General features: G+C 56.1%; 53 protein-coding genes, 2 tRNA genes and 1 rRNA gene. 32 read left to right on the forward strand and 24 right to left on the reverse strand.

Translation table 11 applies throughout. From position 1 onward, the window contains the following. The first annotated feature begins 135 nt into the window (after nucleotides 1–135). Both rrf and C7434_RS00015 read left to right on the forward strand, forming a co-directional pair. Nucleotides 136–251: ribosomal RNA gene (gene rrf / locus C7434_RS00010) — 5S ribosomal RNA — on the forward strand. 237 nt (nucleotides 252–488) lie between these two features. Next, a tRNA-Asp gene (locus C7434_RS00015) sits at nucleotides 489–565 on the forward strand. Between the two features lie 403 nt (nucleotides 566–968). On the opposite strand, the gene yafC is transcribed toward C7434_RS00015, so the two are convergent. Then, nucleotides 969–1901 carry a DNA-binding transcriptional regulator YafC gene (yafC, locus tag C7434_RS00020; protein WP_033738487.1) on the reverse strand — a complete coding sequence of 311 codons (933 nt, stop codon included), beginning with the start codon at nucleotides 1899–1901 and terminating at the stop codon, nucleotides 969–971. 307 nt (nucleotides 1902–2208) lie between these two features. Here yafC and C7434_RS00025 point away from each other — a divergent pair, with 307 nt between their 5' ends. Beyond that, entirely contained in the window at nucleotides 2209–3000 is a 792-nt protein-coding gene (locus C7434_RS00025) for an endonuclease/exonuclease/phosphatase family protein (protein ID WP_006117999.1), read from the forward strand. 100 nt (nucleotides 3001–3100) lie between these two features. On the opposite strand, the gene mltD is transcribed toward C7434_RS00025, so the two are convergent. Continuing rightward, nucleotides 3101–4477 (reverse strand): murein transglycosylase D, encoded by a 1377-nt coding sequence (gene mltD, locus C7434_RS00030; RefSeq protein ID WP_033738490.1) that lies wholly within the window; start codon nucleotides 4475–4477, stop codon nucleotides 3101–3103. Nucleotides 4478–4548: 71 nt separating this feature from the next. After that, a complete protein-coding gene (gene gloB / locus C7434_RS00035; protein ID WP_054688126.1) occupies nucleotides 4549–5304 on the reverse strand; it encodes a hydroxyacylglutathione hydrolase in 756 nt (251 codons plus the stop codon). A 40-nt stretch (nucleotides 5305–5344) separates the two neighbouring features. On the opposite strand from gloB, the gene C7434_RS00040 reads away from it, so the two are divergent. Further along, entirely contained in the window at nucleotides 5345–6079 is a 735-nt protein-coding gene (locus C7434_RS00040; RefSeq protein ID WP_033738493.1) for a class I SAM-dependent methyltransferase, read from the forward strand. On the opposite strand, the gene rnhA is transcribed toward C7434_RS00040, so the two are convergent. Continuing rightward, complete coding sequence (gene rnhA, locus C7434_RS00045) at nucleotides 6064–6531, reverse strand: ribonuclease HI (RefSeq protein ID WP_006118003.1); 468 nt, start codon at nucleotides 6529–6531, stop codon at nucleotides 6064–6066. The two genes, C7434_RS00040 and rnhA, sit on opposite strands and share 16 nt — an antisense overlap. Nucleotides 6532–6584: 53 nt before the next feature. Here rnhA and dnaQ point away from each other — a divergent pair, with 53 nt between their 5' ends. Together dnaQ and C7434_RS00055 are read left to right on the forward strand one after the other, a co-directional pair. Continuing rightward, a complete protein-coding gene (dnaQ, locus tag C7434_RS00050; RefSeq protein WP_006118004.1) occupies nucleotides 6585–7316 on the forward strand; it encodes a DNA polymerase III subunit epsilon in 732 nt (243 codons plus the stop codon). Nucleotides 7317–7450: 134 nt separating this feature from the next. Beyond that, a tRNA-Asp gene (locus C7434_RS00055) sits at nucleotides 7451–7527 on the forward strand. Between the two features lie 223 nt (nucleotides 7528–7750). Here C7434_RS00055 and C7434_RS00060 read toward each other — a convergent pair. Next, nucleotides 7751–9250 (reverse strand): NCS1 family nucleobase:cation symporter-1, encoded by a 1500-nt coding sequence (locus tag C7434_RS00060; protein ID WP_033738495.1) that lies wholly within the window; start codon nucleotides 9248–9250, stop codon nucleotides 7751–7753. 142 nt (nucleotides 9251–9392) lie between these two features. Between C7434_RS00060 and C7434_RS00065 the strand changes: the two genes are divergently transcribed. From C7434_RS00065 to puuE, 3 genes are read left to right on the forward strand one after another with little or no spacing between them, the layout of a single operon-like run. Beyond that, on the forward strand, nucleotides 9393–10115 hold the full coding sequence (locus C7434_RS00065) for a GntR family transcriptional regulator (RefSeq protein ID WP_006118006.1): 723 nt from the start codon (nucleotides 9393–9395) through the stop codon (nucleotides 10113–10115). Continuing rightward, entirely contained in the window at nucleotides 10112–10843 is a 732-nt protein-coding gene (gene hpxA, locus C7434_RS00070) for an allantoin racemase (protein WP_033738498.1), read from the forward strand. Before C7434_RS00065 ends, hpxA begins: the two co-directional genes overlap by 4 nt. Nucleotides 10844–10877: 34 nt before the next feature. Further along, nucleotides 10878–11837 carry an allantoinase PuuE gene (gene puuE / locus C7434_RS00075; RefSeq protein ID WP_033738501.1) on the forward strand — a complete coding sequence of 320 codons (960 nt, stop codon included), beginning with the start codon at nucleotides 10878–10880 and terminating at the stop codon, nucleotides 11835–11837. 84 nt (nucleotides 11838–11921) lie between these two features. Here puuE and C7434_RS00080 read toward each other — a convergent pair whose 3' ends face one another. From C7434_RS00080 to C7434_RS00095, 4 genes are read right to left on the reverse strand one after another with little or no spacing between them, the layout of a single operon-like run. Next, nucleotides 11922–12653: a class II aldolase and adducin N-terminal domain-containing protein gene (locus C7434_RS00080; RefSeq protein WP_006118009.1), complete on the reverse strand. Its 732-nt coding sequence runs from the start codon at nucleotides 12651–12653 to the stop codon at nucleotides 11922–11924. 43 nt (nucleotides 12654–12696) lie between these two features. Next, the gene (locus tag C7434_RS00085; protein WP_033738503.1) at nucleotides 12697–13512 is read right to left on the reverse strand and encodes an ABC transporter substrate-binding protein; all 816 of its coding nucleotides are present in this window, start codon (nucleotides 13510–13512) and stop codon (nucleotides 12697–12699) included. A 23-nt stretch (nucleotides 13513–13535) separates the two neighbouring features. Next, nucleotides 13536–14408, reverse strand: a complete 873-nt coding sequence (locus C7434_RS00090; protein ID WP_033738505.1) for a phytanoyl-CoA dioxygenase family protein — start codon at nucleotides 14406–14408, stop codon at nucleotides 13536–13538. 27 nt (nucleotides 14409–14435) lie between these two features. After that, complete coding sequence (locus tag C7434_RS00095; protein WP_133745018.1) at nucleotides 14436–15959, reverse strand: amino acid ABC transporter permease/ATP-binding protein; 1524 nt, start codon at nucleotides 15957–15959, stop codon at nucleotides 14436–14438. A 419-nt stretch (nucleotides 15960–16378) separates the two neighbouring features. On the opposite strand from C7434_RS00095, the gene C7434_RS00100 reads away from it, so the two are divergent. From C7434_RS00100 to argE, 5 genes are all read left to right on the forward strand, one after another. Next, a complete protein-coding gene (locus C7434_RS00100) occupies nucleotides 16379–17290 on the forward strand; it encodes a LysR substrate-binding domain-containing protein (protein ID WP_033738508.1) in 912 nt (303 codons plus the stop codon). 246 nt (nucleotides 17291–17536) lie between these two features. Further along, complete coding sequence (locus C7434_RS00105; protein ID WP_133745019.1) at nucleotides 17537–18802, forward strand: NAD(P)/FAD-dependent oxidoreductase; 1266 nt, start codon at nucleotides 17537–17539, stop codon at nucleotides 18800–18802. Between the two features lie 17 nt (nucleotides 18803–18819). Further along, nucleotides 18820–19254, forward strand: coding sequence for a RidA family protein (locus C7434_RS00110; protein WP_033738510.1), 435 nt, complete (start codon nucleotides 18820–18822; stop codon nucleotides 19252–19254). Continuing rightward, a complete protein-coding gene (locus tag C7434_RS00115; protein WP_033738511.1) occupies nucleotides 19251–19925 on the forward strand; it encodes a DUF1028 domain-containing protein in 675 nt (224 codons plus the stop codon). The genes C7434_RS00110 and C7434_RS00115 overlap by 4 nt, the downstream gene beginning before the upstream one ends. After that, nucleotides 19903–21114, forward strand: a complete 1212-nt coding sequence (gene argE / locus C7434_RS00120; protein WP_033738512.1) for an acetylornithine deacetylase — start codon at nucleotides 19903–19905, stop codon at nucleotides 21112–21114. Before C7434_RS00115 ends, argE begins: the two co-directional genes overlap by 23 nt. A 26-nt stretch (nucleotides 21115–21140) precedes the next feature. Here the strand turns inward: argE and C7434_RS00125 are convergent, their stop codons facing one another. Further along, nucleotides 21141–21914 (reverse strand): ArpA protein, encoded by a 774-nt coding sequence (locus C7434_RS00125; RefSeq protein ID WP_033738513.1) that lies wholly within the window; start codon nucleotides 21912–21914, stop codon nucleotides 21141–21143. 94 nt (nucleotides 21915–22008) lie between these two features. On the opposite strand from C7434_RS00125, the gene C7434_RS00130 reads away from it, so the two are divergent. Next, on the forward strand, nucleotides 22009–22911 hold the full coding sequence (locus tag C7434_RS00130) for a LysR substrate-binding domain-containing protein (protein WP_033738515.1): 903 nt from the start codon (nucleotides 22009–22011) through the stop codon (nucleotides 22909–22911). 90 nt (nucleotides 22912–23001) lie between these two features. Here C7434_RS00130 and hpxZ read toward each other — a convergent pair whose 3' ends face one another. Genes hpxZ through C7434_RS00150 form a run of 4 tightly spaced genes read right to left on the reverse strand, consistent with a single transcriptional unit; the run spans nucleotide 23002 to nucleotide 26560 of the window. Continuing rightward, complete coding sequence (hpxZ, locus tag C7434_RS00135) at nucleotides 23002–23385, reverse strand: oxalurate catabolism protein HpxZ (protein WP_033738516.1); 384 nt, start codon at nucleotides 23383–23385, stop codon at nucleotides 23002–23004. Then, nucleotides 23382–24782, reverse strand: coding sequence for an AtzE family amidohydrolase (locus C7434_RS00140; protein ID WP_033738518.1), 1401 nt, complete (start codon nucleotides 24780–24782; stop codon nucleotides 23382–23384). Before C7434_RS00140 ends, hpxZ begins: the two co-directional genes overlap by 4 nt. After that, nucleotides 24779–24961, reverse strand: a complete 183-nt coding sequence (gene hpxX / locus C7434_RS00145) for an oxalurate catabolism protein HpxX (protein ID WP_033738521.1) — start codon at nucleotides 24959–24961, stop codon at nucleotides 24779–24781. Before hpxX ends, C7434_RS00140 begins: the two co-directional genes overlap by 4 nt. A 12-nt stretch (nucleotides 24962–24973) precedes the next feature. After that, nucleotides 24974–26560: a gamma-glutamyltransferase gene (locus C7434_RS00150; RefSeq protein WP_006118024.1), complete on the reverse strand. Its 1587-nt coding sequence runs from the start codon at nucleotides 26558–26560 to the stop codon at nucleotides 24974–24976. Nucleotides 26561–26717: 157 nt separating this feature from the next. On the opposite strand from C7434_RS00150, the gene hpxU reads away from it, so the two are divergent. The 10 genes from hpxU (at nucleotide 26718) to katG (ending at nucleotide 36250) form a co-directional block, all read left to right on the forward strand. Continuing rightward, nucleotides 26718–27557, forward strand: coding sequence for a MurR/RpiR family transcriptional regulator HpxU (hpxU, locus tag C7434_RS00155; protein WP_033738523.1), 840 nt, complete (start codon nucleotides 26718–26720; stop codon nucleotides 27555–27557). Nucleotides 27558–27749: 192 nt separating this feature from the next. Next, complete coding sequence (locus tag C7434_RS00160) at nucleotides 27750–28535, forward strand: transporter substrate-binding domain-containing protein (protein ID WP_006118026.1); 786 nt, start codon at nucleotides 27750–27752, stop codon at nucleotides 28533–28535. Nucleotides 28536–28545: 10 nt separating this feature from the next. Further along, nucleotides 28546–29211, forward strand: coding sequence for an amino acid ABC transporter permease (locus C7434_RS00165; protein ID WP_033738525.1), 666 nt, complete (start codon nucleotides 28546–28548; stop codon nucleotides 29209–29211). Then, the gene (locus C7434_RS00170; protein WP_033738775.1) at nucleotides 29211–29867 is read left to right on the forward strand and encodes an amino acid ABC transporter permease; all 657 of its coding nucleotides are present in this window, start codon (nucleotides 29211–29213) and stop codon (nucleotides 29865–29867) included. Before C7434_RS00165 ends, C7434_RS00170 begins: the two co-directional genes overlap by 1 nt. Next, nucleotides 29848–30579 (forward strand): amino acid ABC transporter ATP-binding protein, encoded by a 732-nt coding sequence (locus C7434_RS00175; protein WP_006118029.1) that lies wholly within the window; start codon nucleotides 29848–29850, stop codon nucleotides 30577–30579. Before C7434_RS00170 ends, C7434_RS00175 begins: the two co-directional genes overlap by 20 nt. 21 nt (nucleotides 30580–30600) lie before the next feature. After that, entirely contained in the window at nucleotides 30601–31836 is a 1236-nt protein-coding gene (locus tag C7434_RS00180) for an alanine--glyoxylate aminotransferase family protein (RefSeq protein ID WP_006118030.1), read from the forward strand. Then, entirely contained in the window at nucleotides 31833–33086 is a 1254-nt protein-coding gene (hpxK, locus tag C7434_RS00185) for an allantoate amidohydrolase (RefSeq protein WP_054632954.1), read from the forward strand. The genes C7434_RS00180 and hpxK overlap by 4 nt, the downstream gene beginning before the upstream one ends. Nucleotide 33087: 1 nt before the next feature. After that, entirely contained in the window at nucleotides 33088–33582 is a 495-nt protein-coding gene (gene uraD, locus C7434_RS00190) for a 2-oxo-4-hydroxy-4-carboxy-5-ureidoimidazoline decarboxylase (RefSeq protein ID WP_033738529.1), read from the forward strand. After that, nucleotides 33579–33914: a hydroxyisourate hydrolase gene (gene uraH / locus C7434_RS00195; RefSeq protein ID WP_006118033.1), complete on the forward strand. Its 336-nt coding sequence runs from the start codon at nucleotides 33579–33581 to the stop codon at nucleotides 33912–33914. The genes uraD and uraH overlap by 4 nt, the downstream gene beginning before the upstream one ends. A gap of 137 nt (nucleotides 33915–34051) precedes the next feature. Continuing rightward, nucleotides 34052–36250 carry a catalase/peroxidase HPI gene (katG, locus tag C7434_RS00200; RefSeq protein WP_033738531.1) on the forward strand — a complete coding sequence of 733 codons (2199 nt, stop codon included), beginning with the start codon at nucleotides 34052–34054 and terminating at the stop codon, nucleotides 36248–36250. Between the two features lie 34 nt (nucleotides 36251–36284). On the opposite strand, the gene C7434_RS00205 is transcribed toward katG, so the two are convergent. Further along, entirely contained in the window at nucleotides 36285–37058 is a 774-nt protein-coding gene (locus tag C7434_RS00205) for an amidohydrolase (protein WP_033738533.1), read from the reverse strand. After that, nucleotides 37046–38206, reverse strand: coding sequence for a pyridoxal phosphate-dependent aminotransferase (locus tag C7434_RS00210; RefSeq protein ID WP_033738535.1), 1161 nt, complete (start codon nucleotides 38204–38206; stop codon nucleotides 37046–37048). The genes C7434_RS00205 and C7434_RS00210 overlap by 13 nt, the downstream gene beginning before the upstream one ends. 115 nt (nucleotides 38207–38321) lie before the next feature. On the opposite strand from C7434_RS00210, the gene C7434_RS00215 reads away from it, so the two are divergent. Genes C7434_RS00215 through C7434_RS00225 form a run of 3 tightly spaced genes read left to right on the forward strand, consistent with a single transcriptional unit; the run spans nucleotide 38322 to nucleotide 40160 of the window. After that, on the forward strand, nucleotides 38322–38936 hold the full coding sequence (locus C7434_RS00215) for a methylthioribulose 1-phosphate dehydratase (protein ID WP_033738537.1): 615 nt from the start codon (nucleotides 38322–38324) through the stop codon (nucleotides 38934–38936). Further along, a complete protein-coding gene (gene mtnC / locus C7434_RS00220; protein WP_133745020.1) occupies nucleotides 38933–39616 on the forward strand; it encodes an acireductone synthase in 684 nt (227 codons plus the stop codon). Before C7434_RS00215 ends, mtnC begins: the two co-directional genes overlap by 4 nt. 1 nt (nucleotide 39617) lies before the next feature. After that, nucleotides 39618–40160: an acireductone dioxygenase gene (locus tag C7434_RS00225; RefSeq protein WP_039338570.1), complete on the forward strand. Its 543-nt coding sequence runs from the start codon at nucleotides 39618–39620 to the stop codon at nucleotides 40158–40160. A gap of 47 nt (nucleotides 40161–40207) precedes the next feature. On the opposite strand, the gene mtnA is transcribed toward C7434_RS00225, so the two are convergent. Beyond that, nucleotides 40208–41230, reverse strand: a complete 1023-nt coding sequence (gene mtnA / locus C7434_RS00230; RefSeq protein WP_033738539.1) for an S-methyl-5-thioribose-1-phosphate isomerase — start codon at nucleotides 41228–41230, stop codon at nucleotides 40208–40210. A gap of 137 nt (nucleotides 41231–41367) precedes the next feature. Here mtnA and mtnK point away from each other — a divergent pair, with 137 nt between their 5' ends. After that, nucleotides 41368–42567 carry an S-methyl-5-thioribose kinase gene (gene mtnK / locus C7434_RS00235; protein ID WP_133745021.1) on the forward strand — a complete coding sequence of 400 codons (1200 nt, stop codon included), beginning with the start codon at nucleotides 41368–41370 and terminating at the stop codon, nucleotides 42565–42567. Nucleotides 42568–42598: 31 nt separating this feature from the next. Here the strand turns inward: mtnK and fadE are convergent, their stop codons facing one another. Next, nucleotides 42599–45046: an acyl-CoA dehydrogenase FadE gene (gene fadE, locus C7434_RS00240; RefSeq protein ID WP_133745022.1), complete on the reverse strand. Its 2448-nt coding sequence runs from the start codon at nucleotides 45044–45046 to the stop codon at nucleotides 42599–42601. A gap of 252 nt (nucleotides 45047–45298) precedes the next feature. Between fadE and lpcA the strand changes: the two genes are divergently transcribed. Then, nucleotides 45299–45877: a D-sedoheptulose 7-phosphate isomerase gene (gene lpcA, locus C7434_RS00245; RefSeq protein ID WP_039338565.1), complete on the forward strand. Its 579-nt coding sequence runs from the start codon at nucleotides 45299–45301 to the stop codon at nucleotides 45875–45877. Nucleotides 45878–45930: 53 nt separating this feature from the next. Further along, a complete protein-coding gene (locus C7434_RS00250) occupies nucleotides 45931–46704 on the forward strand; it encodes a class II glutamine amidotransferase (RefSeq protein ID WP_006118044.1) in 774 nt (257 codons plus the stop codon). On the opposite strand, the gene dpaA is transcribed toward C7434_RS00250, so the two are convergent. Next, nucleotides 46669–47409 (reverse strand): peptidoglycan meso-diaminopimelic acid protein amidase, encoded by a 741-nt coding sequence (dpaA, locus tag C7434_RS00255; protein WP_033738547.1) that lies wholly within the window; start codon nucleotides 47407–47409, stop codon nucleotides 46669–46671. The two genes, C7434_RS00250 and dpaA, sit on opposite strands and share 36 nt — an antisense overlap. Before the next feature lie 246 nt (nucleotides 47410–47655). On the opposite strand from dpaA, the gene dinB reads away from it, so the two are divergent. After that, entirely contained in the window at nucleotides 47656–48711 is a 1056-nt protein-coding gene (gene dinB / locus C7434_RS00260; protein WP_006118046.1) for a DNA polymerase IV, read from the forward strand. A gap of 1774 nt (nucleotides 48712–50485) precedes the next feature. Here the strand turns inward: dinB and C7434_RS00270 are convergent. The 5 genes from C7434_RS00270 to C7434_RS00290 all read right to left on the reverse strand — a co-directional run bounded on the left by C7434_RS00270 (nucleotide 50486) and on the right by C7434_RS00290 (nucleotide 56389). Then, nucleotides 50486–51553 carry a sugar ABC transporter substrate-binding protein gene (locus C7434_RS00270; RefSeq protein WP_039338561.1) on the reverse strand — a complete coding sequence of 356 codons (1068 nt, stop codon included), beginning with the start codon at nucleotides 51551–51553 and terminating at the stop codon, nucleotides 50486–50488. A gap of 29 nt (nucleotides 51554–51582) precedes the next feature. Then, the gene (locus C7434_RS00275) at nucleotides 51583–52584 is read right to left on the reverse strand and encodes an ABC transporter permease (RefSeq protein ID WP_006118048.1); all 1002 of its coding nucleotides are present in this window, start codon (nucleotides 52582–52584) and stop codon (nucleotides 51583–51585) included. After that, nucleotides 52581–54086, reverse strand: coding sequence for a sugar ABC transporter ATP-binding protein (locus C7434_RS00280; protein ID WP_133745291.1), 1506 nt, complete (start codon nucleotides 54084–54086; stop codon nucleotides 52581–52583). Before C7434_RS00280 ends, C7434_RS00275 begins: the two co-directional genes overlap by 4 nt. A gap of 311 nt (nucleotides 54087–54397) precedes the next feature. Then, nucleotides 54398–55369, reverse strand: coding sequence for a threonine/serine dehydratase (locus tag C7434_RS00285; protein ID WP_033738776.1), 972 nt, complete (start codon nucleotides 55367–55369; stop codon nucleotides 54398–54400). Nucleotides 55370–55396: 27 nt separating this feature from the next. Beyond that, nucleotides 55397–56389 (reverse strand): ornithine cyclodeaminase family protein, encoded by a 993-nt coding sequence (locus C7434_RS00290; RefSeq protein WP_133745023.1) that lies wholly within the window; start codon nucleotides 56387–56389, stop codon nucleotides 55397–55399. Between the last annotated feature and the right edge of the window lie 132 nt (nucleotides 56390–56521).

A 56521-nucleotide genomic window follows, 5' to 3' on the forward strand; every position in this document is an offset into this window, starting at 1 on the left:
ACCGGTACTAATGACCCGTGAGGCTTAACCTTACAACGCCAGAGGCGTTTTGGGTTGAGAGACAGAAGAATTTTCAGGCTTGTTTACCGGATAACGCCGTGCGGCCCGAGAGGGCGGTGCGGCAGACAGAATCTGCCTGGCGGCTGTAGCGCGGTGGTCCCACCTGACCCCATGCCGAACTCAGAAGTGAAACGCCGTAGCGCCGATGGTAGTGTGGGGTCTCCCCATGCGAGAGTAGGGAACTGCCAGGCATTAAATTAAAAAACCTGCACGTAACTTCGGGCAGTTCGCTACTCAACAGAGAGTAGGACAAAAGCGAACGCTTTTGAACGCTGCAACGCAGCGGCCCGAAGGGTGAATCACGGCGTGATTCATAAACTGCCAGGCATTAATTTAAGACCAGCACGCTGGTCATGACCTTACCGGTGACGCGGAAGGGCGAAACACCTGACAGCAGAACGTTTTTCTGCGATCAGTACAGAATCGGTGGAGCGGTAGTTCAGTTGGTTAGAATACCTGCCTGTCACGCAGGGGGTCGCGGGTTCGAGCCCCGTCCGTTCCGCCACTTAATTGGAAAGCCCTGACTTAACGGTCAGGGCTTTTTCCATTTCTACGGCAATCAGCCCAGGGCAATCACTTCACAGCTTATTGATCGCGCATTGGCGTGCTACTCAGTCCTTTCCTTAATATAAAAGACATTACCTCCGCGCACTCTCCCGGCTGCATAATCTTCCTGCTGACATTCCGGTCTGTCCTCGACTGGCGCTCAAAACAGGCGTATTGAAGGTCCGGCTTCACCTCACCCTCTTTGCACTACACTATCAGGCGGTCATTCTCACGACGCCGTATTCGCTTACGCCCTCCTGCGCTTTCAGGGACGCAGAACGGCTGCAAACGAGGCTGGATTTGCGCTGTAAACGTCATCAGAAGATGATGTTTAAACAGTCTGGCGAGGGGAATTACTGCTTTCAGGGGTGGGTGTACGGCTGTAACTGAGTCTGTATATGCCAGGGTTGCTCTACTACCCATTCGCTTAAAAAATCAATAAAGGCACGCACGCGCTGGCTTACGCCAAGATCGCTGTAATAGACAGCATTGAACGGCATCTCTACCGGTAAACGTTGATCGGCCAGGATCTCCACCAGACTTCCGTCAGCGATCTCTTTATGCACCATATAATCAGAAAGGCAGGCAATCCCATTACCGTCCAGACAAAGCTGCTTGATGGTTTCTCCGCTGTTAGAATCCAGTTCCGAACGGATGATGTAAAGTTCCCCATCGTTACAGGCGATTGGCCAGCGGTTAAGACGTGGCGCATCAATAAAACCGAGACACTGATGATTATCCAGATCGGCTGTGCGCACAGGAATACCATATTTCTCCAGATACCCGGGAGAGGCAATAAAGCGGCGATAGCTGGTGAACAGCAGTCGTGCCCGCAGGCCTGAATCGGTAAGGCTGCCTGCCCGAATCGCCACATCGACTTTACGCTCGATGAGATTAATGAAGTTTTCAGATGAAATCAGTGAAAGGGCAATCTCGGGATAGCGCTCCCGAAAAGCTTTTATCATGGGCATCAGGAGATGCAGTATGACAGGAGTGGCGGCATCAATACGTAACAATCCCTTGGGCGCATGACGGCTCTCTATCAACGCGTCTTCTGCGGCCGTCATCACCTGAAGAAAATGCTGAACCTGCTGGAAATAACGTTCTCCTTCCTGCGTTAACGCAAGATTGCGTGTGGTGCGCGTCAGTAAAGCCAGTCCGAGTTTATTTTCCAGTTTTTTGATCGTGCGGCTGACGGCGGAATTGGCCATCTGCAAGGCATCCGCCGCGCGGCTGAAGCTCCCGTTTTCAACCACGCTGACAAATACTTTGAGTTCTTCAGAAGATGCCTTCATTGTTTCCTTCACGTGAAATAGCGCCTGAGGCCATATACCGCTAATTAAAGCACAGCCTGCCGTTTACCCCCTTGGCGCGGATGGCTTTTTGGTAAAGTGGGCTAAAGAAGACGAAAGCGCCTTTCCGTCAGGCCGGTTATCTTTTTAGTGGAAGAAACGGTCTGCACAGGCCGGATTACGCCATTCGTGACGACAATAAAGTGGGAGGGCGGTCTCGAACAATCGTCGGCATCGATTGAAACTGCGTACTAAAATCCCTATAACAGATAAGTGACATGAATTTCTGAATGATTAGCCAGGCGGGACAGTGCGCAAAAAAACCTATGCGATGAGATATGTAGCCGGACAGCCAGCGGAAAGGATCTTTCCTCCGGGTGCCATGTTTCATCTCGGCCAGGCACTGCCACCGGGTGAGCCACTGCCCGCCGATCCCACTTTGAAAGTATTAGTATGGAATATCTTTAAGCAGCAGCGCGCTGACTGGATGTCCGTGCTGGAAGGGTTTGGTAAGGATGCCCATCTGGTTCTGCTTCAGGAAGCGCAGACGACGCCCGAGCTAATCCGCTTTGCGACCAGTAACTATCTGGCGGCCGATCAGGTCCCGGCTTTAGTGCTGCCTCAGCACCCCTCTGGCGTCATGACGTTAGCTTCTGCTCACCCTGTTTATTGTTGCCCCCTGCGCGAGCGAGAACCCCTGTTAAGGCTCTCAAAATCCGCCTTAGTCACGGCGTATCCGCTTCCCACGGGCGAGATGCTGATGGTTGTGAACATCCACGCGGTAAATTTTAGCCTGGGCGTGGATGTTTACAGCAAGCAGCTCGGCCCCATTGGCGAACAGATTATCCATCATCGCGGGCCTGTCATTATGGCGGGCGACTTCAACGCCTGGAGCCGCCAGCGCATTAACGCCCTCTATCGCTTTGCGCATCAGATGAAACTGGAAGAGGTGATGTTTACCGCCGATCACCGGCGTAAAGCCTTTGGCAGACCTTTAGATTTCGTTTTTTATCGCGATATACACGTCAGTGAAGCCTCGGTTCTGGTGACGCAGGCATCCGACCATAACCCGCTTTTGGTTGAGTTCAGTACCAGACGATAAAGGTGACATCAGGCAGGAAAGGGCAGAGAGAACGTGGTCACGGGCAGGATGTAGAATCAAACAAGAAAAAAGGCTGACAAATGTCAGCCTTTTCAACGTATCAGGTATCTGGTGTTGCGTTATTCTTAACGAACAACGTGAGCTCGTCACCAGGCTGAATATCTTTTGCGTTACTCACAACACTGTTCCAGCGCATCACGTCTTTGATGTTAACGCCGTGACGACGGGCGATACTGTCAAGAGAATCACCCTTACGAACGCGATAGGTGATGCTGTTGCTATTATCCGCAAGGCTCGTGCCATTCGAACCCACAGTCAGTAGCTGACCGGGACGAATACTGGCACTGCGCAGGTTATTTTGCTGCTTCAGTGCGGCCACGCTGACGCCTAACTTATTCGCAATACCGGATAAGGTATCGCCGCTTCGCACTTTGTAGCCCCCCTCATTGCTGGCTTTCGCCAGTTGTGTGGGCTGCACGGCAGAGATATCACCGGAAGCCAGTGAATCACGCAGCTTTGCGACGTTAGACTTCGGCACCAGAATGTAATGTGGCCCATTGGGTGCTGTTGCGCCGCCTTTATAACCGGTATTGAAGCTCTTCAACTTGGTGAGCGACATACCCGCCATTTCTGCGGCCTGCGTCAGTTTTATCTGCTGACCCACTTCAACGCGTGCCAGAGCACGGTTTTCGTCAGGCGTCGGCAGTTTGATACCGTAACGCTTGTTGTGCTTAAGCAACTCGCTCAAGGCCAACATTTTTGGTACATAAACCGTGGTTTCACGTGGAAGCGAAAGATGCCAGAAGTCGGTAGGCTTACCGCGCGCCTTGTTCTGTTTAATCGCTTTGAGTACCCGTCCTTCTCCGCTGTTGTAAGCCGCCACTGTCAAAAGCCAGTCACCACCAAACATCGTATTAAGACGCTGCATCATATCCAGTGCTACTTTCGTTGAGGCGACAACATCGCGACGACCATCGTAGTAACGGTTCTGTTTTAAACCATAGTTTCGACCCGTACTCCCAACGATCTGCCAGATGCCAGCGGCATTTGCAGATGACGTTGCGTGAGGATCAAAAGCGCTCTCCACTATGGGTAGCAGTACCAGTTCCATCGGCATATTACGTTTCTTAATCTGCTCGACTATCCAGTACATGTACGGCTCTGCCCGTAATGTTACATCGTGGAGATAGCTCTTATTTTTTAAAAACTTTAATTTCTGTTCGCGGATCCGGGCGTTTTCCGGAATCCCCATCTTCAACTCGTCACTAATGAAACGCCAGAGATCATTATCTTCTGCGAGGCCAGTTCCATCTTCCTGCCATCGCGGCGATAAAAGTCGATCACCGTATTTTCCATTTTCACTTTGACCAGCTGAAGACAGACTCTGGGCATGCTGTTCGGGGATATTGGCGTCATTCCGTGATGCCTGACATCCTACCAGCAAGACCGAGGCGAATAATATCGCTTTAGCCTTCATGTGTGTGTCAATAGTTCGCTTAAAAGACGAGCAACTATACGTGACGGTCCTTCACAACACAACCCGAAAAATCAAAAAGCGTCTTTCTTCTCGCGTAGAACAGCAAATGTTTGCCATACGGGCCCAACCCCAGCATCAACGTTTAAAGCGCGTTGTAAATCAGCATCTTGCGTTCGGAGAAATAAATTTATCACACGCTCATGGGCCAGTTTTGTAGGTAAAGTAATGCGGTTTTCGGCCCGTAAGTCCTTAATTTTATGGTATTCAGCCGTTATTTGCGGATCGTGGGGTAAAATTGCGGCAGCAAACTTCAAATTGGATAAAGTATATTCATGCGCACAGCACACCAATGTGTCTTCCGGGAGCGAGTTAAGCTTTTGAAAGGATTGGTACATTTGCTCGGGGGTGCCTTCGAAAAGCCGTCCGCAACCACCTGAGAACATCGTATCTCCACAAAAAAGATAAGGTGCACTGTAATATGAGATATGTCCTAAAGTGTGCCCCGGCGTTGCGATGACCGCGAATGACAGGCCCAAAACGTCAACGTTATCTCCTTCACGCACGCATGTTTTTGCCCCTTTATCTGCCGTTTCCTGCGGACCGTAAACGGCAATCTCGGGAAAATGTTCACAGAGCGTTTTCACGCCACCGACATGATCGTTGTGATGATGCGTCAGCAAAATGGCGACAGGCTGCCAGCCATTGGCCTGAATTTTCTCCAGAACCGGCTGGGCTTCACCCGGGTCAACAATCAGGCATTTTCCTTCGTCATCTGTTAACGTCCAGATGTAGTTATCTTGCAGTGCAGGAATGCTGGTAAGATTCATAAATACCTCTCGCTGGTCGTTAAAAGGAAAATGGTAAAGCATGAAGCCCGCCAAGACACGCCAAATCCTGAACGCCCCACGCTCATGGCACGATATGCCATGGGGCATTTACTTTCGCGATGCCCTGACGCAGCAACTTCAGCCTTACCTCGGAAAGCTTTATGGCTTTCATATGCTTAAGCTTGGCAACCTCAGCGCAGAAATCAATACGGAACAGTGCGCGATTTCCCATCAGGTCAGCGTAGGTGTCGAAGGTGAAGGCTTACAGGTCCTGGCGCATCCCACCCAGCTCCCGTTCGAAGCCAAGTCTGTCGATGCCTGTTTACTGGCCCATACGTTATCCTGGAGTCAGGATCCCCACCGGGTATTGCGGGAAGTGGACCGGGTATTGATCGATGATGGCTGGATGATAATCAGCGGCTTCAATCCGTTCAGTCTGCTGGGCATCAGTAAAATACTACCCGGAATACAGCGTAAAGCGCCCTGGAGCGGGCGCATGTTCAGCCAGATGCGATTACTGGACTGGCTGGGATTGCTGAATTATGAAGTGGTCTTTCGTACGCGTTTTCAGGTGTTGCCCTGGCACCGGCAGGGCGGCAGAATGATCAGCGCTCACTTACCTGCTTTGGGGTGCCTGAATATCGTCGTCGCGCGTAAGCGCAGTTTCCCTCTCACGCCGACCAAGGCAAGAATGAGTCTGAGCAAAAGGCCCCTGCCGCAGCCTGTGAATGCGACACGGCAGTTCAGACACGTCAACGATCAGGATTCTGGTTGATAGCCGATATCATCAAAAGCCGGATGGTTTGCGGCATGGCGTGCCAGTTCATCGCAGCGTTCATTCTCCGGGTGGCCCGCATGGCCTTTAACCCACTCCCATTGAATCTGATGGGTGCTGAGCGCAGTATCAAGCCGTTGCCACAGATCGACGTTTTTAACCGGCTTCTTATCGGCTGTTTTCCAGCCGCGTTTTTTCCAGTTATGAATCCATTGCGTAATGCCCTGGCGCACATACTGACTGTCGGTACTCAATACCACGTCACAGGGTTGTTTCAGGGCTTCCAGCGAGACGATAGCCGCCATCAGTTCCATGCGATTATTGGTCGTCAGGCGGTAACCGGCGCTAAATGTTTTTTCATGTTGCCCATAACGCAAAATTGCGCCATAACCTCCCGGGCCCGGGTTGCCGAGGCAGGAACCATCGGTATAAATTTCTACCTGTTTGCGCATCTCTGGTAGACTTCCTTCTGACAAAACGCCAAGTCTGACATAAAACGAGCCCTATGAGCACTGCAAATAACCGCCAAATCGTTCTCGATACTGAAACCACCGGTATGAATATGATCGGGGTGCATTATGAAGGTCACCGCATCATTGAGATCGGTGCCGTTGAAGTGGTGAACCGTCGCCTGACAGGGAACAACTTCCACATGTATCTCAAGCCCGATCGGCTGGTCGACCCGGAAGCGTTTGGCGTTCACGGTATTGCCGATGAGTTTCTGCTGGATAAACCGACCTTCAGTGAGATTGCCGATGAGTTTCTTGACTACATCCGTGGTGCAGAACTTGTTATTCATAATGCCTCGTTTGATATCGGCTTTATGGATTATGAGTTCAGCAAGCTTGAGCGCGGCATCGAAAAAACGGAAACCTTCTGCAAGATTACTGACAGCCTGGCGATGGCGCGCCGTATGTTCCCCGGTAAGCGCAACAGCCTCGACGCGCTGTGTTCACGTTATGAGATAGACAACAGTAAGCGTACGTTGCACGGCGCACTGCTCGATGCCGAGATCCTGGCCGAAGTCTTTTTAACCATGACGGGCGGACAAACGTCCTTGTCTTTCTCGTCGGAAGAGGATCGCTCGCGTCAGCAGCAGAGCGAAGGCATTCAGCGCATCGTTCGGCCCACATCAGGATTGCGCGTGGTCACCGCCAGTGATGAGGAAATCAGTCATCACGAATCACGGCTGGATCTGATCATGAAGAAGGGGGGCAGTTGCCTCTGGCGCGCCTGAGTCGCAAAGATTTGTGTGTAAAATCAACATCGGGGCGAAAATAGCAGCAAACGGAAGCGGGCAGGGGGAAAACCGTTGACGGCGAGTAATGATGTGATTAATATGCGCCTCGTTCCCGACGGGGAACAAAGCGCGGAGCGGTAGTTCAGTTGGTTAGAATACCTGCCTGTCACGCAGGGGGTCGCGGGTTCGAGCCCCGTCCGTTCCGCCAAATTTTGACGCCATGCTGGTTATCAGCATGGCGTTTTTGCTTTCTGGCTCTGGACGTTTCTCGTCTTCCTCTCAACAGCCGGTTTGCCCGTCACGCTCAGTGCTATCCCGTATTTTCGACCTGATGCCCGTCGCACCCAATAAATGCCCCATAAAGGCAGGGTAAGAACGACGTTCCCGCAGCCAGTCCTCACAGAAACGGACTGACTGGCAGTAAGCGTGAATCAGTCTTTCTGCATCGCGACGGCACCCGACGGGATTGTCGTATGTTTTCCTGCAACCTGTTTTTCCCGCGCCACCAGCCAGTAGCAGCTTGCCGCCAGCGCCACGCCGATAAACCAGCTAAAGTTGGCGACCTGATGCAGAGAAGGGATAAAGCTAATCACCAGACAAATAGCGACCGAGGGCAGCAGGGCAACAATGGCTTTTGGGTTAAATCCACCGCGATACCAGTAGCGCCCCTGCGGTGTGGCATCGAACAGATCGTCCACAGAAATACGGCCGCCTTTGATCAGGTAAAAATCGGCTAACAGAATGCCAAACAAAGGCCCGATAAACGAACCCAGTACGTCCAGCGTATAGTGAATCAGTTCAGGCGACTGGAACAGATTCCACGGCGTGAGCAGGACCGAACCCACCGCTGCAATCATCCCCCCGGTACGAAAACTGATTTTCTGAGGCGAGCAGTTAGAAAAATCGAAAGCAGGAGACACGAAGTTCGCCACAATGTTGATGCCAATCGTCGCGGTGATCATGGTCAGTAAGCCAATCGCCACGGCTAAATCGCTGCCAACCATGCTCACGGTTTCGATAGGATCGGTGATCATTTTGCCAAACAAGGACTGCGTACCCGATACAATCACAACGGTCACGATGGAGAACAGCAGGAAATTGAACGGCAGTCCCCAGCGGTTACCCCGGCGAACCTCACTCATGCTTTTGCCGTAGCGAGAAAAGTCACCAAAGTTCAGCAGCGGGCCTGAGAAGTAAGACACGACCAGTGCCGTTGCCGTAATCATCTGCCAGGTTTGTTCACCGACGGACAGCGATTTGCTGGCCAGCGTAAACGAAATACCGTCGAATCCGGTTTTGTATACAATCCAGCCCGCCAGTGCCAGCATGACGACGTAAACGGCGGGACCAGCGATATCAATAAAGCGCTTAATCGCACTCATGCCGTGCCAGAACACCATCGCCTGCAGAACCCACATCACGCCAAAGCAGTACCAGCCCAGTTGCGATAAGCCAAGCCAGTGGCTGTGCGTCAGGCTTTCCAGCGACGGATAAAACTTCAGCAGCACCAGCATCAGCGCATTCGCCGCCAGCCAGGTCTGAATACCGTACCAGGCAAACGCAATCAGGCCGCGGATCACCGCCGGAATATTGGCGCCAAAGACACCGAATGCCTGGCGGCAAATGACCGCATAAGGCACGCCGGCCATCTGGCTGGGTTTAGCGACCAGGTTGGCGCAGAGCTGAACAATACAGATCCCCGCCAGCAAACACAGCAGCACCTGCCAGCTGGCCAGCCCTAATGTGAAGAAGCTTGCCGCGACCACGTAGCCGCCCATGCTGTGCACATCCGACATCCAGAAGGAAAAGATGTTGTACCACGACCAGTTTTGATGACGGGTAGGCGCCAGGTCAGCATTACATAGCTTCGGACTGTATGCTTTTCCGGCTTCAGAGGCCGATGTGTTACCCACCGTTGAATGATTTGGCATGAAACCTGCTCCTCTCAAAGACATGAATAAAATAACCTTGTGAAATCACATTGCAGGATCCAGGCCAGATTTGTTTTTTGTATACAAAATTTATTTTTAACGTATACGATAAGTGACGCAATGATGTTTACCGGAGCGGGTGATGAAGAGTGAAACAGGCCAGAGAACGGCGGCCGAGCTGCATGATAAAGATGAACCTATCTATCAGGCGTTAATGAACGCCATTGTCGAACATCAACTGCCGCCCGGCAGCAAATTGCCGGAAGAAGCGCTTTCAGAGGTCTTTGGCGTGAGCCGCACGGGCATCCGTAAGGTCTTGCAGCGCCTTGCTGCGGTGCAAATGATCACGCTCACGCCCAAACGTGGTGCACATGTCGCCACACCGGGCGTGGAGGAAGCGCGGGATATTTTCCGCACCCGAAGCCTGCTTGAGTGCGGCAATCTTTCTGCGGTGCTGGAACATCTGCAGGCACCCCACCTGGCCGGGCTCACGGCCCTGGTTGAGCAGGAAAAAGAAGCGATTGCCCGGCATGACGGGCCGGCGGCGATTCGTCTGTCCGCGGCCTTTCATATCCAGTTGCAGGCGATTTCGGGCAATCAGGTATTAACAGATTTGGTGACGCAACTGGCCCAGCGATCGTCGCTGGTGATTGCCACCTGGGGCGCGCCCTGGCAGCGCGGTTGTCGCTGTGACGATCACGGCCAGTTACTCCAGCGACTCCGGGAAAAAGACCTGGTGTCACTGACCGCCTCGCTGCAGCACCATTTTGAACACATCGTTGCCAGCCTCCATTTTGAGCGCGGAGGCGAAACACTACCGGATTTTTCCCGACTGTTTGCCGGGCATAAAGGAGCCGTATCATGAGCCTGATTCAGGTTATCAATCCCAATACCAGCCAGGCGATGACCGAAACCATCGGTCAGGCGGCCCGCGCGGTGGCCGCACCTGGAACGGACATTATTGCCGTTTGCCCTTCGCAGGGCGTGCCGTCGATTGAAGGGCATTTTGATGAGGCGATAGCGGCGATCGGCGTGCTGGAACAGGTGAAGCTCGGCAAAGCGCAGGGCGTCAGTGGCCATGTGATTGCCTGTTTTGGCGATCCTGGCTTGCTGGCGGCACGCGAACTGGCCAGCGGGCCGGTCATCGGTATCGCGGAGGCGGCCATGCATACCGCCACATTGGTGGCAACGCGTTTTTCAATTGTCACGACGTTGCCCCGCACGCTGGTCATCGCACGCCATTTACTTCAGCAGTACGGTTTTACGCACCATTGTGCTGCTTTACATGCTATTGATTTACCCGTGCTGGCGCTGGAAGACGGCAGCGGCGTGGCGCAGGAGAAAGTGCGCCAGCGCTGTATCCAGGCAAAGCGGGAAGATGGCTGTGGCGCCATTGTTTTAGGCTGTGGGGGCATGGCAACGCTGGCCGCGTCGCTGACAAAAGAGCTGGAGATGCCGGTGATTGATGGCGTCAGCGCCGCCGTCAAGATGGTGGAATCGCTGGTGGCGCTGGGTTTTGGCACCAGTAAACAAGGCGATTTAGCTTATCCGCTACATAAACCGCTCTCAGGTGTCTTTCAGCACCTAAACTAAGCAGATGTTCCCGTTCAACGACAGGATGCAAGTGATGACTGAAAGCCAGGATAAAAAAACCTACAGCTTCAATAAGAATTACCCGCGTGACCTGATCGGTTACGGTGGAAAGCCTCCACATGCGCGCTGGCCAAAGAAAGCGCGCGTCGCGGTGCAGTTTGTACTCAACTATGAGGAAGGGGCAGAAAACAACGTTTTGCACGGCGACACGGGTTCAGAACAGTTCCTGTCTGACATCATTGGGGCGGCCAGTTATCCGGATCGGCATATGTCGATGGAATCCCTGTACGAGTATGGATCCCGCGCCGGTTTCTGGCGCATTCACAATGAGTTTCAGAAGCGCGGACTGCCCCTGACCGTGTTTGGCGTCGCGATGGCGTTGGCGCGCCACCCGGACATCGTGGACGCCATCAAACAGGCGCAGTATGACGTGGTCAGCCACGGCTGGCGCTGGATCCACTATCAGGGCATTGATGCTAAAACCGAACGTCAGCACATGCAGCAGGCGGTGGATGTGTTAACGGACCTGTTTGGCAAAGCGCCCACAGGCTGGTACACCGGACGCGACAGCCCCAATACGCGGCGGCTGGTGGTGGAACAGGGCGGCTTCAGTTATGACAGCGACTATTATGGTGATGATTTGCCGTTCTGGACTCAGGTCACCTGTCAGGACGGTACGGTAAAACCCCATCTGATCATTCCTTACACGCTGGAATGCAACGATATGCGCTTTGCCTCGCCCCAGGGTTTCAATACCGCAGAGCAGTTCTTCACCTATCTGCGCGATACGTTCGACGTGCTGTATGAAGAAGGCGAAACCGCGCCCAAAATGATGTCGGTGGGGATGCACTGCCGCCTGTTAGGTCGCCCGGGAAAATTCCGCGCCTTGCAAAATTTCCTCGACCACATTCAGCAGCATAAAGATGTGTGGATTTGCACCCGGCAGCAGATTGCCGATCACTGGATAAAAACCTACCCCGCGCCAGAGGCGTAATCTCCCGGCGGCAAGCGCGTGACGGCAAAAGGATGTCGCCACGCGCTGCCCCGGTTTCCGGCATTGTCGTCCGCACGGCCCCACTCAGTCACATAACGTGGGATCGGCCTCAATCATCAACTGCTTCATCTCTTCGAAATGCCGCAGAGAGAAGTCGGGGATGCCTTCCCAGTCACGGGCCGTTTTTTCCGCGACCTCGTCGCTCAGCACCTTCAACGGTTGCCCGGTAGACCAGGCGGTGACCAGAATCTGGCAGGCCCGCTCCAGTGTCCAGATATCATCATAGGCCTCGCCCACCGTCTGGGCGGTAACCATAACGCCGTGATTACCCATCAACAGACGACGCTTATCGGTCAGCAGGCTGGCCAGTCGGGCGCCTTCCTCCTGAGTGTCTGCCATGCCCCCGTACAGGGTATCCACCGCGATACGGTTGAAGTAGCGCGCACTGTTTTGATCGACAGGCGGAATGTGTGGCTGCGCCAGACAGGCGACGCTGGTGGTGTAAACCGGATGCAGATGCATCACGACCCGGGTTTCTGGGAGCCGCTGATGAATTTGCCCATGGATCGACCAGGCCGTGGCGTCTACATCATCCCGCTCTCCACAGGCGGTATCTTCTGCATTAAGCAGCAGCAGGTCGCTGGCGCGAAGCCGTGAAAAGTGTTTCCACTTTGGGTTCATCAGAAACTGCTTACCATCCGGTGAAACGGCGGCACTGAAATGGTTCGCTACCGCCTCATGCATGCCCAGGTGGGCAATAATGCGAAAGGCCGCCGCCAGATCGATACGGGTCTGCTCTTCAAAAGAAAGCGCCATATTCCCTCCTGAAAATGAACGCGTGACGGGCACGCGTTTGAGATTAAGGTTTTGGCATCAGGGTGTTGAGATCGTCGGCTGTTGGCGCTTCAAAATGGTATTTTTTGAGCAGCGCGGCATATTCGGGCGTTTTACTGAAGGTAGCCAGCGCAGCGACCAGGGCTTTTTTCACCTCCGTATTGTCCTTCTTCACGCCAAAACCGTTTAACACCGGATAGATAAGTGTCGTGGAGGAAATCTGAATACGGTCGCCCAGCTTTTGCACCACGCCACGCGCCACGGCGGCATCGGTAATCTGTGCTTCGACCGCATGGGAGAGCATCGCCTGCGTTGTCTGCGGATCGGTCGAATATTCGCTAATCGCGATGGGGGGTTTACCGTTTTTCACACAGTAGTCGTCAGACAGTTTGTGTAACTGCTGCAACCACGACGTGGCGCCCATCGAACCGATTTTATGGCCGCAGAAATCTTCAGGCGTTTTGGGTTGGTAATCGCTTCCCTTCAACGACAGGATAGCTTCGCCGCTTTTCAGATAGGGAATCATGTCGATCACTTTCATGCGATCGGCGGTGATGTACATCGACGAATTAGTCATATCAAACCGGTTACTCTGCAAGCCGGTAATCAGGTTAGGGAAACGGGTATCAATGTTAACGGCCTGACGGCCCATCACTTTGGCCAGACCATCAAGAAACTCAATGTCAAAGCCGGCGGGTTTATTATCCTTCATGTACTCATACGGAAAGAAGGTCATATCCGATCCGGCGATAATTTTGCCGGGTTGTAAAAAGGCTGAGGCGTTAAAGGACGCCAGTACAGCGCCTGCGGCAAGCAGACTTAACACGTAGGTTTTCATCATTATTCTCTCTCTGAAAAATGCCATCAGACGTTGGCAAGATCTTTACCGGCCTGTTGAACAAAAAACGAAGCACCGCGCGGTTTCTGCGGCAGGCGGAAGGCGTTTGCGGTGCTGCGGATCATGCCGCTCTCCTGACCGTAAACCAGCGTGCCCGCATCCGGGCTGGGTAACGGGTTTTCACCGAACGGCAGTGCATCTTCAGCGGCGTACACGGCGATAAACAGTGTGCGCGGCCATTCGGTTTCATTGGGACTGGAGGCGTGCAGCAGTCGGGTATGCATAAAGCACACAGAACCCGAGGGACCAAAACAGGCGGTAGGTTGCTGGCACTGTTCTTTCACCACTGCGGGATCAACGGCACCGGTAAAGCGGCCACCCTGCCAGTGTGAATAAAGCGGCCCCTGATGGCTGCCCGGCACCACGTTCAGCGGACCATTTTCCGGCGTGACCTCACTGACCATCAGCAGCGCGGTCACGATATCGTCGTTGCTGTGCGGGGTGAACAGGAAATCCTGGTGCCACTCCACTTTCGTTGCGGTATGGGGCAGTTTCGAGTTGATCTTACTGTGATGATAGCGTGCACCGCTGCCCCCGATTAACTGTCCGGCAATCTGCGCCATACGTGACTGTAGTGCCGCATGGCGATAGGCGGCAGAGATATCGTTCGGTGAGCTGACGCGGCGCAAAGAAGGATGATCGGCACGGTGATCGCTCTCAATATCGAAACGCGGACGCCCATCCTGCGTATCACCCCAGGGCGCATTCTGGCTGCGGCTTTCCTCAAGCCACTGGTCAAAGTCGTGTTGTAGCGCTGCGATTTCATCGCTTGTCAGGACATTTTCAACTACCAGAAATCCCTGCTGGTGATACTGATCTACCTGCCACTGTTCAATCATGGTCGTGCCCTCGTGATTAATACATCGTTACGCCAGCGAGACATCCTTCAGAAAAGCTTCCACGCGCGGATGCTGGCCATCGCGTAGAGCCTGCGGCGCGTCGTCACAGACCACGCGTCCTTTTTCCATAAAGACAACCCGGTCAGACACCTTGAAGGCGAAGTTCATCTCATGGGTCACGATCACCATGGTGATGCCCTCGCTTGCCAGGGCTTCAATGACCTGAAGCACTTCATTCACTTTTTCGGGATCCAGCGCAGAGGTGGGTTCATCGAACAGCATGATTTGCGGACGCATCATCAAGGCACGTGCGATAGCCACGCGTTGCTGCTGACCGCCGGAGAGCTGATGAGGGTACTTCCACGCATGGTCGAGCATGCCGACTTTAAAAAGCAGCGCAGCAGCCTGCTGTTTTAATACGGCGGCAGGCGCGAGCTTGTGATAGCGAGGCGCCAGCAACAGGTTGTCCATAACGCTGAGATGACTGAACAAATTAAAGCTCTGAAAGACCATCCCGATATTAAGACGATGCTCTGCATGCTCAACGAAGCGTGGCTTGCGTTGCTCTCCCTGCTGACTGAGATGAATAAAGGGTTTTCCGTTAATACGAATTTCACCGTTATCGATCTGCTCCAGACCATTAAGCAGGCGAATCAGCGTGGTTTTTCCTGAACCTGAAGGCCCGATTACGGAAACCACTTCGCCAGGATGGATCTGCAGGTTAACGGCGCCCAGCACTTCAACATTGTTGTAAGCCTTGTGCAGACGCAGGGCCTGCAACGCTGGTCCGCTGGCGTGAAACGCCTGACGGACAGGATTCACCGCTGCGCGTTGTGCGAGTTCGAAAAGATGTGCATCAGGTTTGCCGGACGGTTGGCGTTGTGTCACGTCCAGATAGCGCTCCAGCTGTTTCAGCAGGAAGTCAAAGACGGTAACGATCAGCACGTAATAGAAGGCCACTGCCGCCATGGTTTCCATGACCAGAAAGTTTTGCGAGTAGAGTCGCTGGCCGACCATCAAAATTTCGGTAAGCGAGATAACAGAGACCAGTGACGTCAGCTTCACGATCGCGATGTATTCATTCGCCAGTGCCGGTAAGGCCACACGCAGTGCCTGCGGGATAATGATGCGCCACTGAATGCCTGCATAGCGTAATCCCAGTGCCCGGGCAGCCTCGCTCTGGCCTTTGGGAATCGCCAGCAGCCCGCCACGGTGAATCTCTGCGATATAGGCGCTTTCACACATGGTCAGCGCAATAAATCCTGCCCAGAATGGATCGCTCAGTACCGTCGACGTGGCGGGCAATGCCTGAGGCAGGTTATAAACAAAGATCAGCAGCACCAGCAAAGGCAGGCTGCGAAAGAGCCAGATATAAAACCGGGCCGGCAGCGTCAATAAGGGATGGCGCGACTGCTTGGCCAGCGCCAGGATAAATCCCGCAATAATGCTCGTTCCCCAGGTCAGCAGGCTCAGTTTGATGACAGTCCATGTCGCCAGCCAAAAATTAGCGTCGCTAAACAGACTGAACATATAGTTCCAGTTAAATGTCATGGGCTTGCTCACATTAAACAGAAGGGGTGAATAATTCTGTAATTCACTATGGCGGCAGGACGGGAACGATAGCAATTAGTAATTTGCTGGCTTCTGATTTTAAAAAAACTATCCAACTGTTATATCCCTTTTTAAACGGTGTCTTTTTAACAGTGCAGGGCAATAATTAACGTATTCTTTCCCTGTTTGCGCTTATTTAGGGCAGCACGCTGATCATTGCGACGCAGGGTGAGAGTTATTGGTGCAATTTCTTTTTGATGATTACGTTTCTGCCAGACGTAAAAAAACAGGTGGAATGGCGTTAATACATAAACGGCGTTCAGGTGGAACGGGCAGGTAAGTGGCACAGCATTTGCAGTGCTGCTTAGGCCGGAACGAAGCAAGGTGTCTTGCTGACCATAAAAAACAGAGGTAACGCCATGAGTCGCTTTACACTTAAACAGCTCAGATATTTCGTCGCCGTGGTGGAGACGGAAAGCATTGCGGAAGCCTCGCGTCAGTTGCATATCGCCCAGCCCTCCATTTCCGTTTCCATCAAAAATCTGGAGGACGCCTTCGATCAGCAACTGCTCATCCGCCATCACGCACAGGGTGTTTCGCTGACGCCTGGCGGCCGCCGTTTTTACGAAAAGGCGCAGGAGCTGCTACGTCTGACACACGAGTTTGAGCAAAACTCACGAGCAGATAACACCCTGATTTCAGGCACCATTGCGGTGGGATGCTTTGAATCTGCGGCGCCGCTGTATATGCCCAAACTGATAGCCGGGTTTAAAAAACACTATCCGGATATTACCATTGAACTGTACGATGGCGAGCAGCATGAACTGATGCATGGACTCCATCGCGGACGTTTTGATCTGGCTTTTCTCTACGATCTCGAGCTGGATAACACCATTCAAAAAACCACGTTAAACGCTCCGCATAAACCTTACGCGCTCCTGCCGGTAAACCATCCACTGGCACAAAAATCCCTGGTCACGCTGCGTGAGCTGAGTCAGGAACCTATGATTTTGCTGGATGCGGTACCCAGCAGGAATTACTTCATCAATATTTTCAAAAGCAAAGGGTACCACCCGCAGGTAGCCTACAGTTCGCCTTCCATTGAAATGGTGCGTTGCATGGTAGGACAGGGGCTGGGGTTTTCAGTTCTGGTCACCCGCCCCTGCACTGATGTGACTTATGACGGTGAAAAGCTGGCGCAGATTGATATTGAAGATGATATGGAAGCCTCGACGTTAATCATGGCCTGGTTAAGTCATAATGAACCGACGCGACCGACAAAACTTTTTATGGACTATTGCCAGAATAGTGCGTTGGGGCCCACCGTGTAAAAAGTGCCGCGCAATTACCGTGCTGTTTGGTAAGAAAAAGAAATGTATTTGCGGTAAATCTCATCGGCTAATTTCGCGCTTTATTCGCTGAGTGGCTTTAATAACCGGGCACGTATCTTCTGCTTATTAATTTCTTATTCAGATATTAGCTTTATAATATTTTACCCATTCATCTGCCTCAAATAGTCTTGGCGCTGGCGCGTGTCAGGAACACGTCATTAAAACGTCGGGCTTGAGGATGATGGAATGACAATATCAGAGCAAAAAACAGATACCCTGGTGATTGGGGCAGGGCAGGCCGGCATCGCCATGAGCGAGCATCTGGGGCGGCTCGGCATTCCGCATTGCGTGCTGGAAAAAAATCGTATTGCCGAAGCGTGGCGGACCCGGCGCTGGGACTCGCTGGTCGCCAACGGCCCGGCCTGGCACGATCGGTTTCCCGGCATGACTTTTCCGGGGCAGGATCCTGACAGCTTTGTGCCTAAAGAACAGATCGCTGACTATTTTGAAGCGTATGTGCAGCACATCGAGGCGCCTGTCAAAACGGGCGTCGAAGTCATCAGCGTGGTACCGCGTGTCGGGCGCAGCGGGTTCGACGTCTCAACCTCCGCTGGTCCGATCGTTGCCCGGCGCGTAGTCGTCGCCACAGGGCCTTTTCAGAAGCCTGTGATTCCCGCCATTGCGCCCACGGATACACGGTTCACCCAGTTACATTCGGCGGACTACCGTAACCCGCAACAACTGCCTGAAGGTGGTGTGCTGGTTATCGGCGCGGGCTCGTCAGGGGTGCAGATTGCCGATGAGCTTCAGCGTGCAGGAAAAGACGTGTGGCTCTCCGTTGGTCCCCACGATCGTCCGCCTCGCCGCTATCGCAACCGGGACTTTTGCTGGTGGTTAGGAGTCCTTGGCCTGTGGGATGCGGCAGCCAGCCAACCGGGGAAAGAACACGTCACCATCGCGGTCAGCGGCGCGCGCGGCGGGCATACCGTCGACTTTCGCAAACTGGCGGAGCAGGGCATCAACCTGGTCGGATTGACGGAGCGCTTTTCCGGCGAGGTCGTGACCTTTAAGCCCGATCTGGCGCAAAACATTGCCGCAGGCGATGAAAACTATTTATCCCTGCTGGATGCGGCCGATGCCTGGGTTGAACGCCATGGCCTGAATTTACCCGAGGATCCGGCCGCACGCGCCTTTCTGCCCGATCCGGAAAGCGTCTCGCATCCTGTGCAGTCGCTCAATCTGGTCCGCGCAGGGATCACGACGCTCATCTGGGCGACAGGCTATGCCACGGATTATACCTGGCTGAAGGTTAACGCCTTTGACGAGAAAAACAGACCTCTCCATCAACGCGGCGTCTCCCCGGAGTCCGGACTCTATTTCCTCGGGCTGCCCTGGCAGTCGCGCCGCGGCTCCTCGTTTATCTGGGGCGTGTGGCATGACGCAAAGTATGTTGCCGACCATATTGCTATTCAGCGTCAGTATCAGGATTACCGTGCCGCGTCAGAAAACTGAACCAGGAGACTGCTGTTATGCCAACCCATACTCGTATTCGGATGTTTAACACCAAAGAAACGTACCCTAATCAAACGCTGGACAACGATCTTTGCCAGGCCGTACGTGCAGGTAACACAGTGTACCTGCGCGGCCAGGTCGGCACTGACTTCGACGGTAATCTGATTGGCCTGGGCGATCCGGCCGCGCAGGCGGCGCAGGCGATGAAAAATGTGAAGCAACTGCTGGAAGAGGCGGGGAGCGATCTGTCGCATATTGTCAAAACCACCACGTATATAGTCGACCCGCGTTATCGCGAACCGGTTTACCGGGAAGTCGGAAAGTGGCTAAAAGGTGTTTTCCCCGTCTCAACAGGGCTGGTGATTTCGGCTCTGGCACAGCCGCAGTGGCTGATGGAAATTGATGTCATTGCGGTGATTCCGGATGACTGGAAACGTGGAGCAGACCAATGACCTTATCAGTGACGGCACGGTGCGAAGAAACCGGTCAGCTCGGCATCGCTATCAGTTCATCCAGCATTGCGGTAGGTGCGCGCTGTCCCTGGCTCCAGGCCGGCGTGGGCGCCGTATCCAGCCAGAATATTACGTTGCCCTCTCTGGGGCAGCAGATTCTGTTGCATCTGGATCAGGGCAGCGATCTGAACGTGGCGCTAAAGCGGGCGCTGGCTGGCGACAGATTCAGTGATTACCGCCAGGTCGCCGCGATTGATATTCAGGGTAACACAGCGTTTTTCAGTGGCAGCAAGACGCTGGGTATCTGGAGCATGGCCGAAGGAAAAAACTGTATCGCCGCAGGCAATATGCTGGCGAACAAGGACGTAACGGCATCCATGTGCGCAGCCTTTGAAGCGGCCTCCGGTGAACTGGCCAGTCGGCTGCTTGCCGCCCTTCAGGCCGGCGTGGCGGCAGGCGGAGAAGCCGGGCCGTTACATTCAGCTGCGCTCAAACTTGTGGATGATTATCCCTGGCCGCTGGTGGATCTGCGCATCGACTGGACCGGGCACGACCCTGTCGGGCAGTTGACACAACTGTGGCTTGCCTATGAACCCCAGATGGAAGCCTATGTCACGCGCGCGCTGGATCCGCGTGAGGCACCGGCCTATGGTGTGCCCGGCGATGAATGAGACGTTACGGGCGCTTCTGGCCTCTCTGCTGGCCTTTGACACAACCAGTCGGGTGTCAAACCTGGCCCTGATCCAGTTTATTGACGACTACCTGACTGACAGAGGCATAACGACGCAGTGGCTGTATGACGACAGCGGTAAAAAAGCCAATCTGTATGCGCGTCTGGGGCCGGAGGGCGAAGGCGGCGTTATGCTGTCAGGGCATACGGACGTGGTGCCGGTTGAGGGGCAAAACTGGTCCGTGCCGCCTTTCGCCCTGACGGAACGTGACGGACGATACTACGGTCGGGGAAGCGCCGATATGAAAGGCTTTATTGCCTGCGTGCTGGCCATGCTGGATGCGTTTCTTCAGCAGCCCCTGCGCATGCCTTTGCATCTGGCGTTTTCCTGTGACGAAGAGGTGGGGTGCCTGGGCGTGCGCTCGCTGGTGGCGATGCTCAATGCCTCACCGGCAAAACCGGCGATGTGTATTGTGGGTGAGCCGACCGCCATGCAGCCGGTTTACGGACATAAGGGAAAACGGGCGGTGCGCTGTCGGGTGCAGGGCCACGCCTGCCACTCTGCCTATACGCATCAGGGCGTGAATGCGGTTCACTACGCCGCCCGGTTAATTGCGCATCTTTTGCAGCAGGAAGAAGCGTTAAAGCTGCAACGTGACGAACGGTTTGAACCGCCTTACAGCACGCTGCAGATTGGCACGATTCAGGGCGGGACAGCACTGAATATTGTTCCTGCGACCTGCCAGTTTGATATGGAGTGGCGAACGCTGCCTGGTACGGATGCTCAGGCGCTGTATGACAGCGTACGCCACTTCGCCGAAGCAGAACTGGTGCCTGAAATGCAGCGCACTGAACCGTTGTGCAACATTACCTTTCAACCACTGAGCGACTACCCCGGCTTATTGACCGATCCGCAGACCGACTTTGCCCGCTGGCTGGCGCAGTGGAGCGGACATAACGACTTCGCTACGGTCGCCTTTGGCACCGAAGGGGGATTATTTGACGAGATTGGGGTAGCCACGTTGGTCTGCGGGCCGGGAAGCATGGAACAGGGACACAAAGCAGATGAGTTTGTCAGTCTTGAACAGCTTGAACGCTGTATGGCAATGCTACAAAACCTGCGTCAGTGGATGGCGGTAACGTCCACCAATAAAGCCACGCAGGGTGGAGCGCGCCGCGCGGCCAGATGATCGGCAAAAACGTTTGCGGGTGCGGTTTACAACCGGCCGTAAAACGTCAGGCGGGCCGTTTCCGACAGGGCGATGCCGGGCGCGGTATTGTAGGCCAGCACCGCCAGCATGCGCGTGACGTCGCCTTCTGTGGGCGTCACGCGATGCAGTGAATTTCGCCCACGAAACAGTACCAGGTCACCGGCATCCATAGCCAGTTCATCGACGGCGTGCTGTTCATCGAGCACGGCGGCCACGCCCGCGTAATTCATTTCGCCTGCATCAGCATCCCGCAGGTCTTTCACATACTGAAATCGTCCACCGCCCAGCGGTTTCTGCACCAGCAACGTGATGGCAAACGAGGAGTTATCAAAATGCCATCCCAGCTCTTTACCCTGTGGCGCATAGTGCAGGTTAATCGAAGACAACGGGTCGGCGTAGGGATACAGCGCCTCTTCGTCCAGCACTTCGCATAAGAAAGACTGAAACAGCGCATCGTCATACAGCTGACGCAGCGGGGAATCCGCTGCAATCATATCGTCCGTAATGCACCCTTTGGTGCTGTTTACTTCGCGGTTGCGTGGATGGCTGTCGCTGAAGCCGGCATCCGTTTTCATCAGGTAAACGTTGTGCTGACTGACAGTGTAATAAGCCCGATCGCGCTGCGCATTGCCTTCTGCGACAATGGCCTGCAGGGCGGCAGGCTGCAAAAAATGACGCAACACCAGCGCGCCGTGTTGATTAAGTTGCCTGCGACAGTCTTGACGCCAGGCGTGGTCGGTCAGAGGATGTAAGTCAGTACGTACCAGGGCTTTGGGCATCGTCGCGGTCTCATAATGAATGAATTGTCACACTAGCCTGCCCGGCATCAGCTGAATACCAATAAATCGTTAATACCCTGATAAGGAATGCTTAATGCCCAACCCGCCATCGCGCTTGCCTAAAATCAACGTGATTCAGTCATTTAAAGTGGCTGCGGAAACCGGCAGCCTGACCAGGGCCGCGGCACAGCTGGCCTTAACCCCTGCGGCGGTGAGCCAGCAAATTCGCCAGCTTGAAGATCACCTTGGCTGCGTCCTGTTTTTACGTACGCAACAGGGCGTAATGCTGACGGAGACGGGCAAGCAGTATCTTCGCTATGTCACGGAAGCCTTTGCGGTTCTCCAGCTTGGTCAGCGCAACATAGGACGCACTGAGACCGCTGCACAGCTTACGCTTTACACGCTGCCGGCGCTGGCGTCGAAATGGCTGTTGCCACATCTGTGCCGCTGGCGTGAACGCTGTCCGGATGTCAGTCTTTCCTTACATGGCACGCACGCGGAGGTGGATTTTGCTCAAACGCCGGCCGACTTTGTGATGTGTTTCGGCGAGGAGGCGTATCCCAGACTGAATAAAGCGTATCTGTTTCATGATGAGGTGCTCCCGGTCGCCAGCCCGCGGCTGATCGACGCCTTTTCCCGCGAGGATCTGTTACGGCATGCGCCGCTGATTCATCTCGACTGGGGCAAAGAAGGGCGCTTTTTGCCAGACTGGTCGGGCTGGTTTGAGGCGAAAGGAATGGCTGTGCCAGCAGCCCGACCAGCCATGACCTTTAACCTGACCTCGCTGGCGATTGATGCCGCCGTGGCCGGCGCTGGTGTGCTGCTGGGACAGCGCCGGATGATCGCCCAGGCGCTGGGCCGGGGCGAACTGGTCATTGTTGATGCGCTCGCGTTGCCGCTCAGCAAGCCCTATTATCTGGCCTGGCCGAATCGCACGCTGAACCAGCCTGGCGCAGAGGCAATGATCGCCTGGTTAGGCGAGCTCGCCGCCCTGTAGGAAGGCGTAGGGGTTGCAGTTGAGCGCTTTCGCGGCGTGAAGCGTTAGACTCAGGCCTCCCGGCCTTAACATATGACTGCTCCGCCGGGCTTAGCTCATCAGACTGACCTGCGCTGCTACGATGCGCCAGCCCTGCGGAAACTTCACCCAGGTCTGTTGCTGACGGCCAATTTTCTCCGTGCCCGCCCGGGTAAATTCGGTGCTGCACACCGCGTACGCGTCACCAAACGTGGTGATCACCGTATTGCGCAGCGTGCGGTCCAGCCCCGCCGACGGTCTTGCCGCGCGAAACGCGCGGATTTCATCGATGCCGTACAGGTTCTCGCCAGCGCCTAAGCGCACGGTCCGCGGATCGTGCCAGAACATCTCATCCAGGACGGCAATGTCGTTGCCCGTCAGCGCCTTTTCATAACGGTAGAACGCGGCGGTAACGGCGTTCAGCACCTCGGGAAGATTAATCGCGTCAGTATTCATTGTGCTCCTGCCCTGCGGGTGGGCGAAAATGTCAGTCCTTGTTGTTCAAGGGCACAGGCTGCGCGTAAGACAGCCTGTTCGTTAAAGGGGGCGCCAATTAACTGTACGCCAATCGGTAAACCGCTCGCCGTCGTCATCGGCACAGTACAGACGGGAAGTCCAAGGAAGGAGATCGGCTGCGTCAGCATGCCCATGCTGGCCTTCGTCGGCAGATTCTGCCCGTTAATGGCAATCGTTTCCTGACCAATTAACGGCGCGCTACATGGCGTGGCAGGGGCGATAAGCACATCGTACTGCGCAAACAGCGGGACGACCTGCTGCTGAAAGTGGCGGCGGAAGCGCTGGGCCTGAACATACCATGCCGCGGGCAGCATCGCACCAGCCAGCAGGCGTTCACGCGAATGGGGCTCAAACAGGTCGGGCTGCTGACGCAGCGCAGGCAGGTAATGATTGCCGCCTTCAGAGGCGGTCATAATAAAGGCGGCCGAGCGCGCTAACTCAGCCTCCGCGATTACCACGTCGTCCTGAGCCTGTAACGCCTGCGCCACCTGTAATTGCGCCGCGCGGGCATCATCATTACACCAGGTCGAAAAGAAGCCGCCCAGTACGGCGCAGCGCAAATCCTGTGCACCGTTTTTCAGCTGCGGTAAGGTGGCTGCCAGCGGGCGATCGGCCTGGAAGGCATCCGTGCTGTCGTGCCCTTGCAGCAGATCGTAAACCAGGGCCAGATCGTCCACCCGACGGGCAAAGGGACCGATATGATCCAGGCTGGCGACAAACGGATGGCTGCCGCTGCGGGATAAGCGGCCAAAAGTCGGTTTCAGGCCAAAAATCCCACACAGGGAAGCCGGGACGCGGATTGAGCCGTTGGTGTCCGTCCCCAGCGAGAAAGGCACCAGTCCCGCTGCCACGGCGGCGGCCGAACCGCCGGATGAGCCGCCCGCAATGCGCGCCAGATCATGCGGGTTGTGCGTCGCCCCGTAGTGGGTATTTTCGGTGGTAAAACCGTAGGCATAGGCATCCATGTTGACCATGCCGGAAAGCAGGGCACCGGCCTGCTGAAGTTGGGTGATGGCAAAGGCATCCCGGGTTGCGGCCGGACGCTGACGAAACAGTCTGGCCCCCGCCAGGGTAGTGTACCCCTGCACGTCAAACAGGTTTTTTACCGCATAGGGAATGCCCGCCAGCGGCGGCAAGGTCTCGCCGCGCAGGCGTTGCTTGTCTATCGCATCCGCTTCCTGCACCATCCGCGTTGCGGTGATATCCGTCCAGGCATTAAGCTGCGGATTCTGTTTCTCAATCGCGGTCAGTGTCTGCTCCGCCACTTCACGGGCGCTGATATCACCGTGCTGAATCGCCTGCTGAAGTGCCTGAATGGAAACCTCGTCTGGTCTCATGCTTTGTACACTCCTGCGACTTCGAGCCGGTCGTCCAGCGGATAAGCCATCAACGGGGCCGCCATATCGGCAATGCGCGTCATCTGTTGTAGCAGGGCGACACGGCGATCCTCGTCCAGTTCCACGTTCAGGATTTGCTCCATTTGGGCAATATAGGCTGCCCAGTCACTCTGATTCATGATTTACTCCTGTCAGAAACCGGCGGCGCTGCCGTTGCTGCGCGGATCGCTTGCGCCTTCAAACATACCGTTGTTGTGACGAACAATGGCACCTGCATGGCCGACGGCCTCACTGTAGGCCGGCAGCGACTCCACGTCATGTCCTAACGCACGTAGCGCCTCCAGGGTGTCGGGCGCGAAGCGACTTTCCAGTTTGAGCGAGTCCGACAGCTGGCCCCAGGTCCGCCCCAGCAGCCAGCGAGGTGCGCTAACGGCCTGCTGCAGCGGCAGGCGCTGAATAACATGGCGGGTAAAAATGGCTGCCTGAGTTTGCGGCTGGCCATCGCCGCCCATGGAGCCGTATACCATGGTGCGACCATCCTTCAGGCGTGCGGCGGCAGGATTCAGCGTATGGAAGGGTTGTTTACCGGGCGCCAGCGCCAGCATATGGTCGGGATCGAGGCTAAAAGCCGCGCCCCGGTTTTGCCAGACAAGTCCGGTGCCGGGCACCACTACACCGCTGCCAAACTCATGATAAATACTTTGGATAAAGGAAACGGAAAGCCCGCTGCTGTCCATCACGCCCATCCAGACGGTATCGCCAGGCCCGCGACCGGTTCCCCAGGGCGCAGCGCGATCATCCTGAATCTGGCTGGCGAGGGTGGCGAGGGTTTCGCCGTCAAGCAGTGCCTGCAGATCCTCAACCACATGGCGGGGATCGGTAATATGCTGATCCCGAAGGGCAAACGCTTTTTTGGTGGCTTCGACGATACGGTGGATCGTTTGCACCTCATCTGCGTTCGCCATGTCCAGATGATCCGTGATGCCCAGTATGGCCAGCGACACCATACCTTGTGTCGGTGGCGTGATATTCCAGATATCGCCTTCGCTGTGGCGAATATGGAGCGGCGTGACGCGGCGAGCCCGTTGCTGCTGTAAATCCGCCAGGGTGATGGGAATGCCCAGATTGACCATTTCTTCCGCAAGGTGCTGTGCCAGCGTGCCGCGATAAAAACTGTCCAGACCTTCTTCGCTCAGCAGGCTCAATGTACGTGCTAAATCAGGCTGGGTGAAACGGCTGCCTTCCGCTGGCACATCGCCGTCCGGTAAAAACGTGGCGGCAAAGCCAGGCAGATGCTGTAGCTCGTCGCGCTTCGTCCGCGTCGCTGCGGCTTGTGAGGCGGTGACGGGAATGCCATCGGCAGCATAGCGAACAGCATCGCGGAGTAAGCGCGGTAAAGGCAGGGTGGTTCCCCCCAGTTCTGCGGACAGGTCCAGTGCCGCCTGCCAGCCGCTCACCGTGCCCGCCACCGTCAGGGCCGCTTTAGGTCCACGATGAGGGATATGGGTTTCCCCCTTATAGAAGTCAAAATTCGCCAGCGAACCCGCTCTGCCACTGCCATCAATGCCAACCGGATCGCCTTTGCCTGGCATGATCAGCCAGAATCCGTCACCGCCCAGCCCATTCATGTGCGGATAGACCACCGCAATCGTCGCCGCGGCGGCCACCATGGCCTCAATCGCGTTCCCCCCTTCCCGCAGTACCGCCAGCGCACTTTCACTGGCCAGATGATGCGGCGTCACGGCCATGCCTAACGGGGCCAAATTGCTCTGAATCATGCTCTTCTCATTCTGTTTTTCAGGGTACAAAGCAAAAGGTTAAGCAAGAGCCGTTCCAGTTTTTAAGAAGACAACGTCTCTGGACAGGTTTATCTGGCCCAAATTATGCTAGCTTCTGTGGCAATCCCGCGATTGAAACAAAAGTTACAGGACCTGAATGAAACAGCTTGATGAGCGACTCAGAACGCATTACCCCCAGCTTTCGCCGCAGGAGCAGCGTATAGCCGACTTTATTTTTGACCACTTTGATGACCTGATTAGCTATAACAGTGCCGAGCTGGCACGCCTGAGCGGTGTCTCAAAAGCCACGGTGAGCCGACTGTTTAAGCGCCTGGGCTATGACAAATATAAAGACATGCGCGATGAGCTCCGTACCCTGCGCCAGAGCGGTATGCCGTTAACGGATAACCGGGATGCGGTACAGGGAAATACCCTGCTGTCGCGGCATTACAAGCAGGAAATGGCCAATCTGACACAATGGGTTAACAGCATTGATCCCCAGCAATTCGCCGATGTGATCGCCCAGCTGGCGCAGGCAAAACGTATCTATATTGTTGGCATGCGCAATGCCTATCCGGTGGCGCTGCATCTGCGTCAGCAGCTCATTCAGACGCGTGCTCAGGTGCATATTCTGCCCCAGCCGGGCCAGACGCTGGCAGAGGATTTGGTGGACATCACGCCGGAGGACATGGTGGTCGTGATTGCGTTTCGCCGCCGCACCCGCATTATTCAGCCGTTAATGCAGCAGCTGCAAAGCGCAAGGATTCCGGTACTGGCGCTGTGTGAGCCCCAGGCGCAGAGCGTGATTTCACTGGCGCGCTGGCAGTTTTGCGCCCCGCTGGACAGCGTCTCCGCCTTCGACAGCTACGCCTCGGCCATGAGCCTGGTGAACCTGCTCGCCAACGCCCTGCTGCATGAATTACTGGCGCTGGGGCGGCCGCGTATTCATCAGATTGCCGATCTTTATCAGCACCTTGATGAGCTGGAGCACCGTTAGCAGGCACCATTTTGGTGCTTTGCCCCTTTTTGGACCGTCTCCCGGGGTAACTCGGGAATCGTATCGAGCTTAGTAAAAGCCGCCATTTCAGCGTTAAACCGCATTTATCTCCCTCCCGTTGCGTTGGCACATTAGTTGCAGAATGCCAATCATAAGAATCTTTTGTTTCACATAATCTCACCGGGGTGCATAATGAAAAAAGTATTAATGGCCGTTGTCGCGGCAGCCGTACTGATGGCACAGGCTGGCAGCGTGCTGGCGGATCAACTGCAGGACATCCAGAAACGCGGCGTGCTGCGGGTGGCAGTACCGCAGGATTTCCCACCGTTTGGCTCCGTGGGGACCGATCTGCAACCGCAGGGCTATGACATCGACATGGCAAAGTATCTGGCCAAACAGATGAAACTTAAGTTGCAACTGGTGCCGGTCAGCAGTGCCAACCGTGTGCCTTATCTGCAGACGGACAAGGTGGATCTGGTGATCTCCAGCATGGGGAAAAATCCTGAGCGTGAAAAGGTAATTGATTTCAGCCGGGCTTACGCGCCGTTCTTTCTGGGCGTTTTTGGACCTAAAGGCGATCATCTGAAAGATCCCGCGGCGCTGAGCGGCAAGTCGGTGGGTGTCACCCGTGGTGCGGTGGAAGATATGGTGCTGAGCGAGGTGGCACCGAAAGACGCGCAGGTGAAACGTTATGAAGATAACAACACCACGTTATCAGCCTACCTCTCCGGACAGGTGCAATATGTCGCTACCGGCAACCTGGTCGTCGCAGCCATTACGCGTCAGAACCCGGCTAAAGCCCCTGTTGCGCAGTTCATGCTGAAAGACTCGCCGTGCTATATCGGACTGAAAAAAGACGAGCCGGCACTGAAAGAGAAAGTGAATGCGCTGATCGACCAGGGCATTAAAGACGGCACGCTGAACAAAATGTCCGAAGAGTGGCTGAAAGCGCCGCTGCCAGCCAACCTGGGCGCATAAGGATGGGGCAATGACCGGGCAACTTAATTTCCCTGCATTATTGCCGTACTGGCCGGAGTTGCTCTCCGGCCTGTGGGTAACGATCCAGTTAACGGTGCTGGCGACGGTCGGCGGCGTCAGTATCGGTATTATCGGCGCGGCGCTGCGCAGCGGTAAACCCAGTTGGTTAAGCCGCCTGTGGGGCATCTATGTCGAACTGATTCGTAATACGCCGTTTGTGGTGCAGCTGTTCTTTATTGTGTTCGGTTTACCCAACCTGGGGCTGAAACTCACCGCAGGGGAAGCCGCACTGCTGGCGATGCTGGTTAACCTGGGTGCCTATAGCACGGAAATTATCCGGGCGGGCATTCAGGTCACGCCAAAAGGGCAGTGGGAAGCCGGTCGGGTGCTGGGATTAACGCGCAGCCAGACCTTTCTGCGCGTGGTGTTGCCACCGTCGCTGCAACGGATTTATCCGGCGCTGGTGAGTCAGTGCATCATTGTGATGCTGGGATCGTCGGTCGTCTCGCAGGTCTCCTACGAGGAGCTGACCTTTGCCGCCAACCTGATTCAGTCACGCACGTTTTTGAGTTTCGAAGTCTACTCGGTGACCACGTTGATCTACCTGGCGTTGTCGATAGTAATGCGTCAGCTGCTGCTGGCGATTGGCCGCAAGTGGCTGGGGGTGCAGGTATGATGACAACCTTTACCGACTGGGACATCGTGCGCAACCTGCTGCTGGCCGCGCGCTGGACGATTGCCCTGTCGCTGGTGGCCTTTTTAGGCGGTACGCTCGTGACGTTACCTCTGCTGTTTTTACGTCTGTTAAAGCGTAAATGGCTGACGCGAATCATTCGCGCGTACACCGAGCTGTTCCAGGGCACACCGCTGCTGATGCAGCTGTTTCTGGCTTTCTTTGGCGTCGGGCTGTTTGGCATCGACGTTGCGCCCTGGACCGCTGCGTCGCTGGCGCTGACCTTTTATACCAGCGCCTATTTGCTGGATATCTGGCACGGCAGTATTCAGGCGCTGCCAAAAGGGCAGTGGGAAGCGTCACGCTGCCTCGGCCTGAACTTTGGTCAGACGCTCACGCGGGTGATTGCGCCTCAGGCGATCCGCATTGCGATTGCCCCGACAGTGGGGTTTGCCGTGCAGGTCATTAAAGGCACCGCGCTGGCCTCCATTATCGGATTTGTCGAGCTGACCAAAGCCGGCACCATTTTGAATAACGTGACCTACCAGCCGTTTAAAGTCTTTGGGCTGGTGGCACTGGGCTACTTCCTGATGTGTTATCCGCTGTCGCGTTACAGCCAGTATCTGGAGAAAAAATTCAATGCCGCTCATCACCATTAATCAGGTCCAGAAGTATTACGGCACCAACCATGTTTTGAAAGGCGTGGATCTGGATATCGATATGGGAGAAGTGATCTCGATTATCGGTCGCAGCGGTTCCGGCAAAAGTACACTGCTGCGCTGCATGAACGGGCTGGAAGGCTATCAGGATGGCAGCATTAAACTCGGCGGCATGACCATCACCGACCGCGACTCACAGGCGCGCGAAATCAGCCGCTCCGTAGGGATGGTATTTCAGAACTTCAACCTGTTCCCACATATGACGGCGCTGGAAAACGTCATGCTGGCACCGCGTCGGGTTCTGAAAAAAAGTCAGGCCGAGTGCCGCGAACTGGCAGCCCGTATGCTGGAAAAAGTGGGGCTGGGCGAGCGGCTGGATTATTACCCGTCCAGCCTGTCAGGCGGACAGCAACAGCGCGTAGCCATTGCCCGCGCACTGGCCATGGAACCCCGGGTATTACTGTGTGATGAGATCACCTCAGCCCTGGACCCGGAGCTGGTCGGCGAAGTGCTGAAAGTGCTGGAGCAACTTGCCGCCGAAGGCATGACGTTAATTCTCGTCACCCATGAAATGAACTTCGCCCGCGATGTGGGCGATCGTGTGGTCTTTATGCATCAGGGGCGCGTCTGGGAACAGGGGGACAGCAAAACACTGTTTGCCCATCCGCAGACGGCGGAGCTAAAGCAGTTTATTTCCTCTGTGCGTCTGTGAGTGCTTAACAAGGAATTCACTATGGATATCTCTCAATTTTCGCAAATTAATCCGCCTCAGCGCCTGTTAATGGGCCCCGGTCCGATCAACGCCGATCCGCGTGTGCTGCGCGCGATGTCGAGCCAGTTGCTCGGACAATATGATCCGGCGATGACCCATTACATGAATGAAGTGATGGCGCTCTATCGCGGCGTGTTCCGCACCGAAAACCGCTGGACGCTGCTGATCGACGGTACCTCACGCGCCGGTATTGAAGCGATCCTGCTGTCGGCGATTCGCCCTGGCGATAAGGTGCTGGTGCCGGTCTATGGCCGTTTTGGTCATCTGCTGTGTGAAATTGCCCGTCGCTGCCGGGCCGATGTGCACACCATTGCGGTGCCGTGGGGAGAGGTGTTTACGCCCGATCAGATCGAAGATGCGATTAAAAAAGTAAAACCGCGTTTGCTGTTGACCGTACAGGGCGATACCTCAACCACTATGCTGCAGCCGCTGGCGGAGCTGGGGGCGATCTGCAAAAAATATGGTGTGCTGTTTTACACCGATGCCACGGCGTCGCTGGCGGGCAATGCGCTGGAAACCGATGCATGGGGCCTGGACGCGGTGTCCGCCGGCATGCAGAAATGCCTGGGTGGTCCGTCAGGAACTTCGCCGATCACGCTGAGCGATGAGATGGCAGCGGTGATCCGCCAGCGCAAATGCGTAGAGCAGGGGATCCGCACGGATGCGCACCAGGATGGCGATGACGAGATGATCTACTCCAACTATTTCGATCTCGGCATGATCATGGATTACTGGGGCCCGGAACGCCTCAATCATCACACTGAAGCGACCAGCGCCCTGTTCGGCGCGCGTGAATGCGCGCGTCTGATTCTGCAGGAAGGGCTGGATAACGGGATTGCGCGCCACAAGCTGCACGGCGAAGCGATGTTAAAAGGCATTCAGGGGATGGGGCTGGAAACCTTTGGCGATCTCAGCAACAAAATGAGTAACGTGCTGGGCGTAGTGATCCCTCAGGGCGTCAATGGCGATGAGGTCCGTAAGCTGATGCTGGAAGATTTCGGCATTGAAATCGGCACGTCGTTTGGTCCGCTGCATGGCAAAGTCTGGCGCATCGGCACGATGGGTTACAACGCGCGCAAAGACTGCGTGATGCAAACCCTGGCCGCGCTGGAAATGGTGTTGTCGCATGTCGGTTACCGCACGCCACAGGGCGCGGGCTCGCAGGCGGCATGGAACCACTACGGGAGCCATGCATGATGATGAATGCCAGCGAGGCTCAGGTTGCCGCCCGGCGCGTGATGGCGCGCTGTGATGCGCTGGCTGAGATCAGTGAAAGCGAACAAGGGCTGACACGGGTTTATCTGTCGCCGGAACACCTGCGTGCCAACGCGCGCGTCGGTGAGTGGATGCAGGCCGCCGGTATGACGGTCTGGCAGGATGAAGTCGGCAATATCTGCGGCCGCTACGACGCCGCCCAGCCTGGCGCACCTGCGCTGCTGCTGGGCTCGCATCTGGACACGGTTCGTAATGCGGGCCGCTATGACGGCATGCTGGGCGTGCTGAGCGCGATTGAAACCGTGCAGTGGCTCCACGATCGCCAGCGTCGCCTGCCCCTGGCCATTGAAATCATCGGCTTTGGTGATGAAGAAGGCACGCGTTTTGGCATTACCCTGCTGGGCAGTCGCGGCATTACCGGCACCTGGCCTGACAGCTGGCCGACCCATCCTGACGGCAATGGCATTACGGTGGCACAGGCGATGCAGGATGTCGGCCTGGACGCCAGCCAGATCTCACGCGCCGCGCGTAACGTCAGCGACATCGTGGCCTATCTTGAACTGCACATCGAGCAGGGGCCTTGCCTGGAGCAGGAAGATCTCGCGTTGGGTGTGGTTACCGCGATCAACGGTGCCCGTCGCCTCAATTGCTGTTTCACCGGTGAGGCCGGTCATGCCGGAACCGTACCCATGGCGCATCGTAAAGACGCGCTGGCCGCTGCCGCAGAGTGGATGGTATTCATCGAGCATACCACGCGCGAGCAGACTTCACCGCTGGTCGCCACGGTGGGCACGCTGAACTGCGCGCCGGGCGCGGTGAACGTCATTCCGGGGGAGGTGCATCTGTCGCTGGATGTGCGTGGACCCGAGGACGCGCCACTTGAATCGTTGCTGTCCTCGTTGCTGACCCAGGCGGAAGCCATTGCACTGCGTCGCGGTTTAACCTTTAGCGCGCAGGAGTATTACCGTATCGCGGCAACGGCCTGCGATGCCGGATTGCAACAGGCGCTGAGCCACGCGGTAGAAACCGTTCAGGGACGCTGCCTGGCGCTGCCCAGCGGGGCGGGTCATGATGCTATTGCCATTGCAGAGCGCTGGCCGGTGGGGATGCTGTTCGTGCGTAACCACCGCGGCATCAGCCACCATCCGGCAGAGTCGGTGAATGAAGCCGATGTCGCGCCAGCGGTTCAGGCCTATTTGCAGACGATTTGCCTCCTTGCGGAGCAGCATTAATATGGATCTGGAGACCTTTAACCAGTTACCGGAAACCGCTGCACAGCTTGCCCTGTCCCACTGCGTTGCGCTGCCGCACTGGCAGCTGGCGCTGGTGGCGGCCCGCCCGTTTCACAGTCTTGATGCCCTGCTGACTGAAGCACAACGGCTGACACAGGACTGGCAGGAGGACGATCTGAATCAGGCGCTCTCCGCTCATCCACGTATCGGGGAAAAGGCGCAGGGCAATGAGAAGGAAAAACAGTTGTCGCGTAGCGAACAGGCGGCCATGCAACACGCAGACGACGCGTTACATCAGGCCATGGTGCGGGGCAATCAGGCATATGAGGCGCGCTTTAACCGGGTATTTTTGATTCGGGCCAAAGGACGCAGCGCACAGACGCTGCTTGATGAACTCACGCGGCGGCTGGACAACAGCCAGGAAACCGAGCAACAGGAAGCCTTGGCGCAGTTGCGGGAAATCACCCTGCTGCGCTTAAAGGAGAGTTTTTCATGAGCACCATCAGCACTCACATTCTGGATACGGCGCTGGGAAAACCCGCGCCGGGCGTTGCCATGTTGCTGGAACAGCACACGGCACAAGGCTGGACTCCCTGTGCACAAGGCGTCACAGATAACGATGGTCGTCTGAAGGATCTGACACCTGAGCCACTTGCGCCTGGGCAGTATCGCCTCACGGCAGATATTGGCGCCTACTTTCGCGCGGACGGACGGGAAACCTTATACGTCAGCGCACAAATTGATTTTGTCCTCACGGAAAGCGGCAGCCATTACCACTTGCCCTTTTTGATATCCCCCTGGAGCTGGTCCACCTATCGCGGCAGTTGACGGGTCCATCGGGCGCAGCTTTTTTTTCGCTGCGCTTGAAAGCTAATGGCTATTAATACCTTCGGCCCATCCGACTATATTCCTGCTAACGCCAGGGTTATCTTAGCGATGACAATGTGAAGGCAACGGAGCCGATAATGAGCACGCCAAAAGATAATGATGTAGCCGCTTCAGGTAAATGTCCCTTTCATCACGGTAAATCGGAAGAAGAAAGCGTTCTGGCTCGTGGAGCCGGTAGTGGTACCAGCAATCGCGACTGGTGGCCAAATATGCTGCGCGTGGATCTGCTGAACCAGCACTCCAACCGCTCTAATCCCCTCGGCGAAAACTTCAACTACCGCGAAGAGTTCAGCAAACTGGACTATTCCGCACTGAAAGCCGATATCCGGGCGTTGCTCACCGACTCCCAGTCATGGTGGCCTGCCGACTGGGGCAGCTACATTGGTCTGTTCATCCGCATGGCGTGGCACAGTGCCGGCACATACCGCACTATCGATGGCCGTGGCGGCTCCGGTCGTGGTCAGCAGCGTTTCGCGCCGCTGAACTCCTGGCCTGACAACGTCAGCCTGGACAAAGCCCGTCGCCTGCTGTGGCCGGTCAAACAGAAATACGGCCAGAAAATTTCCTGGGCCGACCTCTATATTCTTGCGGGTAACGTTTCGCTGGAAAACTCAGGTTTCCGTACCTTTGGTTTTGGTGCCGGTCGTGAAGACGTCTGGGAACCGGATATGGACGTGGACTGGGGTAACGAAACCGAGTGGCTGGCCCACCGTCATCCCGAAAGTCTGGCTAACGCCCCGCTGGGCGCAACCGAAATGGGGCTGATCTACGTGAACCCAGAGGGGCCTGAAGCCAGCGGCGATCCGGCGTCTGCCGCGCCAGCGATTCGCGCCACCTTTGGCAACATGGGCATGAACGATGAAGAGATTGTCGCGTTGATCGCAGGCGGGCATACGCTGGGTAAAACCCACGGTGCGGCGGCGGCCAGCCATGTTGGCGTCGATCCGGAAGCGTCACCCATCGAAGCTCAGGGCTTTGGATGGAACAACAGCTACGGCAGCGGTGTCGGTGCCGATGCGATTACGTCGGGTCTGGAAGTCGTCTGGACGCAGACGCCAACTCAGTGGAGTAACTACTTCTTTGAGAACCTGTTTAAATATGAGTGGGTGAAAACCCATAGCCCGGCAGGGGCCATTCAGTATGAAGCCGTTAACGCAGAAGCCATTATTCCGGACCCGTTCGATCCTGAGAAAAAGCGTAAACCCACCATGCTGGTTACGGACCTGACGCTGCGTTTTGATCCGGAGTTCGAGAAAATCTCTCGTCGTTTCCTTAACGATCCGCAGGCCTTTAACGAAGCCTTCGCCCGCGCCTGGTTTAAACTGACGCACCGCGATATGGGGCCAAAAGCACGTTACATCGGGCCAGAAGTGCCGAAAGAAGATTTACTGTGGCAGGATCCGTTACCGCAGCCGACTCATCAGCCCACGCCAGCGGATATCAGTGAGCTGAAGGCGAAAATCGCGGCGTCAGGTCTGAGCGTGAGCCAGCTGGTTTCAGCGGCCTGGGCATCGGCATCAACCTTCCGGGGTGGCGACAAACGTGGCGGAGCGAACGGTGCCCGTCTGGCCCTGGCACCGCAGAATAGCTGGGCTGTGAACGCCAGCGTGATTAACGACGTGTTACCGAAACTGCAGCAGATTCAGCAGGAATCCGGCAAGGCCTCGCTGGCTGACGTCATCGTCCTTGCGGGCAGCGTCGGTATCGAAATGGCCGCCGCCGCTGCGGGCGTGGCCGCGCAGGTCCCCTTTACGCCAGGTCGTGTGGATGCTCGTCAGGATCAAACTGATGTCGAATCCTTTAACGTGCTTCAGCCGCTGGCGGACGGGTTCCGTAACTACCGTCGCGTGAAAGGCGGCTCGTCAACCGAAACCCTGCTGCTGGACAAAGCACAGCAGCTGACGCTGAGCGCGCCGGAACTGACGGTGTTACTGGGTGGTCTGCGTGTGCTGGGGACCAACTTTGACGGCAGCCATCATGGCGTCTTTACTGACCGCGTCGGCGTCCTGAGTAACGACTTCTTCGTAAACTTGCTGGATATGCGCACCGCCTGGCGTGCGACCGACAGCAGTGAAGAGATCTTTGAAGGCCGTGACCGTCAGAGTGGCGAAGTCAGGTTCAGCGCCACGCGTGCCGATCTGGTGTTCGGTTCCAACGCCATCCTGCGCGCCCTGGCGGAAGTCTATGCCAGCAGCGATGCGAAACAGAAGTTTGTTACTGACTTCGTGGCGGCCTGGACAAAAGTAATGAATCTGGACCGTTTCGACCTGCAATAACTGACTGAAGCGCCCCGGCCTGGCCGGGGCGCTTTTATTCTGCCAGCGTAAAGCCATCCGCATCCCGCCACGCCGGAAACCGCTCGCGATAAGCCTGCAGATCGGCAAGCGACAGCGACGTCTCAACCTTACCTGCCGTAAAGGGCTCACCTGCAGCCAGCACCTCGCCTTGCGGTGAAATAATTCGGCTGTCCCCACTGTACTGATGTTGGTTGCCATCGCTGCCCACGCGATTGCAGCCCGCGACAAACGCCTGATTCTCAATCGCCCGGGCCAGCAGTAGCGCCTGCCAGTGCAGCGCGCGCGCCGCAGGCCAGTTGGCCACATACAACGCCAGATCGTAGTCATTTTGGTTGCGCGAAAAGACCGGAAAGCGCAGGTCGTAACAGATTTGCGGCAAAATGCGCCAGCCGCGCCACTGAATCACCGTGCGCGCCGTGCCCGCGACGTAATGCTGCTGCTCATCCGCCATGCGAAACAGGTGTCGCTTGTCATAGTGATGCAGCGTGCCATTCGGCTCAACCAGCAAAAAACGGTTCACGGCACCCGCTGGCGTTTGTATCGCGGCACTGCCGCCCACCAGCGCATTCGTGCGCTTCGCATGACGGTGTAGCCATGTCACGACCTGCTGTTGCGGCAGGGCCTGCTGTGCAGCCTCCATCGCAAAACCGGTGGTGAACATCTCCGGCAGAATAATCACATCCCGGTCTGTCATGTCAGCCAGCAGATTATCGAAATGGCGCAGGTTAGCCTCGCCATCCATCCACGTCAGCGGCGCTTGCAACAACGTAATGGCTAAAGACGACATAAACGCTCCGCTGCGGCGTCGAGCGTCGCTTCCTGTTTTGCAAAGCACAGCCGGATCAGTTTGTGTGGGAAAGGCGCTTCACAGAAGACCGACAGCGGGATCGCGGCCACGCCCACTTCGCGCGTCAGCCACTGGCAAAACTGCACGTCATCCAGCGCCGATATAGCGCTGTAGTCCGCCAGCAGGAAGTAGGTGCCTTCGCACGGTAAAATGCGGAAACGGCTACGGCTCAGTGCCTGTATCAGTCGGTCACGGCGCGCGCGATAGAAGTCGGGCAGCTCACGATAATGTTCAGGATGCTGGCGCAGCATATCGGCAATCGCCAGCTGAGCGGGTGTGTTGACGGAAAAAGTGAGGTACTGATGGATCTTGCGGATTTCTGCGCTGATCGCCGCGGGGGCGACGCAGTAACCCACTTTCCAGCCGGTCATGTGAAAGGTTTTGCCAAACGAGGAAACCGCCACCGCACGTTGACGCAGTTCGGGGTGCGCCAGCACGCTGGCATGACCGTCCCTGGCAAAACAGATGTGCTCATAAACCTCATCGCTCAGCACATAGATTTCCCGGTCAGCAATCGCCTGCCATAAGGCCGCATAGTCCGCCTGGTGCCAGACGCTGGCCGAGGGATTATGTGGCGTATTTAAGATAACCAGTCGGGTTTTATCGCTTAACAGCGCGGAGAACGCCGGCCAGTCAACTGCAAACGTGGGCGGCTGCAGGGTGAGGCGTTTCAGTACGCCGCCCGCCAGTTGCACCGCGGGCGCATAGCTGTCGTAACTGGGATCGAAACAGATCACCTCGTCACCCGGGCGAACCAGGGCAGTGATCGCGGCATACAGCGCTTCGGTTGCGCCTGCGGTCACGGTGATATCGCTGTTCACATCGGGACGATAGTCGTACAACGCAGCGGTCTTTTCGGCAATGGCTTCGCGTAACGGTTGTGCGCCGGTCATGGGGGCATACTGATTGGCACCCTGACTGACATGATAAGCCAGCCTGTCCTGCAGGTAGCGCGGACCATCAAAATCCGGAAAACCCTGGGAAAGATTGATGGCGTTATGCTGCTGTGCCAGCGCGCTCATCTGCGTGAATATCGTGGTGCCGAGGGCGGGTAACTTGCTCTCAGGCGTGAGGATGGATTGTGTCATGATTAGGTTGCCTTACGCGCAAAAACGGTTACGGAGAAACGCTGAGTTGCTGCCACTATAAACAGGATGCTAGTATTTGGCAATCAAGACGCTTAGACGGCTAAAAGGAAGAGTAATGTCCGATTCTCATGCTTTAGATCAGCTGGTTGCCGCCTGTCACTGGATAGGTGCGAAGGGGTGGGCGCCCGCCACCGGCGGCAATATGTCGGTGCGCCAGGATGCGCATTTCTGCCTGCTCAGCGAGTCAGGCAAAGATAAAGGCAGCCTGACGCGGGATGACTTTATTCAGGTCGACATTGCCACCAGCCAGGCCCCCTCGGGTCGCAGGCCTTCTGCCGAGACCGCACTGCACACGCTGATCTACCGCCTGTTTCCGGAGGCGGGCGCAGTACTGCATACGCACACGGTCAATTCCACCGTTCTGTCGCGCATAGAGCAGGGCGCGGCGCTACTGCTGTACGGCTATGAGATGCAAAAGTCGCTGAGCGGTCAGTCCACGCATGAGGATACCGTGGCGATTCCGGTGTTTGATAACCGCCAGGATGTTGCCGCGCTGGCGTCAGAAATTGAAGATTATGCAGCCCGTTTTCCGCTGCGTTACGGCTTTCTGCTGCGTGGCCATGGCCTGACCTGCTGGGGCAACGATGTGGCAGAAGCGCGCCGCCATCTGGAAGGGCTGGAGTTTTTATTTGAATGCGAACGTCAACGTCGCTTGCTGGAGAAGGCATGATTAAGGCCATTGTTACCGATATTGAAGGCACCACCAGCGATATCCGTTTTGTACATAACGTCCTGTTTCCCTATGCCCGTGCCCATCTGGCCGACTATGTGCGCCAGCATCAGGCGCAGCCCGCCGTTCAGGACGCGCTCAATGCCGTGCGTACGGAGGCCGGACAGCCCGATGCCGACGTCGACAGCGTGATCGCCATCCTGTTTTCTTACATGGATGAGGACCGCAAATCGACCGGCCTGAAAGCGCTGCAGGGGATGATTTGGCGCGAGGGCTATCTGAGCGGGCGTTTTACGGGGCACCTTTATCCGGATGTCCTGCCTGCGCTCACGGCCTGGCACGCGCAAGGCATTAAACTTTATATATATTCCTCTGGCTCGGTTGCCGCGCAGAAATTGTTATTTGGCTACAGCGATGAAGGTGATATTACTGGTTTGTTTAGCGGTTACTTTGATACCCACGTGGGCGCCAAGCGCGAGGTAACGTCGTATCAAAACATCGCGGCGCAAACGGGCTTGCCGGCCGGACAATTGCTGTTCCTCTCTGATATTCATCAGGAGCTGGACGCCGCCAGACAGGCTGGCTGGCACACGTTGCAGCTGATTCGTGACGCGGCGGATGATGACAGCCATCATTGTCAGGTCGCTGATTTTTCTCAGATTAACCCGGAGTCGATTTGAAATGAGTGCACTGACCATTTTTAGCGATAGCGATCCGAGCCAGCCGTTGTGGCACAGCACCGATCCCGAGGCGATCCGTGAGCGTCTGAACGCCAAAGACGTTCGCTTCGAGCGCTGGCAGGCAGACCGCGATCTGGGCGAGAATCCCGATGCGGAAACGGTGATCAACGCCTATCAGCACGCCATTGACCGCCTGGTCGCCGAAAAAGGCTATCAGAGCTGGGACGTCATCAGTATGCGGGCAGACAATCCGCAAAAAGACGTGCTGCGCCAGAAATTCCTCTCAGAACATACGCACGGTGAAGACGAAGTGCGGTTCTTTGTCGAAGGCGCCGGGCTGTTCTGCCTGCATCTGGACGGTGAAATCCTGCAGATCCTGTGCGAAAAGAACGATCTGATTTCGGTGCCCGCAGGCACGCCGCACTGGTTTGATATGGGCTCATCCCCGCATTTCACGGCGATTCGTATTTTTGATAATCAGGAAGGCTGGATCGCCAACTTCACAGGCGACAGGATCGCCGATGCCTACCCGCGCCTGGCGTAGTCATGACGGTGCGTTCTGCGGGCGGCTGACTCAGCCGCCCGTTTTGTTTACTGTGGCTGAAAAACGCCAGCAGCCACCTGCGCCGGTGTGATCACGCCGGTATCCAGTACCCAACCACTGATGAGCGCCGCAGGCGTGACATCAAAGGCCGGATTAGAAACCTGCGCATCCGCGGGCGCCCACTGCACGCTGCCGAAGCTTCCCGACACACCGGTAACTTCACTGGCGGCACGCTGCTCAATCGGGATGGCATCCCCCGTCGGGCATTGACGATCCAGCGTGGTATGCGGCGCGGCAACATAAAACGGAATACCATGATAGTGCGCCAGTACCGCCAGGCTGTAGGTGCCGATTTTATTCGCCACGTCACCATTGGCGGCAATGCGATCCGCGCCGACCCAGACAGCATCAACCTTGCCCGCCGCCATCAGGCTGGCGGCCATCGAATCCGTGATCAACTGGTAAGGCACACCCAGCTCGCCCAGTTCCCAGGCGGTTAAGCGTCCTCCCTGCAACAGCGGGCGCGTTTCATCAACCCAGACATTGTGAACGTGGCCTTGTTGATGCGCACGCGCGATAACGCCCAGTGCCGTACCCACACCCGCAGTCGCCAGACCGCCGGTGTTGCAGTGGGTTAACAACTGACTGCCGGGTTTGACCAGCGCACTGCCGGCATCGGCGATGCGATCGCACAGCTGTTTATCCTCATGCACCAGACGCAACGCTTCTTCCACCAGGCTCGTTGCCATTTCTGGCTGCGCCAGCGCCTGTTTCATACGATCAAGGTTATTCATCAGGTTTACGGCAGTAGGGCGGGCGGCCCGCAGGGTGTCCAGCGATTGCGCCAGTTGCTCGCGTGATTCCCCCTGTTCTGCCAGCAGGGCCAGCAGCAATGATGCAGATAAACCAATTAACGGCGCGCCGCGCACCCGCAGGGCATGAATATGGTCAACCAACTGCGCCACAGTATGGGCGGGCAGCCAGTTCTTTTGCTGAGGCAGGGCCTGCTGATCCAGTATCCAGAGCTGGTTGTTGCGAACCTGTAAGCTTGTGGTTTGGAATGTCTGCATTGTCGGTGAAATCCATGTTGCGTTGATGACGGATATTGTGCCAACATGCGTAACGGATGTATAGACGTCTGAACGGCTTGTTACGAAAGATTAATCAGCTCCGGCGCACACCGGCGTTTGTTGATGAGGAAAGGTCAATGTCGCAATACCGTACGTTCACCGCTGCTGATGCGGTTGAATATGCCAAACAGTTTGGTGGGCTGGAAGATCCCTCGGTTTTACGCAGTGCGGAAGAGATTGGTGATGGTAACCTCAACCTGGTGTTCAAAATTTACGACGACCAGGGCAACAGCCGCATTGTGGTCAAGCAGGCGTTGCCCTATGTGCGCTGTGTGGGCGAATCCTGGCCGTTAACTCTTGATCGTGCGCGTATTGAAGCGCAGACGCTGGTCGAGCATTACAAATATTGCCCGCAGCACACGGTCAACGTCACGCATTACGATGCAGACCTGGCGGTGATGATCATGGAAGATCTGTCCAGTCACCGTATCTGGCGCAGCGAGCTGGTGAAGGGCGCTTACTATCCGGAGGCGCCGCGTCAGCTTGGCGAATATCTGGCCCAGATGTTGTTCCATACCTCAGACTTCATTCTGCATCCGCATGTGAAAAAAGCCGAAGTGGCGCGCTTTATCAATCCCGAACTGTGTGAAATCACAGAAGATCTTTTTTTCAACGATCCCTATACCGACCATGTGCGTAACAGCTATCCCGAGGCGCTGGAACCCCTGGTGGCATCGCTTCGTACCGATGAGGCGCTGCGCATTGCTGTCGCCGGGCTGAAGCACCGTTTCTTCAGTCATGCAGAAGCCTTACTGCATGGCGATATCCACAGCGGCTCCATTTTTGTGGCTGACGGTAGCTTAAAAGCGATCGACGCAGAGTTTGGCTATTTTGGACCGATGGGATTTGATGTCGGTACGGCATTGGGCAATCTGCTGATTAACTACTGTGGCTTACCAGGGCTGCTGCCGCCCCGTGAAGCCGCGGATGCGCGCGAGCAGCGCCTGAGCGACGTGCATGATGTCTGGCAGACCTTTGAAACGCGTTTTCTGGCGCTGGCGGAGAGCAAGACGCAGGATGTGGCCATGGCTTATCCCGGCTATGCGCAGGCGTTTCTGCGTAAAGTGTGGGCAGATACCATTGGCTATTGTGGCACCGAACTGATTCGCAGAACCGTTGGCATGTCGCATGTGGCGGACATGAAACTGATTCGGGATGAGGAGATGCGGACTGACTGCATTCGCAATGCGATTACCCTGGGCCGCACCCTGATTCTGGCGGCCGGGCATGTGGACGATGTGGATGCACTGATTGCCCGCATCCGTCAGGCGGGATAAAAAAAGGCCGACGTGATGTCGGCCTGATGGGTTATGCCGCCTCGCTGGGGCGCGCGGGCTTAGTCACATCCTGTCTGACCGGCACGGCCAGCGCATCGGCCTCAAACTCGTCCACGTTGATTGAACGCAGACGGCTCTCTTCGGCACGCTTCAGCACCTCTGCCTCTTTCTGATCGATCCAGCCCTGTTCCAGCGCCTGTTTAGCCAGCGCATCCAGGCGCGTAAACGAGAGGTGTTTTTTCTGCTGTTTGCACAGGCGATCGTGAATCACCTCAGCCGCCATCACATCCTGTAGCGCCTGCTCTAACTGGCCCGCCGGATTATGCTGGCTGGGAGCCAGATACTGACCACGACCTAAGCGCGTACGCGTCGCCGACGGCACCTGCAGCATTTTTGCCAGCTTGTGATCCAGGCGATCGGACGGTGCCGGGCAGTGCTGACCACCGGCAAAGACCACCAGGCGCATGACGCCAGCGACCAGACGGTTCGGGAAGTTGCTCAGCAGATCGTCCATAGCTTTCTCGGCTTTGTGCAAGGCATCCTGCACGCCCCAGTGCACTAGCGGCAGATCGGCTTCATGACGGCCTTCATCCTCATAACGTTTCAGCGTCGCCGAGGCCAGATACAGCTGGCTCAGCACATCGCCCAGGCGCGCTGACATACGTTCGCGACGTTTCAGGCTGCCGCCTAACACCGCCATGGACACGTCAGACAGTAACGCCAGATTGGCACTGATACGGTTCAGGTGCTGATAATAGCGACGGGTGGCATCACGCGTTGGCGCGGCGCTGGTGCGTCCGCCCAGAAGGCCCAGCCACAGGCTGCGCATCGCATTGCTGCCAACGTGGCCAATATGGCTAAACAGCGCCTTATCAAAGCCCGCCACATCATTGCTGGCGGCGGCCGCCATTTCCTGCAACACATACGGATGGCAGCGGATAGCACCCTGGCCAAAGATGATCATACTGCGGGTCAGGATATTCGCGCCTTCCACGGTAATGGCGATAGGGGCACCCTGATAAGCCCGGGCCAGGAAGTTGCTGTCGCCCAGCATGATACCTTTACCCCCGGCAATATCCATTGCATCGATAATTGACTGTTGGGCGCGGTGGGTACAGTGATATTTCACAATCGCAGACAGCACCGCAGGTTTCTCGCCCTGCATAATGCCGGTGGTAATCAGCGTCGCGGCAGCGTCCATCACGTAGGCATTACCGGCAATGCGCGCCAGAGGTTCTTCAATCCCTTCCATTTTACCGATAGACAGTTTGAACTGACGGCGGATATGCGCATAGGCGCCTGTGGCCAGCGCTACGCTTTTCAGGCTGCCGGTTGAGTTAGACGGCAGGGTGATTCCACGGCCCACCGACAGACATTCCACCAGCATCCGCCAGCCCTGTCCGGCCATTTCCGGGCCACCGATAATGAAATCGATCGGCACGAAAATATCTTTACCGCGGGTTGGGCCATTCTGGAACGGTACGTTAAGCGGGAAATGGCGATGGCCGATTTCCACGCCCGGTGTGCTGGTGGGGATCAGGGCGCAGGTAATGCCCAGTTCGTCTTTGTCGCCCAGCAGATGGTCGGGATCGGAAAGTTTAAACGCCAGGCCCAGCACAGTGGCAATCGGGGCCAGCGTAATATAGCGCTTGTTCCAGGTAAGGCGCATGCCCAGCACCTGCTGGCCCTGCCACTCGCCCATGCACACAACGCCCGTATCCGGAATCGCTCCCGCATCTGAACCGGCTTCCGGGCTCGTCAGGGCGAAACAGGGGATTTCATCGCCACGCGCCAGACGCGGCAGATAGTGGTCTTTCTGTTTTTCCGTTCCGTAATGTTGCAGCAGTTCGCCAGGGCCCAGTGAGTTAGGCACGCCCACGGTAATCGCCAGAATGCCTGAGACGCCGGCCAGTTTCTGCAACACGCGCGCCTGTGCATAGGCAGAGAACTCCAGGCCGCCGTACTCTTTCTTGATGATCATGGCAAAGAAGCGATGGGCTTTCAGATGCGCCCACAGCTCTGGCGGCATATCGGCCAGTTCATGGGTAATCTGGAAATCATTTGCCAGACAACAGGCTTCTTCTACCGGCCCGTCAAGAAACGCCTGTTCTTCCGGCGTCAGTCGCGGTTGCGGGTAGTTATGCAGTTTCTGCCAGTCGGGTTTGCCCTGAAACAGGTCGCCTTCCCACCAGGTAGTGCCCGCATCGATCGCCTCTTTTTCCGTACGAGACATCGGCGGCATCACCTGCTGAAAGCGGTGCAGCATTGGTTTGGAAAACAGGCTGCGGCGCAGGCTGGTGAGATTCAGCGGTAACAGGATAATCGCCAGCGGCACAAGCAGCCACGGCGTCCAGAGATGGACCACCGCCATTGCTGCGGTCCACAGCAACAGGATGACGCTGCTGAGCAGCAGCGAGATGCGGTGATAGAACAGTGCGCCAGTCAGCAGCACTGTCGCAAGAATCGAGACAACCATCATAATGAAGTGCTCCGTAAGTAGTAAGAGGTCTGACCTGTTATGATGAAGGTGTAATTCAGATGAGGGCATTTATCAATTTGTTTACATCGCAATTACAACCTGACTCACAAAATCAGCGAAAGCGCGAGCAACGCCCAGGCTGTGGTCGCGAAAAAGCGCGGCGCGAAAAGGATCCGGCGGCGTGATGCTATGCGTGCGTCAGCCATTCCGTTAAACTTGCTGCGATTACCCTCTCCTACAAAGGACAAGTCTATGTATCAGGACATTATTCGTTCAGAGCTCAACGAAGCTGCAGAAACGTTGAATAACTTTCTGAGTGACGACGCGAACATTCATACCATCCAGCGTGCAGCGGTGATGTTGGCGGACAGCTTCAAAGCGGGCGGCAAAGTGCTCTCCTGTGGCAACGGCGGATCACACTGTGATGCGATGCATTTTGCGGAGGAACTGACGGGCCGTTACCGTGAAAATCGTCCGGGCTACCCGGCGATTGCCATTTCAGACGTCAGCCACCTTTCCTGTGTGAGTAATGATTTTGGTTATGACCATGTCTTTTCCCGTTATGTAGAAGCGGTAGGGCGCCCGGGCGACGTGTTGCTGGGGATTTCAACCTCAGGTAACTCGGCTAATATCATCAAAGCCGTAGAAGCGGCGCGCGCCCAGGGGATGAAAGTGATCACGCTGACCGGTAAAGATGGCGGTAAAATGGCCGGCAGCGCGGACATTGAAATTCGTGTGCCCCATTTCGGTTATGCTGACCGTATTCAGGAGATCCACATCAAAGTGATTCATATCCTGATGCTGCTGATTGAAAAAGAGATGGTCAGGTAACAGCGTGTGTCGCCTCCTGACCGACAGGAGGCTTTTACTCTAAGGCGGTTGCTATGTGCGAATTGCTCGGGATGAGCGCTAACGTTCCCACCGATATTTGTTTTAGTTTCACCGGACTGGTGCAGCGCGGCGGCGGAACAGGGCCGCATAAAGACGGCTGGGGCATTACGTTTTATGAAGATAAAGGGTGCCGCACCTTTAAAGATCCCTTGCCGAGTTTTAATTCCCCCATTGCGCGCCTGGTGCAGGAATATCCCATCAAATCCCACTCCGTCGTGGCGCACATTCGCCAGGCGAATCGCGGCCCGGTTTCGCTGGAAAATACGCACCCCTTTACCCGGGAGTTATGGGGACGCAACTGGACCTATGCCCACAACGGACAACTGAAAGGTTACCGGCAACTGGAAACCGGCACGTTTCGGCCGGTAGGCGAAACCGACAGCGAAAAGGCCTTTTGCTGGATTCTGCATAAGCTGGCCACGCGCTATCCGCGCACGCCGGGAAACTGGCCTGCGGTCTTCCGCTACATCGGCGAGCTGGCGAGCGAGCTGCGGCAAAAGGGCGTGTTCAACATGTTGCTGTCGGACGGGCGCTATCTGATGGCCTTCTGCTCGACCAATCTGTTCTGGATCACTCGCCGTGCCCCTTTTGGCCGGGCGCAGTTGCTCGATCAGGATGTGGAAATTGATTTCCAGAAACATACCGGGGCGAACGACGTGGTCACGGTCATTGCCACACAGCCGCTGACGGGGAATGAAACCTGGCACCGGATCGTGCCAGGCGAGTGGGCCTTATTTTACCTTGGAGAGCGCCAGGAACGACTGTGATGCCGCTTCGGGTTGGGTGATGACCGGGCTGCTGTTCATCACATATCTGCCGCTGGCGACATTGACTGTCGGCGGTTGATGATACTTCGCAAAGTAGACATAACCCGGCTGAAGCTGCTTCCAGAAATCCGCGTAGGTCGAATAACGATGGCGCTGCATGTTGCTGTCCGTCATGCGGAACGGATAAATTGCAATATTCACTTCCTGCTGACCATTACGCAATGCCGCGTTCACATACGTGAAAATCTGATCCATATAGGCATTGGTCATGGCGTAGCAGCCAATCGACTTACAGTCGCCGTGAATCATCAGGTAGTTGCCGCTGTAGCCCTGGTCACGGTCGTATTGATTCGGAAAGCCAATATTAATCGCGCGATAGAAACGGCTGTCCGGTTTAAGCTGATTCAGTTTTACGCTGTAGAAACCTTCCGGGCTTTTAAAATCGCCTTCACGGCGTTTTGGACCCAGACCGCCCGAAAAATTGCAGATGCGGTAAGTATCCAGCAAGCGGTATTCGTTACCAATCTTGCCGTACAGCTCAAGTGTCCGCTCTTCCTTAAAGATCTGAATATAAACCGGCGTGCCGATTAGCTGTTTCTTTAACTCTTTACTCACAGGGGCCAGTTGCTGAACCGGCTCGGGAGTCATTGCCATGCTGAGGGCTGGCAGTAAAAGCATCGCAAACAGAAGTGCGATTTTGCCCATGCTGTGTATACCTTGAAGTGAAGAAGAACAATGGCGCGTTATGTGCGCCTCTGTTTGCATTATCGGAACTTTCCGCTACCGCAGCGCAACATTAAACATTGTCTGTTTTTTTAGCAATACAGCACGGCGCAAAATGTCCATTTCTTTGGCGGAATGACGCCAAAAATTTGTAAACTTTGTTTGTTATTGCAAGAAATATTGCACAAGCCTTTCCGAACTGTATACTTATCCAGTACTGGAGGGGCGATGCGTAAGATCATTCATGTTGATATGGACTGCTTTTTTGCGGCGGTGGAAATGCGTGACGATCCCTCATTACGCGATATTCCCATGGCCATCGGCGGCAGCCGCGATCGACGTGGCGTTATCAGTACCGCTAATTATCCGGCCCGCAAATATGGCGTACGCAGCGCGATGCCGACCGGTATGGCCTTAAAGCTTTGTCCGCATCTGCGTCTACTGCCCGGACGGTATGACGTCTATAAAGAAGCCTCCAGTCAGATCCGCGCCATCTTTTCGCGTTATACCTCGCTCATTGAGCCACTCTCACTGGACGAAGCCTATCTGGATGTCACCGACAGCCAGCACTGTCAGGGATCGGCCACGCTTATCGCGCAGGACATCCGCGCCACCATTTTTCGCGAAACGCAGCTCACTGCCTCTGCGGGCATCGCGCCCATAAAATTCCTTGCCAAGATCGCCTCCGATTTAAACAAGCCTGATGGTCAGTATGTGATTACACCGGCCCAGATGTCCGATTTCTTGCTGGCCTTACCGCTGGCAAAAATTCCCGGTGTAGGAAAAGTTTCAGCAAAAAAGCTCGAAGAGCTGGGTCTGCACACCTGCGCGGACGTGCAAAAAGCCGATTTGGCGCTGCTGCTTAAGCGTTTTGGCAAGTTTGGCAGAGTGTTATGGGAGCGCAGTCACGGCATTGACGAACGGGGCGTGGTGGTTGAACGCGAACGAAAATCGCTGGGTGTGGAGCGGACGCTGGCTGACGATATCGACAGTTGGGAGCGCTGTCTGGAAATTATTGATTACCTCTATGCCGAGCTTGATCGTCGCCTGACGCAGATTCGCCCCGATAAGCACATTGCGCGCCAGGGCGTGAAGCTGAAGTTTAGTGATTTCCAGCAGACCACTCAGGAACATGTCTGGCCCGTGCTCAATAAAGAGGACATGATTGCCGTGGCCCGTAAGACCTGGGACGAGCGCCGCGCCGGACGTGGCGTCCGGCTGGTGGGGCTGCATGTGACGCTGGTGGATCCGCAGTTGGAGAGGCAGTTGCTGCTGGGATTATAGAGGGGGCGCTTTCGCGTTGAGTGGGGGGGATTACGGTTGTGCTCCGGGCATTTTCCGCCCGCCAGGCGGTGGGGAGTTTCAGCCCGGCCGCCGTTCTTTTCTTAGCGAGCCGGATGCCATCAGAAAACCCCTGTCTGTGGGATCGTGTTACTGATTTGGTATGGTGTTGTCTGAGGATTTGTCTGTTTGCCCGCGGGGCGGGAAGATTACGGTCGTGCATCGGGAATTTTCCGCCCGCTAGGCGACAGGGAGTTTCAGCCTGTCCGTGCAGGCGGCCGGGTTAAGGGGCTCGCGTCAGCCCCTTAACAATCCCGGCGGCCGCTCTTTCTTTAGCGCGCCGGATGCCGCCAGGAAACCCCTGCCAGTGTGATCGTGTTACTGATTTGGTTTGGTGTTATCTGAGGATTTATCTTTTTGCCCGCGGGGCGGGGGAGATTACGGTCGTGCACCGGGAGTTTTCCGCCCGCCAGGCGATGGCAGTTTCAGCCTGTCCGTGCAGGCGGCCGGGTTAAGGGGCTCGCGCCAGCCCCTTAACAATCCCGGCGGCCGGCAGCCGTCGCTGTTCCTTCGTCTCTCACTCCGGCCTGACGGACCGTCCGGATGCGCCGTCCCTGGCGCAGCCGTCCTCTGCGCGGCATCCCTGCCGCTCCGTCCTGGCCTCCGTTCCCTCCTCAGCGCGCCGGATGTCGGCAGAAAACCCCCGCCTGTCAGTCCTGGTTTCTTTTAAAAGCGGGTGTTGTCTGTAGTGAATGTATGCAGTGGGATTCAAAAAAAGTTTTTTATAAACATGCATTGATTCAAAACCAGCAGACTGTAGGACTTTCCGGTCACCTACAGCGACACCGGAAGTGGCTTTAACACAGAGATAGTGAAGCGGCGGCTGGCGGCCCCTTGTCGGTCGCCCGCACCGGGCAGGCTGAAACTCCAGGCCGTCTGGCGAGCGAAACCCTCTCAGCGTTTCATAAGCTGTCAGAGGCTCAACCCTTCTCAGTGCCTGACAAGACTTCTCGCACAAGCATCAATTATCGGTATCCAAAGCAATAAAAACGCCTGAGCAGGCGCAAATCTCAAAGCGGGGGAGTTGGGCGGCCTTCCCACCCGCTGAGCGGATGAGGGATTTCCGGATGAGCCGACAGGACGTCGGCGAGAGCCGGGCCGCGCCATGGATGGCGCGTCCTGGCGGTCCGCAGAAATTCTGAAGGAGCGAAGGCACCGCGCAGCGGCGGGTGGGCAGGACGGGAGCCCGGGGTCAAGGGGCCGCGGCGGCTGGCGGCCCCTTGTCGGTCGCCCGCACCGGGCAGGCTGAAACTCCAGGCCGCCTGGCGAGCGAAACCCTCTCAGCGCTTCATGAGCATTCAGCGACTCAACCCTTCTCAGTGCCTGAAAAGACTTTTCGCACAAGCATCAATTATCGGTATCCAAAGCAATAAAAACGCCTGATCAGGCGGAAATCTCAAAGCGGGGGGAGTTGGGCGGCCTTCCCACCCGCTGAGCGGATAAGGGATTTCCGGATGAGCCGACAGGACGCCGGCGGTCCGCAGAAATCCTGAAGGAGCGAAGGCATCGCGAAGCGGCGGGTGGGCAGGATGGAAGCCCGGGGTCAAGGGGCCGCGGCGGCTGGCGGCCCCTCGTCGGTCGCCCGCACCGGGCAGGCTGAAACTCCAGGCCGCCTGGCGGGCGAAACCCTCTCAGCGCTTCACAAGCCGTCAGCGACACAAACCAGCCACCTCGCGCAGCGAATTAACCGCCCCGCGTAAGCGCCACCAACACCCCATTACTTCTTATATTTTGCTTCCAGCGTCGCAAACCACGGCTGGACAAAATCGTTATTGCTGCCCCAGCCCGGAATGATCTTGTTAAGCGACGCGACATTCACAGCGCCAGGATGGCTGTCGAGCGCCTGTTGTGAAATCGACGACGCTTTAAATTCATACGTCGCAGGCGTGGTTTCCCCGGCGATCTTGTTCGCCACCAGGCGCATATTCACGGCACCGATAGTTTTCGGATCGACCGCGACGGTCTGCACCCACGGGCTGCCTTTCTGGCGCATCAGCTGCAAATCCTGATTGGAAACATCAATGCTGTACAGCTTGATCTCGGTGCGGCCATTTTCCTGCAACGCTTTATACGCGCCCTGGCTGAAGGCATCCCATGCGCCCCAGATGGCGTCAATCTTGCCTTTCGGGTATTTCGCCAGAATCGCGCCCACTTTGTTGGCCGTGTCGCCCTGGACATCCGTTGATACTGCGCCAATGGACTCCAGCTGATGAATGCCTGGGTTTTCTTTTAATAATTTTTCATACACCACCTGACGGCGTTCCATCGGCGGGAAACCGGCGACCCATAACTTCACGATGTTCGCTTTGCCGTTGAAGTCTTTGATCAACTGCCCCAGGGAGAGCTGCGCCAGCGAGGCGTCATCCTGGGCGGTCACCGTCACGCCGGGAATCGGGTTGTCTACCGGTGTGTCAAATACCGACACTTTAATGCCCGCGTCAGCGATGCGTTTTACCAGTGCGCTGGCATAGGGCGCTTTGCCGTGTGACAGCACAATACCGTCGTATTTTTGGCTGATCGCCTGATTAACAAAATCCTGAAAACGCGCGTCATCACCGTTGCTGAGGAAGGTGCTGACTTTGAAGCCCAACTGGCGACCCTGCTGAATCGCGCCTGCCACAAACTGAGTCGTATTGTCGTCGGAACCGAGGTTACGGATGACGGCAATACGAATCGGCCCTTCATGATTGGCGATGGCGGCAGGGACAGGTGTTATGGTGTCGGCAAACGCGGCACTGGCGTTTAACAGGCTCAGGGCCAGCAGCGAGAGTGTTATCTTTTTCATTATTCTTAACTCCAGTAGAAGAATGCGTCTTAACGACGCTGTACATAAGTGATGGCCAGCGCTAAGGCCAGCACTAATCCTTTGATAATGTCCATGGCGTAATAGGGCACAGATAACATCACCAGGCCGTTTTGCAGAACCCCCAAAATGACGGCCCCGACCAGCGTACCCAGCGCATTTGGCTTACCGGAGCCGGCCAGTGAAAAGCCGATCCAGGCGGCAGCCACGGCGTCCATCAGATAACCGCTACCGGCGTTAACCTGAGACGATCCAATGCGTGAGGCCAGCAGAATACCGCCCAGTCCGGCCAGTAGTGAGGCAATCACATAGGCCAGAACGCGATAACGCGTGGTGCGAATACCGGAAAGTCGGGCGGCTTCGGGATTTCCGCCCAGCGCATACATGCGGCGGCCGTGTTTGGTCAGCGATAGCGCCAGCTGTGCCACCACGGTCACCACCAGCATGATAATCACGATCGTGGGTACCTGACCCAACAGGTTAAAGGCAGCAGGAATGGTGCCTTCCGCCATATCGCCGCTGGGCAGCACCATGTTTTCCGTAATCGAGCCGCCAAAGCTGTAGGTCATTGCAACGCCCTGAATCACAAACAGGGTGGCCAGCGTGGCCAGCATGTCGGGAATGCGCAGCACGACGATCAGAAAGGCGTTAAACAGTCCCACCAGCGTGCACAGCGCCAGAGTGATGGCGATCGCCGCCGTGGTATCGAAGCCGTACCAGACAAACAGCGAAATGACCAGGGCGTTTGCCAGTGACGCGGTAGAGCCCACCGAAAGGTCGAAGCCGCCAACGGTGAGGGATACAGAAACGCCCACGGCAATCACGGTTACGATGGCGATAGACCGCAAAATATTGATGATATTGTTCGGCTCTAGAAAGCTGTCGGAAGCCAGGCCAAAGGCAGCGATCAATATCACCACTGTCAGCAACATGCCCCACTTATAGAGGAAATCGAACAGCTGATGGCGCAGCGATGGCGATGCGGAATTCAGGGCTAACTCTTTACTGCTCACGCAGGGGTTCCTCCGGTGGAATAGAGCAAAAGTGTCTCTTCCGTGGCGCGTTGTCCGTCTAATTCCGCCACAATACGTCCGTCCCAGAGCACACAAATACGGTCGCATAAGCCGACCAGTTCAGAAAATTCGCCAGAGGCGTAAATAATCCCTTTGCCTTCATGGGCAAGGTTGCTGATTAGCGTGAACAGTTCCGTTTTGGCTTTTACGTCCACGCCTTTGGTCGGTTCGTCGAAAATCAGGACATCGGCGTTATTGCGTAACCATTTGCCAATCGCCACCTTTTGTTGATTGCCGCCGGAAAGCCGACGTAACGGTTGGGCGGGGCCAGTCGTACGCACGTTAAGACGACGGATCACCGCCTCCGCCCAGCGCCATGCCTGACGATGGCCGAACAGGCTCCAGCGGGAAAAACTGTCGTCTGCGCTGATACTGAGGTTCATCGCCACCGATTCGTCAATGAAGATGCCCTCTTTGCGGCGCTCTTCCGGCACCAGTGCCATGCGCTGACTCACGGAATCGTGTGGCGATCGCGGTTTCCAGCGTTTACCGTGCAGTTCACCGCGGGCAACCCGGCTTTTACTGGCACCAAATAACGCTTTGCAGAGTTCGGTTTTGCCAGCCCCGGCCAGCCCGGCAATACCCAGAATCTCGCCCTTGTGTAAACGCAGTGAGATATCCTGAAGCAGGTGTTCATCATGTAATCCTTCCACCGCCATGAGTACGGATGAGGACTGCAATGGCCGGCGCGGAGGATAGATATCGGTCAACGGATGACCCAGCATTTTTTCAACGATTTGCTCACCGCTCAGGGAAGCCATTGGGCTACTTTCCACCAGGCGGCCATCGCGCAGTACCGTCAGGCGATCGCAGATGGCTTTCAGTTCGTGAATACGATGAGAGATAAATATCACGCCAATACCGCTGGTCTGCAGGCGACGAACTACGGCGAACAGGCGCTCGCTTTCGTGTTGGTCGAGTGGGGCAGTGGGTTCATCGAGAATCAGAAAGCGGCAGTGGTGCGACAGGGCTCTGGCCAGCAGGATTTGCTGCTTTTCCGCCAGCGAACAACGTTCGACCGGGCGTCTGACATCAATCGTGGCATCCAGCTGCGCCAGCAGGTCCCGCGCCTGACGACGCATATCGCCCCAGCGAAAGCCATGGCCCGGTTCGGCCAGCTGATCCAGCAGAATGTTCTCGGCCACGCTTAACTGGGGCACCAGCGCAACATCCACTTCCTGCTGCACCAGGTGAATGCCGAGCTTTTTGGCGTCACTCGGGCTGCGAATCGACACGGGCTGGCCGTCCAGCAGAATCTCACCGTGATAGTGGCTGTGGGCACCGGAGAGTACCGCCATCAGGGTGGATTTACCCGCGCCATTGGCCCCGGTCAGGGCATGAACCGAGTGACCTTCCGTCAGAAAATCCACTGAGGTTAACGCGGCAAATCCGCCGAAATCGATAGAGATGTTACGCATCTCAAGGCGATTGACTGCACGCATCACGGAGCTCTCCATTAAAGTCACTGATCGCATTTTTTCCCGAAGCTACCGGTGCGGCAACTAACGAAAGCGCATAAGTTAGCACAGAAATTTATTAGCCATCCAGACATCTGGACATAATGGCGGCTAAAGCTGACTAAGCGCAGCAAGTTGGTGATTTAACGGTAAGAAGTCGCCTTAACCCAGCGGATTATGCTGCGCCTGGGCGTCAGTCTTTTTTAAACGGATGCGCTTTTATCTCAGGATCGGAAAATGCGACGTGGTTTTGTCGCAGACTTCACCACGTGAAGAACGCATCGCATCCGTCGCGGTTACTTCACGGCATAGATTTCGGCGAGGTCGGCCAGATCCCAGTTACCGCCTGTTAACAGTACGCAGACTTTCTCAGCGGGCTTCAGGCTGACCGATCCCGCCAGCAACGCGCCAAGGCCGATGGAGGCCGCAGGCTCGGCAATCAATTTTGCCTCACTGGCCAGCACCCGCATGCCCTGAGCAATATGCTCGTCGTCAACCAGCACAATCTCATCTACGTACTTTTCAATAATCGGGTAGGGGTTGCGGCCCGGCACGCTGAGTCTTAAGCCATCCGCAATAGTATTGAGCAGCGGCAGTGACGTTGGCTGTTTGTTGATCCGACTTTGGTAATATTTCGGGGTCAGAGCGGGTTCCGCGCCAATCACTCTGACGGCAGGGCGGGTTTCTTTGATTGCGGTGGCCACACCGGAGAGAAGTCCGCCACCGCCCAGCGGCACAATCACGGTATCCACATCCGGCAAATCATGCAGGATTTCGCAGCCGATCGTTCCCTGGCCCGCCATGACCATCGGATCTTCAAAGCCATGCACTACCGCATAATTGTTGAGCTCGGCAATTTCATACACCTTCTTCCAGCGGGACGCATTGTCGCCATCGAAGAGAATCACCTCTGCGCCCAGGGCGCGCGTATTGTCGATTTTGATTTGCGGCGTTGTGACCGGCAGCACCAGAATGACCTTTACGCCCAGCATTCTGCCTGCATAAGACAGGCCCTGGGCATGATTGCCTGATGAACTGGAAATCATGCCGTTGGCAAACGCTTCAACGGGCAGAGAAAGGACCTTATTCAGTGCGCCCCGTATTTTAAACGCGCCGGTAATCTGCAACGTCTCCGGCTTGAGGTAAAGCTCACAGCCGACCCGTTTTTCAATTTTTTCAGCGCGGAGTAACGGCGTATGACGAATATGGGCAGCGATGCGCTGCTGTGCGTCATGAATGTCCTGCAGGGTGGGGTACGAACGCGTCATATACATTACCTTCGTCTGAACGAAACGTTATTCAAAAAATGCAAATCCGGTTCCGTAGCCTTTTTCAAGGGCCTTGCGGTAAATGCGCCCGGCTGTCGTGTTGTCCTGAATGGCAAGCCCGGTGGAGTCAAAGAAGGTAATTTCCCGATCGTTTTCCCGGCCCGGTTTCATCCCGGACAAAATTTCCCCGATTTCGGCATGGATCGCGTTTTCACTGATGATATTTCTGTCCAGCGCATGCCAGGTTTCTCCTTTCTGCGTGCACTGGGGCAGGGAATCCACGATCACTTTTGCCCGACCAAAAATCTGCGGGTCAAACTCCTGTTTACCGCGCTGATCGGTGCCAATAGCGATGATATGCGTGCCGGGCAGAATCCAGTCGGCCTCAATCAGCGGACCTTTGCCCCGGGTGGTGGTGATAAGAATATCGGCTTGCCCGACCGCCGCCTGACAGCTGTCCGCGATAATGACCGGAATACCTGTGGTGTTTTCAATGTCCGCTTTGAAAGCCTGACGGGTGGCTGGCGTTCGGCTCCAGGCATGGATTTCCTCAATATCCATTACCCGGGCGATCGCCTGGATTTGCATTCTCGCCTGATTGCCAGTGCCAATCGCGGCGATTTTTTTGGCATTTTTACGTGCCAGTGCTCGGACGGAAACAGCGCCCGACGCACCGGTTCGCAGACCGGTAATCAGGCTACCGTCCATCACACAGCACAGGGCGCCGCTTTGGGCATCAAACAGGATGATCGTGCCCATACCGCCCGGCAGACCAGGACGGGACGGGTTTTCTGAAAAACCGCCGGAGGAGGCTTTCATCGAAATCAGTTCGTTGGTGCGGTAATAGCAGGTTTTAAAATCAATCTCGCCACGGGGGGCGGGCAGGTGCAGGCCGATATAGTCAGGCTGTTCCACCAGGCCGCCGTTAAAGGCCCTGTAGGCTTCGTCGACGGCTTCAATGACATCATCAATGCTGATGAGCTGTCGTACATCTTCTTTGGTGAGTAATAAGGTCTTCATGCGTCCTCGGGTCGTGTCAGACGAACGATTCCCGACTAGCGCAATGGTGTTAAAACGCGGTCGGGAAAAGAGGGATTCCCGACATTATTACACTGGCGTTGCAACAGAAAATGCCAATCTGCACCCCGGAGA

The sequence above is a fragment of the Pantoea sp. PNA 14-12 genome, assembly GCF_004364735.1.
Classification (GTDB): Bacteria; Pseudomonadota; Gammaproteobacteria; order Enterobacterales; family Enterobacteriaceae; genus Pantoea; species Pantoea stewartii.

Excerpts from the sequence above, each read along its gene's own strand:
- yafC (WP_033738487.1), bottom strand. The coding sequence starts at position 1,901 with ATGAAGGCATCTTCTGAAGAACTCAAAGTATTTGTCAGCGTGGTTGAA.
- mltD (WP_033738490.1), bottom strand. The coding sequence starts at position 4,477 with ATGAAGGCTAAAGCGATATTATTCGCCTCGGTCTTGCTGGTAGGATGT.
- gloB (WP_054688126.1), bottom strand. The coding sequence starts at position 5,304 with ATGAATCTTACCAGCATTCCTGCACTGCAAGATAACTACATCTGGACG.
- C7434_RS00040 (WP_033738493.1), top strand. The coding sequence starts at position 5,345 with ATGAAGCCCGCCAAGACACGCCAAATCCTGAACGCCCCACGCTCATGG.
- rnhA (WP_006118003.1), bottom strand. The coding sequence starts at position 6,531 with ATGCGCAAACAGGTAGAAATTTATACCGATGGTTCCTGCCTCGGCAAC.
- dnaQ (WP_006118004.1), top strand. The coding sequence starts at position 6,585 with ATGAGCACTGCAAATAACCGCCAAATCGTTCTCGATACTGAAACCACC.
- C7434_RS00060 (WP_033738495.1), bottom strand. The coding sequence starts at position 9,250 with ATGCCAAATCATTCAACGGTGGGTAACACATCGGCCTCTGAAGCCGGA.
- C7434_RS00065 (WP_006118006.1), top strand. The coding sequence starts at position 9,393 with ATGAAGAGTGAAACAGGCCAGAGAACGGCGGCCGAGCTGCATGATAAA.
- hpxA (WP_033738498.1), top strand. The coding sequence starts at position 10,112 with ATGAGCCTGATTCAGGTTATCAATCCCAATACCAGCCAGGCGATGACC.
- puuE (WP_033738501.1), top strand. The coding sequence starts at position 10,878 with ATGACTGAAAGCCAGGATAAAAAAACCTACAGCTTCAATAAGAATTAC.
- C7434_RS00080 (WP_006118009.1), bottom strand. The coding sequence starts at position 12,653 with ATGGCGCTTTCTTTTGAAGAGCAGACCCGTATCGATCTGGCGGCGGCC.
- C7434_RS00085 (WP_033738503.1), bottom strand. The coding sequence starts at position 13,512 with ATGATGAAAACCTACGTGTTAAGTCTGCTTGCCGCAGGCGCTGTACTG.
- C7434_RS00090 (WP_033738505.1), bottom strand. The coding sequence starts at position 14,408 with ATGATTGAACAGTGGCAGGTAGATCAGTATCACCAGCAGGGATTTCTG.
- C7434_RS00095 (WP_133745018.1), bottom strand. The coding sequence starts at position 15,959 with ATGACATTTAACTGGAACTATATGTTCAGTCTGTTTAGCGACGCTAAT.
- C7434_RS00100 (WP_033738508.1), top strand. The coding sequence starts at position 16,379 with ATGAGTCGCTTTACACTTAAACAGCTCAGATATTTCGTCGCCGTGGTG.
- C7434_RS00105 (WP_133745019.1), top strand. The coding sequence starts at position 17,537 with ATGACAATATCAGAGCAAAAAACAGATACCCTGGTGATTGGGGCAGGG.
- C7434_RS00110 (WP_033738510.1), top strand. The coding sequence starts at position 18,820 with ATGCCAACCCATACTCGTATTCGGATGTTTAACACCAAAGAAACGTAC.
- C7434_RS00115 (WP_033738511.1), top strand. The coding sequence starts at position 19,251 with ATGACCTTATCAGTGACGGCACGGTGCGAAGAAACCGGTCAGCTCGGC.
- argE (WP_033738512.1), top strand. The coding sequence starts at position 19,903 with ATGGTGTGCCCGGCGATGAATGAGACGTTACGGGCGCTTCTGGCCTCT.
- C7434_RS00125 (WP_033738513.1), bottom strand. The coding sequence starts at position 21,914 with ATGCCCAAAGCCCTGGTACGTACTGACTTACATCCTCTGACCGACCAC.
- C7434_RS00130 (WP_033738515.1), top strand. The coding sequence starts at position 22,009 with ATGCCCAACCCGCCATCGCGCTTGCCTAAAATCAACGTGATTCAGTCA.
- hpxZ (WP_033738516.1), bottom strand. The coding sequence starts at position 23,385 with ATGAATACTGACGCGATTAATCTTCCCGAGGTGCTGAACGCCGTTACC.
- C7434_RS00140 (WP_033738518.1), bottom strand. The coding sequence starts at position 24,782 with ATGAGACCAGACGAGGTTTCCATTCAGGCACTTCAGCAGGCGATTCAG.
- hpxX (WP_033738521.1), bottom strand. The coding sequence starts at position 24,961 with ATGAATCAGAGTGACTGGGCAGCCTATATTGCCCAAATGGAGCAAATC.
- C7434_RS00150 (WP_006118024.1), bottom strand. The coding sequence starts at position 26,560 with ATGATTCAGAGCAATTTGGCCCCGTTAGGCATGGCCGTGACGCCGCAT.
- hpxU (WP_033738523.1), top strand. The coding sequence starts at position 26,718 with ATGAAACAGCTTGATGAGCGACTCAGAACGCATTACCCCCAGCTTTCG.
- C7434_RS00160 (WP_006118026.1), top strand. The coding sequence starts at position 27,750 with ATGAAAAAAGTATTAATGGCCGTTGTCGCGGCAGCCGTACTGATGGCA.
- C7434_RS00165 (WP_033738525.1), top strand. The coding sequence starts at position 28,546 with ATGACCGGGCAACTTAATTTCCCTGCATTATTGCCGTACTGGCCGGAG.
- C7434_RS00170 (WP_033738775.1), top strand. The coding sequence starts at position 29,211 with ATGACAACCTTTACCGACTGGGACATCGTGCGCAACCTGCTGCTGGCC.
- C7434_RS00175 (WP_006118029.1), top strand. The coding sequence starts at position 29,848 with ATGCCGCTCATCACCATTAATCAGGTCCAGAAGTATTACGGCACCAAC.
- C7434_RS00180 (WP_006118030.1), top strand. The coding sequence starts at position 30,601 with ATGGATATCTCTCAATTTTCGCAAATTAATCCGCCTCAGCGCCTGTTA.
- hpxK (WP_054632954.1), top strand. The coding sequence starts at position 31,833 with ATGATGATGAATGCCAGCGAGGCTCAGGTTGCCGCCCGGCGCGTGATG.
- uraD (WP_033738529.1), top strand. The coding sequence starts at position 33,088 with ATGGATCTGGAGACCTTTAACCAGTTACCGGAAACCGCTGCACAGCTT.
- uraH (WP_006118033.1), top strand. The coding sequence starts at position 33,579 with ATGAGCACCATCAGCACTCACATTCTGGATACGGCGCTGGGAAAACCC.
- katG (WP_033738531.1), top strand. The coding sequence starts at position 34,052 with ATGAGCACGCCAAAAGATAATGATGTAGCCGCTTCAGGTAAATGTCCC.
- C7434_RS00205 (WP_033738533.1), bottom strand. The coding sequence starts at position 37,058 with ATGTCGTCTTTAGCCATTACGTTGTTGCAAGCGCCGCTGACGTGGATG.
- C7434_RS00210 (WP_033738535.1), bottom strand. The coding sequence starts at position 38,206 with ATGACACAATCCATCCTCACGCCTGAGAGCAAGTTACCCGCCCTCGGC.
- C7434_RS00215 (WP_033738537.1), top strand. The coding sequence starts at position 38,322 with ATGTCCGATTCTCATGCTTTAGATCAGCTGGTTGCCGCCTGTCACTGG.
- mtnC (WP_133745020.1), top strand. The coding sequence starts at position 38,933 with ATGATTAAGGCCATTGTTACCGATATTGAAGGCACCACCAGCGATATC.
- C7434_RS00225 (WP_039338570.1), top strand. The coding sequence starts at position 39,618 with ATGAGTGCACTGACCATTTTTAGCGATAGCGATCCGAGCCAGCCGTTG.
- mtnA (WP_033738539.1), bottom strand. The coding sequence starts at position 41,230 with ATGCAGACATTCCAAACCACAAGCTTACAGGTTCGCAACAACCAGCTC.
- mtnK (WP_133745021.1), top strand. The coding sequence starts at position 41,368 with ATGTCGCAATACCGTACGTTCACCGCTGCTGATGCGGTTGAATATGCC.
- fadE (WP_133745022.1), bottom strand. The coding sequence starts at position 45,046 with ATGATGGTTGTCTCGATTCTTGCGACAGTGCTGCTGACTGGCGCACTG.
- lpcA (WP_039338565.1), top strand. The coding sequence starts at position 45,299 with ATGTATCAGGACATTATTCGTTCAGAGCTCAACGAAGCTGCAGAAACG.
- C7434_RS00250 (WP_006118044.1), top strand. The coding sequence starts at position 45,931 with ATGTGCGAATTGCTCGGGATGAGCGCTAACGTTCCCACCGATATTTGT.
- dpaA (WP_033738547.1), bottom strand. The coding sequence starts at position 47,409 with ATGGGCAAAATCGCACTTCTGTTTGCGATGCTTTTACTGCCAGCCCTC.
- dinB (WP_006118046.1), top strand. The coding sequence starts at position 47,656 with ATGCGTAAGATCATTCATGTTGATATGGACTGCTTTTTTGCGGCGGTG.
- C7434_RS00270 (WP_039338561.1), bottom strand. The coding sequence starts at position 51,553 with ATGAAAAAGATAACACTCTCGCTGCTGGCCCTGAGCCTGTTAAACGCC.
- C7434_RS00280 (WP_133745291.1), bottom strand. The coding sequence starts at position 54,086 with ATGCGTGCAGTCAATCGCCTTGAGATGCGTAACATCTCTATCGATTTC.
- C7434_RS00285 (WP_033738776.1), bottom strand. The coding sequence starts at position 55,369 with ATGACGCGTTCGTACCCCACCCTGCAGGACATTCATGACGCACAGCAG.
- C7434_RS00290 (WP_133745023.1), bottom strand. The coding sequence starts at position 56,389 with ATGAAGACCTTATTACTCACCAAAGAAGATGTACGACAGCTCATCAGC.